This window comes from Tropicimonas aquimaris, from assembly GCF_042676185.1.
Taxonomy (GTDB): Bacteria; Pseudomonadota; Alphaproteobacteria; order Rhodobacterales; family Rhodobacteraceae; genus Tropicimonas; species Tropicimonas aquimaris.
Genome location: NZ_JBHTJT010000008.1, coordinates 560543 through 615363 on the forward strand (window position 1 = coordinate 560543; position 54821 = coordinate 615363).

59 protein-coding genes and 1 tRNA gene (1 of these 60 cut by a window edge) are annotated in these 54821 nt (G+C 65.7%); 41 read left to right on the forward strand and 19 right to left on the reverse strand.

Annotation, left to right across the window (positions count from 1 at the left end; translation table 11 throughout):
• The first annotated feature begins 66 nt into the window (after positions 1-66).
• From ACFQ2S_RS09085 to ACFQ2S_RS09095, 3 genes are read left to right on the forward strand one after another with little or no spacing between them, the layout of a single operon-like run.
• Positions 67-1233 (forward strand): tripartite tricarboxylate transporter substrate-binding protein, encoded by a 1167-nt coding sequence (locus ACFQ2S_RS09085; protein WP_386074121.1) that lies wholly within the window; start codon positions 67-69, stop codon positions 1231-1233.
• A gap of 4 nt (positions 1234-1237) precedes the next feature.
• Positions 1238-2749: a tripartite tricarboxylate transporter permease gene (locus ACFQ2S_RS09090; protein WP_386074122.1), complete on the forward strand. Its 1512-nt coding sequence runs from the start codon at positions 1238-1240 to the stop codon at positions 2747-2749.
• Positions 2746-3147, forward strand: coding sequence for a hypothetical protein (locus ACFQ2S_RS09095; RefSeq protein ID WP_386074123.1), 402 nt, complete (start codon positions 2746-2748; stop codon positions 3145-3147). Before ACFQ2S_RS09090 ends, ACFQ2S_RS09095 begins: the two co-directional genes overlap by 4 nt.
• Here the strand turns inward: ACFQ2S_RS09095 and ACFQ2S_RS09100 are convergent.
• The 3 genes from ACFQ2S_RS09100 to ACFQ2S_RS09110 all read right to left on the reverse strand — a co-directional run bounded on the left by ACFQ2S_RS09100 (position 3144) and on the right by ACFQ2S_RS09110 (position 6890).
• On the reverse strand, positions 3144-4529 hold the full coding sequence (locus tag ACFQ2S_RS09100) for a lipopolysaccharide biosynthesis protein (RefSeq protein ID WP_386074124.1): 1386 nt from the start codon (positions 4527-4529) through the stop codon (positions 3144-3146). The two genes, ACFQ2S_RS09095 and ACFQ2S_RS09100, sit on opposite strands and share 4 nt — an antisense overlap.
• 510 nt (positions 4530-5039) lie before the next feature.
• A complete protein-coding gene (locus ACFQ2S_RS09105; RefSeq protein ID WP_386074125.1) occupies positions 5040-6341 on the reverse strand; it encodes an HlyC/CorC family transporter in 1302 nt (433 codons plus the stop codon).
• 75 nt (positions 6342-6416) lie between these two features.
• On the reverse strand, positions 6417-6890 hold the full coding sequence (locus ACFQ2S_RS09110; RefSeq protein ID WP_386074126.1) for a Hint domain-containing protein: 474 nt from the start codon (positions 6888-6890) through the stop codon (positions 6417-6419).
• Positions 6891-7103: 213 nt separating this feature from the next.
• Here ACFQ2S_RS09110 and ACFQ2S_RS09115 point away from each other — a divergent pair.
• From ACFQ2S_RS09115 to ACFQ2S_RS09135, 5 genes are all read left to right on the forward strand, one after another.
• Positions 7104-7188, forward strand: a tRNA-Leu gene (locus tag ACFQ2S_RS09115).
• 137 nt (positions 7189-7325) lie between these two features.
• A complete protein-coding gene (tig, locus tag ACFQ2S_RS09120; protein WP_386074127.1) occupies positions 7326-8657 on the forward strand; it encodes a trigger factor in 1332 nt (443 codons plus the stop codon).
• A gap of 176 nt (positions 8658-8833) precedes the next feature.
• Entirely contained in the window at positions 8834-9418 is a 585-nt protein-coding gene (locus ACFQ2S_RS09125; protein ID WP_386074128.1) for a DUF2585 family protein, read from the forward strand.
• A 112-nt stretch (positions 9419-9530) separates the two neighbouring features.
• A complete protein-coding gene (locus ACFQ2S_RS09130) occupies positions 9531-10463 on the forward strand; it encodes a DnaJ C-terminal domain-containing protein (RefSeq protein WP_386074129.1) in 933 nt (310 codons plus the stop codon).
• Positions 10460-10804: a hypothetical protein gene (locus tag ACFQ2S_RS09135; protein ID WP_386074130.1), complete on the forward strand. Its 345-nt coding sequence runs from the start codon at positions 10460-10462 to the stop codon at positions 10802-10804. The genes ACFQ2S_RS09130 and ACFQ2S_RS09135 overlap by 4 nt, the downstream gene beginning before the upstream one ends.
• 74 nt (positions 10805-10878) lie before the next feature.
• On the opposite strand, the gene rplI is transcribed toward ACFQ2S_RS09135, so the two are convergent.
• The 4 genes from rplI to ACFQ2S_RS09155 all read right to left on the reverse strand — a co-directional run bounded on the left by rplI (position 10879) and on the right by ACFQ2S_RS09155 (position 12682).
• Positions 10879-11502 (reverse strand): 50S ribosomal protein L9, encoded by a 624-nt coding sequence (gene rplI / locus ACFQ2S_RS09140; protein ID WP_386074131.1) that lies wholly within the window; start codon positions 11500-11502, stop codon positions 10879-10881.
• A gap of 12 nt (positions 11503-11514) precedes the next feature.
• Positions 11515-11742 (reverse strand): 30S ribosomal protein S18, encoded by a 228-nt coding sequence (gene rpsR / locus ACFQ2S_RS09145; protein WP_005852865.1) that lies wholly within the window; start codon positions 11740-11742, stop codon positions 11515-11517.
• Between the two features lie 29 nt (positions 11743-11771).
• Positions 11772-12128: a 30S ribosomal protein S6 gene (gene rpsF / locus ACFQ2S_RS09150; RefSeq protein ID WP_089231826.1), complete on the reverse strand. Its 357-nt coding sequence runs from the start codon at positions 12126-12128 to the stop codon at positions 11772-11774.
• Positions 12129-12313: 185 nt separating this feature from the next.
• Positions 12314-12682, reverse strand: a complete 369-nt coding sequence (locus ACFQ2S_RS09155; protein ID WP_386074132.1) for a hypothetical protein — start codon at positions 12680-12682, stop codon at positions 12314-12316.
• A gap of 189 nt (positions 12683-12871) precedes the next feature.
• Between ACFQ2S_RS09155 and fabD the strand changes: the two genes are divergently transcribed.
• From fabD to ACFQ2S_RS09275, 24 genes are all read left to right on the forward strand, one after another.
• Positions 12872-13807, forward strand: a complete 936-nt coding sequence (gene fabD / locus ACFQ2S_RS09160) for an ACP S-malonyltransferase (protein WP_386074133.1) — start codon at positions 12872-12874, stop codon at positions 13805-13807.
• A 91-nt stretch (positions 13808-13898) separates the two neighbouring features.
• Positions 13899-14636, forward strand: a complete 738-nt coding sequence (fabG, locus tag ACFQ2S_RS09165; RefSeq protein WP_386074134.1) for a 3-oxoacyl-[acyl-carrier-protein] reductase — start codon at positions 13899-13901, stop codon at positions 14634-14636.
• Between the two features lie 309 nt (positions 14637-14945).
• On the forward strand, positions 14946-15179 hold the full coding sequence (locus ACFQ2S_RS09170; protein ID WP_089231820.1) for an acyl carrier protein: 234 nt from the start codon (positions 14946-14948) through the stop codon (positions 15177-15179).
• A gap of 205 nt (positions 15180-15384) precedes the next feature.
• Positions 15385-16647 carry a beta-ketoacyl-ACP synthase II gene (gene fabF, locus ACFQ2S_RS09175; protein ID WP_386074135.1) on the forward strand — a complete coding sequence of 421 codons (1263 nt, stop codon included), beginning with the start codon at positions 15385-15387 and terminating at the stop codon, positions 16645-16647.
• Positions 16647-17801 (forward strand): endolytic transglycosylase MltG, encoded by a 1155-nt coding sequence (mltG, locus tag ACFQ2S_RS09180; protein WP_386074136.1) that lies wholly within the window; start codon positions 16647-16649, stop codon positions 17799-17801. The genes fabF and mltG overlap by 1 nt, the downstream gene beginning before the upstream one ends.
• Positions 17802-17990: 189 nt before the next feature.
• Positions 17991-18332, forward strand: a complete 342-nt coding sequence (locus ACFQ2S_RS09185) for a hypothetical protein (RefSeq protein WP_386074137.1) — start codon at positions 17991-17993, stop codon at positions 18330-18332.
• Positions 18271-19614 (forward strand): DNA-packaging protein, encoded by a 1344-nt coding sequence (locus ACFQ2S_RS09190; RefSeq protein ID WP_386074138.1) that lies wholly within the window; start codon positions 18271-18273, stop codon positions 19612-19614. Before ACFQ2S_RS09185 ends, ACFQ2S_RS09190 begins: the two co-directional genes overlap by 62 nt.
• Positions 19615-19931: 317 nt before the next feature.
• Complete coding sequence (locus tag ACFQ2S_RS09195; protein ID WP_386074139.1) at positions 19932-21125, forward strand: phage portal protein; 1194 nt, start codon at positions 19932-19934, stop codon at positions 21123-21125.
• Between the two features lie 29 nt (positions 21126-21154).
• On the forward strand, positions 21155-21709 hold the full coding sequence (locus tag ACFQ2S_RS09200) for an HK97 family phage prohead protease (RefSeq protein WP_386074309.1): 555 nt from the start codon (positions 21155-21157) through the stop codon (positions 21707-21709).
• Positions 21710-21752: 43 nt separating this feature from the next.
• Positions 21753-22928 (forward strand): phage major capsid protein, encoded by a 1176-nt coding sequence (locus tag ACFQ2S_RS09205; RefSeq protein ID WP_386074140.1) that lies wholly within the window; start codon positions 21753-21755, stop codon positions 22926-22928.
• 164 nt (positions 22929-23092) lie between these two features.
• Entirely contained in the window at positions 23093-23692 is a 600-nt protein-coding gene (locus ACFQ2S_RS09210; RefSeq protein ID WP_386074141.1) for a head-tail connector protein, read from the forward strand.
• Positions 23689-24036: a head-tail adaptor protein gene (locus ACFQ2S_RS09215; protein WP_386074142.1), complete on the forward strand. Its 348-nt coding sequence runs from the start codon at positions 23689-23691 to the stop codon at positions 24034-24036. Before ACFQ2S_RS09210 ends, ACFQ2S_RS09215 begins: the two co-directional genes overlap by 4 nt.
• The gene (locus ACFQ2S_RS09220; RefSeq protein WP_386074143.1) at positions 24033-24443 is read left to right on the forward strand and encodes a DUF3168 domain-containing protein; all 411 of its coding nucleotides are present in this window, start codon (positions 24033-24035) and stop codon (positions 24441-24443) included. The genes ACFQ2S_RS09215 and ACFQ2S_RS09220 overlap by 4 nt, the downstream gene beginning before the upstream one ends.
• A gap of 36 nt (positions 24444-24479) precedes the next feature.
• Entirely contained in the window at positions 24480-24893 is a 414-nt protein-coding gene (locus ACFQ2S_RS09225; RefSeq protein ID WP_386074144.1) for a phage major tail protein, TP901-1 family, read from the forward strand.
• A gap of 3 nt (positions 24894-24896) precedes the next feature.
• Entirely contained in the window at positions 24897-25220 is a 324-nt protein-coding gene (locus tag ACFQ2S_RS09230) for a gene transfer agent family protein (RefSeq protein ID WP_089231804.1), read from the forward strand.
• Between the two features lie 4 nt (positions 25221-25224).
• Entirely contained in the window at positions 25225-25422 is a 198-nt protein-coding gene (locus ACFQ2S_RS09235) for a rcc01693 family protein (protein WP_386074145.1), read from the forward strand.
• Positions 25412-26074: a phage tail tape measure protein gene (locus tag ACFQ2S_RS09240; protein WP_386074146.1), complete on the forward strand. Its 663-nt coding sequence runs from the start codon at positions 25412-25414 to the stop codon at positions 26072-26074. The genes ACFQ2S_RS09235 and ACFQ2S_RS09240 overlap by 11 nt, the downstream gene beginning before the upstream one ends.
• A 21-nt stretch (positions 26075-26095) precedes the next feature.
• Positions 26096-26728: a phage distal tail protein, Rcc01695 family gene (locus ACFQ2S_RS09245; protein ID WP_386074147.1), complete on the forward strand. Its 633-nt coding sequence runs from the start codon at positions 26096-26098 to the stop codon at positions 26726-26728.
• On the forward strand, positions 26728-27627 hold the full coding sequence (locus ACFQ2S_RS09250; RefSeq protein WP_386074149.1) for a DUF2163 domain-containing protein: 900 nt from the start codon (positions 26728-26730) through the stop codon (positions 27625-27627). The genes ACFQ2S_RS09245 and ACFQ2S_RS09250 overlap by 1 nt, the downstream gene beginning before the upstream one ends.
• Entirely contained in the window at positions 27620-28099 is a 480-nt protein-coding gene (locus tag ACFQ2S_RS09255) for an NlpC/P60 family protein (protein ID WP_386074150.1), read from the forward strand. The genes ACFQ2S_RS09250 and ACFQ2S_RS09255 overlap by 8 nt, the downstream gene beginning before the upstream one ends.
• On the forward strand, positions 28099-32025 hold the full coding sequence (locus ACFQ2S_RS09260; protein ID WP_386074151.1) for a baseplate multidomain protein megatron: 3927 nt from the start codon (positions 28099-28101) through the stop codon (positions 32023-32025). The genes ACFQ2S_RS09255 and ACFQ2S_RS09260 overlap by 1 nt, the downstream gene beginning before the upstream one ends.
• A complete protein-coding gene (locus ACFQ2S_RS09265) occupies positions 32018-32728 on the forward strand; it encodes a DUF2793 domain-containing protein (RefSeq protein WP_386074152.1) in 711 nt (236 codons plus the stop codon). Before ACFQ2S_RS09260 ends, ACFQ2S_RS09265 begins: the two co-directional genes overlap by 8 nt.
• A gap of 98 nt (positions 32729-32826) precedes the next feature.
• Complete coding sequence (gene cysE, locus ACFQ2S_RS09270; protein ID WP_089231792.1) at positions 32827-33642, forward strand: serine O-acetyltransferase; 816 nt, start codon at positions 32827-32829, stop codon at positions 33640-33642.
• A gap of 1 nt (position 33643) precedes the next feature.
• A complete protein-coding gene (locus ACFQ2S_RS09275; RefSeq protein WP_386074153.1) occupies positions 33644-34519 on the forward strand; it encodes a hypothetical protein in 876 nt (291 codons plus the stop codon).
• A gap of 13 nt (positions 34520-34532) precedes the next feature.
• On the opposite strand, the gene ACFQ2S_RS09280 is transcribed toward ACFQ2S_RS09275, so the two are convergent.
• The 10 genes from ACFQ2S_RS09280 to ACFQ2S_RS09325 all read right to left on the reverse strand — a co-directional run bounded on the left by ACFQ2S_RS09280 (position 34533) and on the right by ACFQ2S_RS09325 (position 45540).
• A complete protein-coding gene (locus ACFQ2S_RS09280; RefSeq protein WP_386074155.1) occupies positions 34533-35846 on the reverse strand; it encodes a pyruvate dehydrogenase complex dihydrolipoamide acetyltransferase in 1314 nt (437 codons plus the stop codon).
• A gap of 10 nt (positions 35847-35856) precedes the next feature.
• Entirely contained in the window at positions 35857-37230 is a 1374-nt protein-coding gene (locus ACFQ2S_RS09285; RefSeq protein WP_386074156.1) for a pyruvate dehydrogenase complex E1 component subunit beta, read from the reverse strand.
• 14 nt (positions 37231-37244) lie between these two features.
• Positions 37245-38255, reverse strand: coding sequence for a pyruvate dehydrogenase (acetyl-transferring) E1 component subunit alpha (pdhA, locus tag ACFQ2S_RS09290; protein WP_386074157.1), 1011 nt, complete (start codon positions 38253-38255; stop codon positions 37245-37247).
• Positions 38256-38614: 359 nt separating this feature from the next.
• Positions 38615-38917 carry an FtsB family cell division protein gene (locus ACFQ2S_RS09295; protein WP_089231784.1) on the reverse strand — a complete coding sequence of 101 codons (303 nt, stop codon included), beginning with the start codon at positions 38915-38917 and terminating at the stop codon, positions 38615-38617.
• Positions 38918-39080: 163 nt separating this feature from the next.
• Positions 39081-40877, reverse strand: a complete 1797-nt coding sequence (locus ACFQ2S_RS09300; protein WP_386074159.1) for an AMP-dependent synthetase/ligase — start codon at positions 40875-40877, stop codon at positions 39081-39083.
• A 204-nt stretch (positions 40878-41081) separates the two neighbouring features.
• On the reverse strand, positions 41082-42011 hold the full coding sequence (locus ACFQ2S_RS09305) for a class I fructose-bisphosphate aldolase (protein WP_386074160.1): 930 nt from the start codon (positions 42009-42011) through the stop codon (positions 41082-41084).
• A gap of 231 nt (positions 42012-42242) precedes the next feature.
• Positions 42243-42836, reverse strand: a complete 594-nt coding sequence (locus tag ACFQ2S_RS09310; protein WP_386074161.1) for a hypothetical protein — start codon at positions 42834-42836, stop codon at positions 42243-42245.
• A gap of 166 nt (positions 42837-43002) precedes the next feature.
• Entirely contained in the window at positions 43003-43266 is a 264-nt protein-coding gene (locus ACFQ2S_RS09315) for a hypothetical protein (protein WP_386074162.1), read from the reverse strand.
• 483 nt (positions 43267-43749) lie between these two features.
• Positions 43750-44019 (reverse strand): hypothetical protein, encoded by a 270-nt coding sequence (locus tag ACFQ2S_RS09320; RefSeq protein WP_386074163.1) that lies wholly within the window; start codon positions 44017-44019, stop codon positions 43750-43752.
• Positions 44020-44364: 345 nt separating this feature from the next.
• The gene (locus ACFQ2S_RS09325) at positions 44365-45540 is read right to left on the reverse strand and encodes a phosphoglycerate kinase (RefSeq protein ID WP_386074164.1); all 1176 of its coding nucleotides are present in this window, start codon (positions 45538-45540) and stop codon (positions 44365-44367) included.
• Between the two features lie 144 nt (positions 45541-45684).
• On the opposite strand from ACFQ2S_RS09325, the gene ACFQ2S_RS09330 reads away from it, so the two are divergent.
• From ACFQ2S_RS09330 to ACFQ2S_RS09360, 7 genes are all read left to right on the forward strand, one after another.
• Entirely contained in the window at positions 45685-46185 is a 501-nt protein-coding gene (locus tag ACFQ2S_RS09330; protein ID WP_386074165.1) for a peptidylprolyl isomerase, read from the forward strand.
• A complete protein-coding gene (locus ACFQ2S_RS09335; protein WP_386074166.1) occupies positions 46178-46795 on the forward strand; it encodes a peptidylprolyl isomerase in 618 nt (205 codons plus the stop codon). The genes ACFQ2S_RS09330 and ACFQ2S_RS09335 overlap by 8 nt, the downstream gene beginning before the upstream one ends.
• 102 nt (positions 46796-46897) lie before the next feature.
• Complete coding sequence (locus tag ACFQ2S_RS09340) at positions 46898-47629, forward strand: gamma-glutamylcyclotransferase (RefSeq protein WP_386074167.1); 732 nt, start codon at positions 46898-46900, stop codon at positions 47627-47629.
• Positions 47595-48917 (forward strand): hypothetical protein, encoded by a 1323-nt coding sequence (locus tag ACFQ2S_RS09345; RefSeq protein ID WP_386074168.1) that lies wholly within the window; start codon positions 47595-47597, stop codon positions 48915-48917. The genes ACFQ2S_RS09340 and ACFQ2S_RS09345 overlap by 35 nt, the downstream gene beginning before the upstream one ends.
• An 83-nt stretch (positions 48918-49000) precedes the next feature.
• Positions 49001-49969, forward strand: a complete 969-nt coding sequence (locus ACFQ2S_RS09350; protein WP_386074169.1) for a DUF3179 domain-containing protein — start codon at positions 49001-49003, stop codon at positions 49967-49969.
• Positions 49970-50095: 126 nt separating this feature from the next.
• Complete coding sequence (locus ACFQ2S_RS09355) at positions 50096-51001, forward strand: Na/Pi cotransporter family protein (RefSeq protein WP_386074170.1); 906 nt, start codon at positions 50096-50098, stop codon at positions 50999-51001.
• A complete protein-coding gene (locus ACFQ2S_RS09360) occupies positions 51002-51688 on the forward strand; it encodes a hypothetical protein (protein WP_386074171.1) in 687 nt (228 codons plus the stop codon).
• Between the two features lie 16 nt (positions 51689-51704).
• Here ACFQ2S_RS09360 and ACFQ2S_RS09365 read toward each other — a convergent pair whose 3' ends face one another.
• Both ACFQ2S_RS09365 and hemB read right to left on the reverse strand, forming a co-directional pair.
• Positions 51705-52274, reverse strand: coding sequence for a lipid-binding SYLF domain-containing protein (locus ACFQ2S_RS09365; RefSeq protein ID WP_386074172.1), 570 nt, complete (start codon positions 52272-52274; stop codon positions 51705-51707).
• 147 nt (positions 52275-52421) lie between these two features.
• Positions 52422-53423, reverse strand: coding sequence for a porphobilinogen synthase (gene hemB / locus ACFQ2S_RS09370; protein WP_386074173.1), 1002 nt, complete (start codon positions 53421-53423; stop codon positions 52422-52424).
• Positions 53424-53626: 203 nt separating this feature from the next.
• On the opposite strand from hemB, the gene ACFQ2S_RS09375 reads away from it, so the two are divergent.
• A complete protein-coding gene (locus ACFQ2S_RS09375) occupies positions 53627-54127 on the forward strand; it encodes a component of SufBCD complex (RefSeq protein ID WP_386074310.1) in 501 nt (166 codons plus the stop codon).
• A gap of 175 nt (positions 54128-54302) precedes the next feature.
• On the forward strand, positions 54303-54821 hold the start of the coding sequence (locus tag ACFQ2S_RS09380) for a hypothetical protein (RefSeq protein WP_386074174.1). Its footprint extends 1515 nt past the window's final position; only the first 519 of its 2034 coding nucleotides appear in the window; the start codon lies at positions 54303-54305; its stop codon lies beyond the right edge, outside the window.

Consider the following 54821-nt stretch of genomic DNA (forward strand, 5'->3'; position numbering starts at 1 on the left):
CCGCCAGGCAAGACAGGTGGCAGCATTTTGTGTAGACGTGGTGCAGGGCGCGAGGAGAAGAGTGACATGATGAGTTGGCAGGAATTCACCGTCGGATGCTCGGCAGCGGCACGCAGGAGGGCTCCCGTCGAAGGCACCGCCGATCAATCCGGCCTCGCGGTGCCGCCCGTAGTTTTTCGGGCCATCAATGCGTCTGCCGCGTGTCTCATCTTCGCGGTGTCCACGCTGTTCCCGACCGCAGTCTCTGCAGCGGAAGATTGCAGCGCGCTGGAGGGAGAGACGATCCGCTGGATCGTTCCCTATTCCGCGGGCGGCGGTTACGACACCTATTCGCGGCTGATCGAACCGGTTCTGGAGCGGCACCTCGGCGCGGAGATCGCGGTCGTGAACATGCCCGGCGCTGGTGGCATGGTCGGGGTCAAGTCGATCCGGGCCCAGAAGCCGGACGGCAAGACGCTCGGGTTTATCAACGCAAGCGGGTTGCTGGTGGCGCAACTGAGCGATCAGGACGGCGTGCCGAGCGTCACCGAGGATTTTTCCGTGCTGGCGCGGGTAACGCGAGACCAGAACGTCTGGCTGGTCAACGCCGAGAGCGACATTCGGGTTAACGAGGCCGGGGCTTTCGTCGGCGGCAGCGAACCGCTGCTGTTCGGGGTGACAGGCGTCGGCTCTGGCGACTGGTTCACGATCACGATCGCCAAGGCGCTGCTCAAGCTGAACGCGGATTTTCTGGCCGGTTACGACGGCAGCAAGGAAGCCGTCCTGGGGCTCGTGCGGGGCGAGTTCGACATCATGGACGTCTCCTGGGGATCGGCGATCGCGCCAATCGAGAATGGCGAGTTGAAGCCCGTGCTTCAGGTCACCGGCGCGCCGATCTCCGATCACCCTTCGCTCGAGGGCGTGCCGGTCGTCGGCGGGCCCGACGGGGCGGCGAGGCGCCGCGCCGTGGCGATGGGCGAGGATCCGGAGGTGACCGTCGGACTGATGGATGCACTGGTGGAGATCCTTCAGGCCGGGCGCATCGTCGTGGCGCCTGCCGGACTTCCGGAGCAGTTTCGGGCCTGCCTTGAAGACCGCGTGCACCTGGCTCTGAACGATCCCGAGTTCATTGCCGCGGCCGAGAAAGCGCGGCGACCGCTCGATACCGGCCGCGGACAGGACGCCGCCCAGCGGCTGTCCGCCGCCGAAGCGCTCCTGCCCGATCTGCGCGCCCTGATTGAAGGGTCCGAGTGATCCTTTGAACGGCATCCTCGATTCCGCGCTGGAGGGATTGCGGCTCGTCTTCGCGTGGCCGAACCCGATCTATCCGATCGCGGGCACCCTTCTGTCGATGGTCTTTGCCTTCCTGCCGGGACTGAACGGCGTCACCTTGATGGCCATCGCCATCACCATGACCCTGTCCTGGGATCCGGTGCAGATCGTTCTGATTTTCGGCGCCTTCGTGGGAGGGGCGACATTCATGGGGTCGATCACATCGATCCTTTTCAACGTGCCGGGATCTGCGCCGAATGCTGCAACCCTGATCGACGGTCATCCGATGGCCGAAGCCGGCAAGGCTCGGACCGCCATCGCCTGCGCTGCCTCGTCCTCGGCGCTCGGCTCGACCTTCGGGGTTCTGGTGCTTCTGGCGTTGCTGCCCTTCATGCGACCGCTGATCCTTTCCTTCGGCCCGCCGGAGTTCCTGTTGCTGGCGATCTGGGGGCTGTCGATGGTCTCCATGCTGAGCGGGGGATTGTCGGCCAAGGGCATCGCCATGACGGGGCTCGGGCTTCTGCTTGCATTCATCGGCGCGAGCCCATTGTCAGCGTCCGACCGGTTTACGCTGGGGACGGATTACCTGGTGGACGGGCTGCCGATCATCCCGGTGCTGCTGGGCCTCTTTGCGATCTCGGAGGCGATCCACCTGTCGCAATCCGATCGCAGCACGATTTCCGGTCGGCTGAAGGCCGAAGACCTCTCGGGCAGTGTGTTGGAAGGATGCCTGGCGCCGCTCCGGCATGGCTGGCTCACCCTGCGCTGCTCCGCGATCGGGACGATCGTCGGGATCGTGCCTGGGATCGGTGGAACCGTCGCGAGCTACGTGGCCTACGGGCACGCGGTCCAGAGCGCGCAGGACAAGGAGAGGTTCGGCAAGGGGGATATCCGCGGCGTCATCGCTCCCGAAGCTGCCAGCGACGCCAAGGATGGCGGCTCGCTCTTCCCCGTGCTGGCCTTCGGGATACCGGGCAGCGAAGGGACCGTGCTCCTGCTCACGGCCCTCATGGTCCACGGCATCGTCCCGGGCCGGGCGCTGCTCGACGACCAGCTTCCGCTGGTCTTTGCGCTGGTCTGGTCGCTGTTCTTCTCGAACTGGCTGACGTCGATCCTCGGCGTGGCGATCTCCGGTCAACTGGCGCGGATCACCCTCATCCAGACCCGGTTTCTCGTGCCGCTGATCCTCGCGCTTGTCGCGGTGGCGGCGATGGTCAACCGGGCGCGCGCCGAGGACCTGATCCTTGCCGCCGTCTTCGGGCTGTTCGGCTATGCGCTCAAGATCTACCGATGGCCCCGCGTGCCGCTGGTAATTGCGCTTGTGCTGGGAGGCATGTTCGAGACCAACCTCCACCTGACCCTGCGGCTCTATTCGCTCGGGCGCATCGATCTGTTCGATCGTCCGGTCGCGATCTTGCTGCTGCTCCTGCTGGTGGCGACGTTCGCGGCGCCGCTCGTCGGGAGGCGGCGCCTGCTCTCCATTGCGAGGCTAAAATGAGGTTGAGCGGTCACCTGGCCTTCATCCTGCTGATGATGGCCGCAACCTTTGGGTTCTTCGTCCTGTCGACCAGTCTGCCGGTCGAAACCCGGCGGGCGCCAATGATCGTGGTTATTCCTACCTTCGTATTGCTCGCCTGGGAACTGCTGCGCGAGTTACGGGCCGAAGAGTCCATTCGGATAAGGCTGAGCAACCCTGGCGCTCTTGCGTGGCTTCTCGGGTTTGTCGCGGTCTGCCAGGCCATCGACGGCGTGGTGGCGATCCCTGTCTTCCTGCTGCTGGCGTTTCGATACTGGGCCCGGGCGAACTGGACGGTGAGCCTCGGCGCTGCCGTTGGCGTCTTTGTCCTCCTGCGGATTTCCTTTCCGAGCGGGCTTGCGCATCCGCCCCTGTTCTAGCCCCCACGCAGCGCGGGGGCACCCTTCCACAGCGCACCGGCTACCGGCGCGATGGCCAGGGTAAAGAGGGCCAGCGCGCCGGCGAATGCGGCAGGCGATGTCGTGGGCACAAGCCAAAGAACAAGGTGGACGGCAGCCAAACACCAGAACACCGGAAGCATGGTCCTTGCCGCCCGAAGTGCCGCGCGCGCGCGCCGATCGTCTTCCGAGACAAGCACCATGACCGCGCAGGCATGCAGGCTGTGCGTGATCAGCGCTGCGAGCGCGACCTGTGAGAGGTCACCGCCCCGGAGCAGGAGCGCGTAGGACAGTGCGACGTTCAGAGCGATCCCGGCGAGGCTCAGAAACGGCAGCACCGCCTGCTGTCCCCGGGCGACCACCCCAAGGGTCGCGAGGATCGACAGTCCGTGCAGGGCGGCAACGAAGAGATACATGCGGGTGACCGGGATCGCGCCGGTGAACTCGGGTGCAAAGGCTACGACGGCCGGGCCGATGACCAGAGCGAAATACCCGCAGATGATGGGGATGTAGAACGAGAATCCGGTCAGGACGCGGTGCATCTGTCCGGCATCGGGAGCACCGCCCTCCGCCGTGTCCGTGCGTCGATAGATGTCGGGCAGGATGACCGTCCGCGTGACGTTGGCGAGGTTCTGGCCGATCTCGGCCGCGGCAATGGCGAACCCGTAGAGGCCGAGCGCCTCGACCCCGAGAAAAGCTCCGACGACCATCCGGTCCGAGAAGCTGAAGCTCGCCAGAAGCAGTCCCGAGAGGGTCACCGGAAAGCCGACCCGGATCATCGCGGCTGAACGTTGCCCGTCCCAGACCGGCGGCAGGGGCCGTCCCCGGAAGAAGAGGAGCGCGCCTGCAAGAAAGCCGACAAACATGCCGGCGAAGGCGCCGGTCAGGCCGAACCAGTAGGCCAGAAGAACGACCAGCACCGCCTGCAGAAGTCCGACGATGATCTCCAGCCGCGCAAGGTCTCGCAATGCACCCGCGCCCCGGAGATATGTGCTGCCGAGGATCCACAGCCGGTTGACCAGGATGATCGCGCCCACGGCGAGCAAGGCCGTGGCTGCCGGACCGTCGGTCCAGAGCAACCCGGCTCCGACGGCAAGGAGTCCAAGGGGCACGAAGATCGCCAGCACCAGCGCCACACCCGCCTTGCCCCAACCTTCCGGATCCTTGTCGCTGGCGACGCTGAACTCGAGACCCCGCTGCATGCCGAGGCCGGCAAACGACAGGTAGCGCAGGATGATCCGGAAGAGGAGCCAGACGCCAAAGGCCTCGGCGCCGAGGATCGACGCCAGTGCGATGCCGCGGACGGATGTCAGTGCATCGACGGCCCCTCGCGCGGCGCCGTAACCGATGAGCCGCTTCGTCATCGGGCGTCTTGTCATGGCTGGGCCCGTTCCGCGGCGACGGGGAGCGGGGGCGGGGCTCTCTCGGTCATCTCCCGGCACTCCTTCTGAAACCCGGACGCGGATATCGACATGGCACCGGGTCGCCAGTCTGGCCGGAATACGCTGAACTCCCGCGGAAACTCCGAGGAAAGGCTACCAGATCACTTCAATCAGGCAAGTGTCGAGGGCGAACCTGCAGGCTCTGTGCAGCAGCTCGGCATTGGCCTAACCACTGATGAGGTCGGAGCGGTGGGATGTCGGTGGGCCTGTGTCGCTCAGCGCTCCCGCGAGATCGCATTGCACGCCGTTGGCCGCGCCGGAAAGGAATCGCCGCCGCCGACCGGAACAACGAGGGGTTCGCGATGTTGGAGAAGGCGCAGATCGCGGGGTGGCGGCACGGTGTTCCGGAGCCGGATTGTCGGGTTCGCCCCCACGATCATCGACGCGAAACATGGGGCAGGGCGGTGCCACGCCCCATGCGCTCGGCTGGTTTCAAAGCTTGCGAATCCTGAGCCGGGTGAGCCGGTTCTGCTCCCGCGCCACCACTTCGAAGCGGAAGCCGTGGAAGGAGAACACCTGTCCCTGGGTCGGGATCGTCTGGGCCTCGTGGATTACGAGGCCGGCCACGGTGTTGGCTTCCTCGTCGGGCAGGTTCCAGTCTTTGGCGCGGTTGAGGTCGCGGATCGTCATGGCGCCGTCGACAAGGAAGTCGCCGCTTTCCGTGCGGCGGATCGGGTGTTCGGCATCGACGTCGAACTCGTCGGTGATCTCGCCCACGATCTCCTCGAGAATGTCCTCGAGCGTGATCAGCCCCTCCAGCGCGCCGTATTCGTCGACGACGAGCGCGAAGTGGGTGTGACGGCGCAGGAACTGGCGCATCTGGTCGTCGAGCGTGGTCGTCTCGGGCACGAAGTAGGGCGCCTTGGCGATGGTCATCACGTCGAACTTGGCCAGCGCGTTGTCGAAGGAGCCGGAGTCGCGGATCAGCTTCTCCAGCGCCCGGAGCAGGTCCTTGGCGTGGATCACGCCGACGATGTTTTCCTGCTCGCCGCGGTAGACGGGCAGGCGGGTGTAGGCGGAAGCCAGCACCTGGCTTACGATTGTCTCGGGCTCGGCTTCGGCATCGATCATCTCGATCTGGGAGCGGTGCAGCATGATCTCCTCGACCATACGGTCGCCGAGATCGAGTGCGCCAAGCAGGCGATCGCGATCTTCCTTGTGGACGACGCCTTCGGAGTGGCCAATCGCCAGCGCGCCCACGATCTCCTCGCGGACGCTCAGCATCGAATCCGGATCGACGCGCATGCCGAACACCCGCAATACGCCGCGTACGATGACGCGTACCGCGCTGACGGCGGGCGAAAGCAGCGTGATGATGGGCGCGATAAGCGGCGCGCTGCGTTCGGCCGCGCGTTCCGGGTCGTTGATCGAGTAGGTCTTTGGCAGCACCTCGGAGAAGATCAGAACGAGGAGGGTCATGACCAGCGTCGCGAGCGCGATGCCGCCGTCGCCGAAAGCTCGTGTAAAGGTGGCCGTGGCCAGCGACGTCGCCAGGATGTTGACGAGGTTATTGCCCAGCAGGATGCCGCCGATCAGCCGCTCGCTGTCTTCTTTCAGGGTCAGCGCCGCCTTGGCGCCCTTGCTTCCCTTGTCGGCCATGGAATGCAGCCGGCCGCGGGAGGCAGCGGTGAGCGCGGTCTCGGAGCCGGAGAAGAATCCGGACAGGATCAGCAGGACGAAGATCGCACCTGCGGTGATCCAGAAGGTGGCGTCGAGTGTGGTGGCGGTATCCATCTGTAACTCTCAGGAGGGGGGCAGCGCCATCATATGAGCGTATCGGCTACTGGTCGCAAGGGATGGCGCTGCGGCTTAGACGCCGACCTCGAGTTCGAGCCCGCCTGCATGGACGATCTGGGGCATGTCGAAAACCAGATGGACCAGCCGAACCTGCCCCTTGGGCTCGTGCCACTTGACGTTATCGCCGTCGACCAGGGCGCGGGCCGCGAAGATCCCGTCGCAGGGCGCGCCGACGGCCCGGCGGAGCACAACCCGCTGGTCGGGTGGCAGGAGCACGAAGTTTTCCGGGCGGGCGCGGCCGAGCGTCGTGGGGGCGATCCGGACCATGGGGCCGTGGTGCTCGACCACGTGCAGGGCGCGAAGCAGCGCCGAGCCGCGTCCACGGGCGATGATGCGGTCGCCCGGCTCAAGGTACTCGGCCAGCACCGCGCCGTCGAACGTGTAGAGCGGGATCGATCCGGTAATGCCGGTTTCGAGTCCCGCAGCCGCATGCGGCGGGGGCGGCAAGTTGCGCGCGGCCGACCCGCCAAGGAATGAGAAATTCATGTTTCCGCCCGATCTGTCTTTGCCTGACACGTGTTTTTCGTGCGATTCTAGTGCCGTGGAGGCTTTGCCGCTAGGTCAGGCGAAGGATTTCGCGCAACCGTTGCAAGGATGTTTTTTATCCTCGCATCTGGCCGACACCCTTGCTAGAAGGGCGCGAATTTGGAACGGGCGGCTGCGGCGCTGACAAGGGCCCGCAGTCGTTCCGGTTTCAAGGCGGATGTGGCGGAACTGGTAGACGCACCAGATTTAGGTTCTGGCGCCGCAAGGCGTGGGGGTTCGAGTCCCTTCATCCGCACCAAAGGCGTTCTGGACGAAACGCCCGTATCGCTGGGGTCGCGAGACCGGACGGCAGGGGATCGCAGAGATCGCCCCCGCCGAACGGAGGTCCCGGTGGCGCTGCGGGTGACACCAATGTGAGAAGGAAAGAGAAGAGCCATGCAGGTCACCGAGACCCTGAACGAAGGCCTCAAGCGCGGGTATCAGATCACGATCACCGCCGACGAACTGGAATCCAAGGTCAACGAGAAGCTGACCGAGGCCCAGCCCGAGATCGAAATGAAAGGTTTTCGGAAGGGCAAGGTGCCGATGGCGCTGCTCAAGAAGAAGTTCGGCACCCAGCTGCTGGGCGAGGCCATGCAGGAGGCCGTCGACGGCGCGGTGAGCGAGCAGCTCGAGCAGAGCGGCGACCGTCCGGCCATGCAGCCCGAGATCAAGATGGAAGGCGAGAACTGGAAAGAGGGCGACGACGTCGTCGTCTCCATGGCCTACGAGAAGCTGCCCGAGATCGAGCAGCCCGACCTGTCGACCCTGACCCTCGAGAAGATGGTGGTGAAGGCTGACGACGAGGCCGTCGAGGAGGCTCTGTCCGGCCTGGCCGAGCAGGCGAAGAACTTCGAGGATCGCGCCGAGGGCGAGACCGCGGAGTCCGGCGACCAGGTAACGATGGATTTCGTTGGCCGCGTCGATGGCGAGGCGTTCGAAGGCGGCTCCGCCGAGGACTTCCCGCTGGAGCTCGGCTCCGGCCAGTTCATCCCCGGCTTCGAAGAGCAGCTGGTTGGCGTGAAGGTCGGTGACGAGAAGGTCGTCGAGGTGTCCTTCCCGGAGGAATACGGTGCGTCGCACCTGGCCGGCAAGGCCGCCGAGTTCACCTGCACCATCAAGGCGATCAAGGCACCCGCCGCGCCCGTGCTGGACGATGACTTCGCCAAGCAGTTCGGCTCCGAGAGCCTGGACGCGCTGAAGGACCAGATCCGCGAGCGGCTCGAAGCCGAATACGCCGGCGCGGCCCGCGCCGTGATGAAACGCAGCCTGCTGGACAAGCTGGACGATCTGGTTTCCTTCGAGCTGCCGCCGACCCTGGTGGACGCCGAGGCCAAGCAGATCGCCCACCAGCTCTGGCACGAGGAAAACCCGGACGTGCACGGCCACGACCACCCGGAGATCGAAACCACCGACGAGCACACCAAGCTCGCCGAGCGCCGCGTGCGCCTTGGCCTGCTGCTCGCCGAGCTGGGTACCAAAAACGAGATCCAGGTCTCCGACGCCGAGATGACTCAGGCGATCCTCAACCAGGCGCGCCAGTACCCGGGCAAGGAGCGCGAGTTCTTCGAGTTCGTTCAGAAGAACCAGCAGGTTCAGCAGCAGATCCGCGCGCCCCTGTTCGAGGACAAGGTCGTCGACTACATCTTCGAACTGGCCACGGTCGAGGATGTCGAGGCCGACAAGGACGCGCTGAAGGCCGCCGTCGAGAAGCTCGACGAGGAGTGATTGCCGGCTCGAACCGGACAGAGGACAGGGCCGCCCGTCGGGGCGGCCTTTTTCGTTGCCAATCCAGTGATTGATGCCGGCAAGCCGCACCTTGTCGGCGGCACGCCTGGCCGACTTGCCACGCGTGGCCGCCAGGACGCAGACTGGATGGCGCGAGGTAACGAGAAAGGGTCCGGATGCGACCTTCCAACCTGTTCGCGGCAGCGGCGCTTGGCGCGGGGATCGTCGGCGTGACGCTCTACCAATGGGGCCAGCCACCGATCTGCAACTGCGGAGAGGTCAAGCTCTGGGTCGGTTCGGTGTTCTCGCCGGAGAACTCACAGCATATCGCCGACTGGTACACGCTGTCCCATATCGTGCACGGGATGCTGGTGGTGCTGCTCGGGCGGTGGCTGTTCCCCCGCGCGGGGATCGTTCCGATTATGGCTGTCGCGGTGGTGACCGGTGTCGCCTGGGAACTGGTCGAGCATACCGATTTCGTCCTCAACAAGTTCAGGGACACCACGCTGTATCGGGACTATCTCGGCGATACCGTGCTCAACGCGGTCTGCGACTATCTCTGGATGATGGGCGGTTTCGCACTCGCCTGGGCGGTTGGCCAGCGGCGGACGCTGGTGCTGATCGCAGGCCTCGAGATCCTTTCCGCGGCGATCGGGCGGGACAGCCTCGCGCTGACGACCCTGATGCTCGTCTATCCGGTCGAGGCAATCGAGCAATGGCAGCAGGAGGTCAATCCGAACGCGGTGCCAGCGGCGCAATAGGGCCTCGTTGTCGCGGGACGCTCGCGGCACTGGCAAAATGCCGAGACAATCCCGATATTTGGAGTTGGTCGGCCATGGGCCGGCGGTCACGACCAACGGAGCGGGACGAAAGATGGATCCCTATGAAGCCCTTGGGGTGAGCAAGACGGCGAGCGCGGCCGAGATCAAGAAGGCCTACCGCAAGATCGTCAAGGAAAGCCATCCCGACATCAACCCGGGCGACAAGGCCGGGGAAGCGCGGTTCAAGGCGGCGGCCGCGGCCTATGATCTGCTGAAGGACCCGGAGAAGAGGGCGCGGTTCGACCGCGGCGAGATCGACGCATCCGGGCAGGAACGCCCCGAGGCTAATTACTACCGCAACTATGCCGGTGCGCGGGACAATCCCTATCGGGGCGGCCAGCGGTTCGACGATTACGAGGACCTCTCGGACTTCTTCTCGGATTTCATGCGCAGCCAGCGGGGCGCACGGGGCGGGGCAGGGCACGACCACATGCACGGATTCCATTCTGACGGAGAAGATCTGCGGTATCGGCTGGAGGTGCCCTTCATGGACGCCGCGCTTGGCGGGACCACCCGGATCACGCTGCCAGACGGCAGTGCGCTGCAGGTCCAGATCCCGCGCGGCATCGCCGACGGCCAGACGATCCGCCTGAAGGGCAAGGGCGGCGCGCCGGTCGGCAAGGGACGGCAAGGGGATGCGCTGGTGACGGTCTCGGTGGCGCCGCACAAGGTTTTCACCCGGGAGGGCGACACGATCCGCGTCGTCCTGCCGATCACCATCGACGAGGCGATCCTCGGCGGCAAGGTCGAGGTGCCGACGATCAGCGGCCCGGTCAACCTGACGATCCCGAAGGGCGCGAGTTCAGGCCAGGTGCTGCGCCTTCGCGGCCGGGGGATTGCGCCGCGCGGGCGCGAGGAGCGGGGCGATCAGCTGGTCGAGCTGAAGATCGTCTCGCCGCCCAGGGTCGACGACGAGCTGGCCAGCTTCTTCGAAGGCTGGAAGCAGAAGCATTCCTACGATCCGCGCAAGGGAATGAAGACATGACCACGATCTACACCGAAGAGCAGATCATCGCCGAGGTACCCGGGCTCGACCGGGCGTTGCTGATGCGGTTCGTGGAAGCGCGGATCGTGGTGCCACTCGAGGCGCCGGCGCGGCCGGGGCCGGTGTTCGGACAGATCGACGTGGCGCGACTGCAGCTGGCCTGCGACCTCTGCGAGAGCTTCGACCTTGAGGACGACGCGCTGGAATTGCTGCTCCGGCTGGTCGACCAGCTTCATGGTGTGCGGGCCGAGCTGCATGCGCTGGTCGACGCGCTGGAGGCGTTGCCGGTTGAGCACCGGCGGCCGATCGAGGAACGGATGCGGCGCACGCTTTCCGGTTAAGCTGGCACGATATGCAACGAAAAAGGGCCGCCCCGAGGGACGGCCCTTTGTCTGTTCGCGGCAGGGCCGGAGGATCAGTCCTCGATCGGGTCCTGGGGCGCTTCTTCGGCGGTCGCGCCGCGCAGGTCGTCGTCGTCCGACGCGGCGGAGCCGATGTCGTCGAAGAGCTCCGCGATCTCGAATTCGGCGGCTTCTTCCTCTTCCTGGGCGAGTTCCTGGATGGACTTGCCGGAAGCCTGAAGCTCGGCCTCTTCCTCGGACCGGGCGACGTTCAGAACGATCGTCACGTCGACCTCGGGGTGGAGGTTCACATGCACATCGTGCAGGCCGAGTTCCTTGATCGGACGGGACAGGGCGACCTGCTTCTTGTCGACCGAAAAGCCGTTTGCGGTGGCTGCTTCGGCAGCGTCACGCGGGGTGACCGAGCCGTAGAGCGCGCCGGAATCGGAGGCCGAGCGAATCACGATGAACTGCTGACCGTCGAGGGTCGCGGCCAGCTTCTCGGCTTCGGCCTTTGTCTCGAGGTTGCGGGCTTCGAGCTGGGCTTTCTCGGCTTCGAAACGGGCCTTGTTGGCCTCCGAAGCGCGAAGGGCCTTGCCTTGCGGCAGCAGAAAGTTGCGAGCAAAGCCGTCCTTTACGGAGACGACTTCGCCCATCTGGCCAAGCTTGGCCACGCGTTCCAGAAGGATAACGTCCATGGGTCTTGCTCCTTACTTTACGGCGTAGGGCAGCAGGGCCAGGAAACGGGCGCGCTTTATGGCACGGGCCAGCTCACGCTGCTTCTTGGCCGAGACGGCGGTGATGCGGGAGGGCACGATCTTGCCGCGCTCGGAGATGTAGCGCTGCAGAAGACGGGTGTCCTTGTAATCGATCGCGGGCGCATTGTCGCCGGAGAACGGGCAGACCTTGCGGCGGCGGAAAAACGGTTTTGCGGCCATAGGTTACAATCCTTTCCTGATGTCTGAGATCAACGGCGCTCGCGGCGGCGCTCTTCGCGCTCGTCACGTTTCTGCATCTGCACCGACGGGCCTTCGCCGTGCTCGTCCACCTTGATGGTGAGGACGCGCATCACGTCGTCATGCAGCCGCATCAGGCGCTCCATTTCCTGCACGGCCGGCGCCGGGGCGTCGGTCTTGAGGAAGGCGTAGTGGCCCTTGCGGTTCTTGTTGATCTTGTAGGCCATGGTCTTGACGCCCCAGTACTCCTGGTCGACGACCTTGCCACCGTTGTCGGAAAGAACGGTCCCGAAGTGCTCGATCAGCCCCTCGGCCTGCGCGTTGGACAGATCCTGGCGCGCAATGAAGACATGCTCGTAAAGCGGCATGCGTGCTCCTGTCATTTCTAAAGCGGCCTTCATAGGTCGGGCGTCTGGCTCCGCAGCCCGTCCACGAGAGGTGCCGCTGGTCACGATTGTGGTGCGGAGATGGGCGCTGTTACGCCAAACCGGGTATCAAGGCAAGGCGTTTGCCGCAGGTTCTGCGGGGAGGCGCCGACGCGGAGGGCCAGGGATCAGAAATGCACCTTGGGTTCGTCGGGTTGTCCGGCGGCGACGGCCAGAAGTCCGCCGATGAGGCAGAAGCCGATGGGGAACATGGTGAAGACGCCGAAGCCGAAGGCGAAATACATAAGGGCGCCGGCTGTCAGCATCATCAGTCCACCCCAGAGCGCGCGGGCCCGGGCCATCGCGCCGCCGGCGATCGCCAGCAACGGCGCGAGGAAGCTTGCGGTGCGCAGCAATTGGGGATTGTCCACCGGCCCGAATATCTCGCCCACTTCGGAATGCGCCCTGAGCACTTCAGTATATCCGAAGCCGAAGAAGCCGATGATCATGGCGATCAATCCGCCGATCAGGCCAAGGGTCAGGGCGGCGTTGCGCATGAGGGTCTGTCTCCTGACGTCCACGACGTCGTTATTGTGCGATCTTTCTTTCGAGATAGGGGCTTGGCCACGCCGGGATCAAGGGTGGTCCGATCTCGTGCGACTTGCTGGCCATCCGGCTTTGCTTGTGGGCAGGAGCGCATGAGGCTAAACGGGCGCAACGTAAACGAGAGACTTGGGAGAGCGCTCATGAGCAGGGCATTCGTTTTTCCGGGGCAGGGTGCCCAGGCGATCGGCATGGGGAAAGACCTGGCCGAGGCCTATCCGGCGGCGCGGGCCGTGTTCGACGAGGTGGACGAGGCGCTCGGCGAAAAGCTGTCCGACCTGATCTGGAACGGCGACATCGAGACGCTGACGCTGACCGAGAATGCGCAGCCGGCGCTGATGGCGATGTCGCTGGCGGCGATCCGGGCGCTGGCCTCTGAGGGCGTTGGAGTCGAGAGCGCAGCTTTCGTGGCGGGGCATTCGCTGGGTGAATACTCGGCGCTGGCCGCGGCAGAGGCGCTGAGCGTGACCGATACCGCGCGGCTGCTCCGGACCCGGGGCAAGGCGATGCAGCAGGCCGTCCCGGTCGGCGAAGGCGCAATGGCGGCCGTGCTCGGGCTGGATCTGGCCGCGGTGCAGGCGGTGGCGCAGGAGGCTGCGCAGGGAGATGTCTGTGCGGCGGCAAATGACAACGATCCCGCGCAGGTCGTGGTGTCCGGCACCAAGGCCGCGGTGGAGCGGGCGGTCGAGATCGCCAAGGGCAAGGGCGCCAAGCGGGCGCTGCTGCTGCCGGTCTCCGCACCGTTCCATTGCTCCCTGATGCAGCCAGCCGCCGAGGTGATGGCGGAGGCGCTGGCGCAGGTGGACATCAAGGCGCCGAAGGTTCCGGTGGTGGCGAACGTGCGCGCCGAGGCGGTGCATGACCCCGCCGAGATCCGGGCGCTGCTGGTCGAGCAGGTGACGCATTCGGTGCGCTGGCGGGAATCCATTCAGTGGATGGCCGGTCATGGTGTCGACGAGATCTGGGAGATCGGGGCCGGTAAGGCGCTGAGCGGGATGGTCCGCAGGATCGAGAAGTCGGTCGCTGTTCGGGCGATCGGGGCGCCGAAGGATGTTGCCGAGGCGGCAGCCGCCGTCTGAGAACCCGAGCCCGGGGGTTTTGTACCCCCGGACCCCGGTAGGGTATTTTTTGACAGAAGAAGGTGCGACGGCGCCGGAAGAGAGGAAGCGGATGTTTGATCTGACAGGGAAGACGGCGTTGGTGACCGGCGCTTCGGGCGGGATCGGCGGAGCGATTGCCGCGGCGCTGCACGGTGCGGGCGCGACGGTGGGGCTTTCGGGCACCCGGGTAGAGCCGCTGGAGGCGTTGGCCGCCGAGCTGGGCGAGCGGGCGCATGTCCTGCCCTGCAACCTTGGCGATGCCGAGGCCGTCGAGGCACTGCCGAAGCAGGCGATCGAGGCGATGGGCGGGCTCGACATCCTGGTGAACAACGCCGGGATCACCCGCGACCAGATTTTCATGCGGATGTCGGACGAGGAATGGGCGCAGGTGATCGAGGTCAACCTGACCTCGACGATGCGGCTCTGCCGGGCGGTGATGCGGCCGATGATGAAGAAGCGGTGGGGGCGGATCGTCAACATCTCGTCCATCGTCGGCGCCACGGGCAACCCGGGACAGGTGAACTACGCCGCCTCCAAGGCCGGCATGATCGGGATGACGAAGTCGATCGCCTACGAGGTCGCGAGCCGGGGAATCACCGCAAACGCGGTGGCGCCGGGCTTCATCGCCACCGCGATGACCGACAAGCTGACGGACGACCAGAAGTCGGCGATCAACGCGAAGATCCCGGCCGCGCGCATGGGAACGCCCGAGGAAATCGCGGCGGCCGTGCTGTATCTTGCCAGCCCCGAAGCGGGCTATGTCACTGGGGCAACGCTGCATGTGAATGGCGGAATGGCGATGATCTGAAGCCTGCTGCAGACCGGTATTGCGGACTGCGGACTTGCGCTGAACAGCGGCTTTGCCCATGTTGCCGGGAAGTGGTCCGGAGGCTGTGCGGACGGCAAGTTCCCCTCAAGGGCAAGGCGTTTGCATTTGCAGGGGAACGTGCTAAAGGCGGCACAGTTTTCGGCCCGGGGCCCGTCCGTGGGACGGGTCGGGAAGATGCCCCGCGCCTGACGGGGACGAGCTGCCCCCGCAGAGGGGGCGACAACTTAAGAAGCCCGAGCGGGCGCGGACAAGAACGGGGCAGCAAGCCCCAACGCATGAGGAAGTGACATGAGCGACATCGCGGATCGCGTGAAGAAGATTGTGGTCGAGCACCTGAGCGTCGACGAGGACAAGGTGACCGAGAGCGCGTCGTTCATCGACGACCTGGGCGCCGACTCGCTGGACACCGTGGAGCTGGTGATGGCCTTCGAAGAAGAGTTCGGCATCGAGATTCCGGATGACGCGGCCGAGACCATCCAGACCTTCGGCGACGCGGTGAAGTTCATCACCGAAGCCGCCTGACTGCACTCCGGCTCGACATTTGTTCGAACCGTTTGGCGCTTCCGGATGGAGGCGCCATTTCTCTTTCTGACTGTCTTCGGTTAGGGGATCGGCGGTGCGCCGCTGAACGGGGCGCGTGGTTTTGGCCGCGGCCTCGGATTGTTGCGCCGCCAGAGCGGCGCGTGTATCACCCCCCGAAAGACAACAATACACCAAGGTGCACGACATGCGGCGAGTGGTAATCACCGGTCTGGGAATGGTCAGCCCCCTGGCTTGCGGCGTCGAGGAGACCTGGAGCCGCCTGCTGGCCGGCGAATCCGGCGCGGGCCCGATCACGCGGTTCGACCCGGCCAGGGTCACGACCAAGTATGCCTGCGAGGTTCCGCAGGGCGACGGTAGCAACGGAACATTCAATCCCGACGACTGGATGGAGCCGAAGGAACGCCGGAAGGTCGACGATTTCATCCTGTTCGCGATGGCGGCGGCCGACCAGGCTGTGCGTGACGCCGGCTGGACGCCCGAGGACGAGGAGGGCCGTCTGCGCACCGGGGTCATGATCGGCTCGGGCATCGGCGGGCTGAGCAGCATTGCCGATACGGCGATCCTGATGAACGAGAAGGGCCCCCGGCGGGTCTCGCCGTTCTTCATCCCCGGTTCGCTCATCAACCTAGCAAGTGGTCAGGTGAGCATTCGCCACGGCTTCAAGGGACCGAACCACTCCGTGGTCACCGCCTGTGCGACCGGCGCCCATGCCATCGGCGATGCGGCGCGGCTGATCGCGCTGGACGACGCGGACGTGATGGTCGCGGGCGGGGCGGAAAGCTCGATCTGCGAGATCGGGATTGCCGGTTTCAACGCCTGCAAGGCGCTCTCCACGAAGCGCGGAGACGATCCGAAGAGTGCGAGCCGCCCCTGGGATTCCGAGCGGGACGGCTTCGTCATGGGCGAGGGCGCGGGCGTCGTGGTGCTCGAGGAATACGAGCACGCCAAGGCACGTGGCGCAAAGATTTACGCCGAGGTGCTGGGCTACGGCATGTCGGGCGATGCCTACCACATCACGGCGCCGTCCGAGGACGGCGATGGCGGATACCGGGCGATGCAGGCGGCTTTGAAACGCGCAGGGATTGAGGCTTCGGATCTCGACTATATCAACGCGCACGGAACTTCGACCATGGCGGACACGATCGAGCTGGGCGCTGTCGAGCGACTGCTCGGCAATGCCGCGGGCAAGGTCACGATGTCCTCGACAAAATCGTCGATCGGGCACCTTCTTGGCGCCGCGGGCGCGGTGGAGGCGATTTTCTGTATTCTCGCGATCCGCGACCAGGTAGCGCCGCCGACCATCAACCTCGACACGCCTCCGGAAGGTGCGGTGATCGACCTCGCGCCGAACGCCAAGCGTGAGCGTGAGATCAACTATGTCATGTCGAACTCCTTCGGCTTTGGCGGCACCAACGCCAGCCTCGTCATGGGCAAGGTCGACGCCTGATGGCCCGGGCAATCGCCTCGAACGCGCTGACGGTCTTCGTGGTGCTGATGCTGGCGGTGGCTGGCATCCTCGCCTGGGGCCGCAGCGAATACGCGGGCGAGGGCCCGCTGGAGGAAGCAATCTGCGTGGTCGTGCCGTCGGGCGCGTCCCTGTCGCGGGTGTCGGAGGACCTGCTTGCGCAGGGCGCCATCGACAACGCCATGGTGTTTCGGCTGGGTGCCGAATACAGCAACCGTGCCAGCCAGCTGAAGGCCGGCAGCTTCGTTGTCGAGCCGGGTGCCTCGGTGGACCAGATCCTTGGTGCGATCACGTCCAGCGGGCGCAGCACTTGCGGCACGGAGATCAACTACCGGATTGGTGTGGCCACTGCGAACATGCTGGTGCGGGAGCTTGATCCCGCGAGCCAGACCTACGTCGAGCTGGCGAGCTTTGTGCCGGGCGTCGATCCGGAGCCGGAAGGGCTGAGCGCGATCCTCGAGAACCCGAGCACCCGCTACCGGGTGACGCTCGCCGAGGGCGTGACGAGCTGGCAGGTGGTCGAGGAGCTCAAGCAGGCGCCGTTCCTGAGCGGCGAGATTGCCGAGGTTCCGGCCGAGGGGGCGCTGGCGCCGGACAGTTACGAGCTGTCCCGGGGCAGTGACCGGGCGACCCTTCTGACCGAGATGACCGAGCGCCAGGCGGCGATTTTGTCAGACCTATGGGCCGCGCGTGCCCCGGGACTGCCGTTGGAGACCCCGCTCGAGGCATTGACGCTGGCGTCTATCGTCGAGAAGGAGACCGGCGTGGCGGACGAGCGTCCGCTGGTCGCCAGCGTCTTCGTGAATCGCCTAGAGGAAGGGATGCGGCTGCAGACCGACCCGACGGTGATCTACGGGCTGACCGAGGGTAAGGCGCCGCTCGGCCGTGGGCTTCGCCAGAGCGAACTGCGCCGGGCCACGCCCTACAACACCTACGTGATCACCGGCCTGCCGCCGACCCCGATCGCCAACCCGGGCCGCGAGTCGATCGCGGCGGCGCTGAACCCGGCCGGGAGCGATTACCTTTTCTTTGTTGCCGATGGCACAGGGGGCCATGCCTTTGCGGAGACGCTCGCGGAGCACAACCGCAACGTTCAGCGCTGGCGAGAGATCGAGGCGCAGCGGGCAAACCAGTAGGGAAAAGGTTAAAAAACAGTAACCTGCCGCGCGGTGTTCATTTCGCGCGGCAGACGTCGAACTTGACTCGGCGAACGGTCCAGAGTAGAAACAAGTCAAGCTGGAAGAAGTGGGCAAGCGCCGGACCGATGGTCTCGGCGCTTTTTCGTTTCGCTCGTGCGGAGGCATGAGAAAGAGCAGGTTCATACCATGGATAAGACGTTCGAAACCGAGCAATCGGGTGACCAGTCCGGCCAGTATTTTGATCAGGCCATTACGCTCTATCGCAGCGGCTCCAGGGAGCTGACGGATATCATTGAGGAGATCGGTCAGGGGAAGACCGATCGTGCAGGGAAGCTCAGGGGGGTCCTTTCGGAACTCCGCAAGGCTTCCGTCGCCATGATGGAAGAGGCGCGCCATGTCGAAGACCTTCGCAGGAAGCTCGTCGGGAATGTTCATCAGCAGACTCTCGACCTTACCGCGGCCCGCGATGAGATCGGGAGCAGAATTGCTCGCATCCGAGCCGCCCGAGGTGCTGGAGGCGTTTCTTGATCAATTGTCGCAACCGGCGCTCTGTGCCTTGCCCTGGCTGTTCGAGTTCTGGGCAATGCCGCATCAGTTGCCGCCGGCGGGTGACTGGAAGACCTGGGTGATCCTGGGTGGGCGCGGCGCGGGGAAAACCCGCGCCGGTTCCGAATGGGTGCGGTCGAAGGTCGAGGGCCCGCGGCCCCGGGATGCCGGCCGGGCTCGCAGGGTGGCGCTGGTGGGCGAGACCGTCGAGCAGGTTCGCGAGGTGATGGTGTTCGGGGACAGCGGGATCCTTGCCTGCTCGCCCCCCGACCGGGCCCCGGAATGGCAGGCCAGCCGCAAGCGGCTGGTCTGGCCGAACGGAGCGGTGGCGCAGGTCTTCTCGGCGCACGAGCCGGAGAGCCTGCGAGGGCCACAGTTCGACTGTGCCTGGGTGGACGAGTTGGCGAAGTGGAAAAAGGCGGAGGAAACCTGGTCCATGCTGCAGTTCGGGCTTCGGCTTGGGGACAACCCGCAGCAATGTGTGACAACGACGCCGCGGGACATGCAGGTCCTGAAGGATCTTCTGAAGCGGGAGTCGACGGTCGTCACATCGGCGCCCACCGAGGCGAACCGGGCGAACCTGGCCGCGAGTTTCCTGGCAGAGGTCGAGGCTCGTTACGGCGGCACACGGCTTGGGCGCCAGGAACTGGACGGCGTGCTGGTCGAGGATAGCGAGGGCGCACTCTGGACCTCGGAGCTGATCGAGCGGGCGCGGAGGGACGCGCCGCCTGCGCTCGACCGGATCGTCGTCGCGGTGGACCCGCCGGTGACGGGTCACGCAGGGTCCGACGAATGCGGGATCGTGGTTGTCGGCGCAGAGATGAAGGGCGACCCGAAGGACTGGGTGGCCTGGGTGCTGGAGGATGCCAGCGTTTCGGCGTCTTCCCCGATGGCCTGGGCACATGCGGCCGTGGCGGCGCGAGAGAGGCATGGGGCGGATCGTCTCGTGGCCGAGGTCAACCAGGGCGGCGATCTGGTGCAGACGGTCCTGAACCAGATCGACCCCATGCTGCCCTTCCGGGCTGTGCGGGCGCAACGGGGCAAGGCGGCGCGGGCAGAGCCGGTGGCCGCGCTCTACGAGCAGGGGCGGGTAAGGCATCTCCGTGGGCTTGGAGACCTCGAGGATCAGATGTGCCGGATGACGACGCGCGGCTACGAGGGCAGGGGCTCGCCCGACCGGCTCGATGCGCTGGTCTGGGCCATGACGGAGTTGATGATCGGGCCGGCGGGGCAATTCCGGCGGCCAAGGCTCAGGACGCTGTGAACCCGCAGCGCCAATTGGTCGTCGCGGGAGAGTAGGGCCGGCAACGGGATTTGGGTATTTGGGCCAAGAAGAAGCGATGCTCGGTTCTTCTTGGTGAAAATACCCTGAGCCTGCCACGCGGCCTTCGCGGTCCTAGAGGTGCCTGGCGTGACGTTCTCGCCGGGGAGCGAAACTTCAAGAGACAGACGGGAGATTGTGGCGCGCGCCGGTTGAGCGCGCGCCCTCTCCCGGAGTGCCCGCCCCCTGCCGTCTGGCAGGGGGCCGGACGAGCAATGCCGGGGCGTCGCGCCCCTTGGGAAACGAAGGAGCAAGAGCGCATGGTACTGGATTTCCTGCGACGGTCCGATGGGGAGGCGCAGACGGCCTCACCTCCGGAACGCAAGGCCTCGGCAACGGGGCCGGTCATTGCCTGGCAGGGGGCCGGGCGGGTCGTGTGGTCGCCGAGGGATACGGCCTCGCTGACCAAGAGCGGATTCGTCGGGAATCCGATCGGGTTTCGCTGCGTGAAGCTGATCGCCGAGGCCGCGGCGGCGGTGCCGCTGGTTTGCCAGGACACGGGCCGGCGGTACGAGACGCATCCGGTCCTGTCACTGCTGGCGCGGCCCAACGGCGTGCAAGGCCGGGCGGACCTTCTGGAGGCGCTTTTCGGTCAGATCCTGCTGTCCGGGAACGGATACATCGAGGCGGTTGGTTCGGGAGGCATGCCATTCGAGCTGCACGTGCTCCGAAGCGACCGGATGAACCTGGTGCCGGGGAAGGACGGCTGGCCCGTGGCCTATGAATATACGGTGGGAGGGCGGAAACATCGGTTCGACATGGCTGCAGAGGTCGCCCCAATCTGCCACATCCGCAGCTTCCATCCCCAGGATGACCATTATGGGCTCTCGCCGATGCAGGCTGCGGCGACGGCGATCGACGTGCACAGCAGTGCCTCGCGCTGGTCGAAGGCGTTGCTGGACAATGCCGCGCGGCCTTCGGGGGCGATTGTCTACCGGGGTGCGGATGGCGGGCCGGGAACGATGACGGCCGATCAGTACGACCGGCTCCTGAGCGAGATGGAGATGCACCACCAGGGCGCACGCAACGCCGGGCGGCCGATGCTGCTCGAGGGCGGGCTCGACTGGAAGCCGATGGGGTTCTCGCCGTCGGACATGGAGTTCCAGGAGACCAAGCGGGACGCGGCGCGCGAGATCGCGACCGCATTCGGTGTGCCGCCGATGCTGCTCGGAATCCCGGGCGACATGACCTACGCCAATTACCAGGAAGCGAACCGGGCATTCTACCGGCTGACCGTGCTGCCGCTGGCGACGCGGGTGGCCGCGACGATTGCCGATTGGCTGTCCCGCTTCTCGGGCGAGGTGGTGACACTCGCGCCGGACCTCGACCAGATCCCGGCGCTCAGCGTGGAGCGGGAGGCGCAGTGGGCGCGGATCGGGGCCGCGAGCTTTCTGACCGATGCGGAGAAACGCGCCCTGTTGGGCCTGCCGCCCGTCGTGGATGGCGGCGTCTGAGGGCGAAAGAGAGGGATCTGATCATGAACATGAAATTCGGCTCCGGTCTGGAGCGCAAGTTCTGCCAGATGGAGGCCGCGCTGACGGTGACCGATGGCGCGGTGATCGAGGGCTATGCCTCGCTGTTCGGCAAGAGCGACCAAGGCGGCGATGTGGTGCAGCCTGGGGCTTATGCTGCCTCGCTCAAGGCGATGGCCTCGGCTGACCGGCGGGTGAAGATGCTGTGGCAGCACGACCCGTCGCAGCCGATTGGCGTCTGGGACGAGGTTCGGGAGGATGAGCGCGGGCTCTTCGTCAAGGGCCGGATCCTTACCGAGGTCGAGAAGGGCCGCGAGGCGGCCGCGCTGATTGGCGCAGGCGCAATCGATGGCCTGTCGATCGGTTACCGCACGAAGCGGGCCGAGAAGGATGCGCGGGGCCAGAGGCTCCTGCACGATCTGGAGCTTTGGGAGGTGTCGTTGGTGACCTTCCCGATGCTTCCCGAAGCGCGGGTTGGGGCGAAGGGGGATACCCCGGAGACCGGCCTGATGCGCGAGTTGGCGGAGGCGCTGGAAGCGGCCCGCCGTGACCTGGCGGCGGAGTGATCCGCGCCGACCTCCCCAAGCCCTTGCTGGAAGGACTCAAGCGATGAGCACAGCCGAGACCAAGGCTCGGACCGGGCAAGATGTGCCCGAACTCAATTCGGCGATGATCGGTTTCCTGAACGATTTCAGGGACTTTCAGGCCGATATCAAGACACGCATTCACAAGCAGGAAGAGCGACTGACCATGCTGGATCGGAAAACCATGATTGCCGGACGCCCGGCGCTTGCCACCTCCGCCGAGGCCGAGGGGGCTCCGCATCAGAAGGCCTTCGAGGCCTATCTGCGCTCGGGTGACGACGACGCGCTGCGCGGGCTGCACCTCGAGGGCAAGGCGCTCTCCACAGCGGTGGCGGCCGATGGCGGCTACCTCGTCGACCCGGAGACCGCCGCGGTGATCAAGAGCGTGCTCAAGACCGACGCCTCGATCCGCTCGATTGCCAATGTCGTGACGGTGGAGGCGACCTCCTTCGACGTGCTGATCGACCACGGCGAGCTGGGATCGGGATGGGCGACCGAGACCGGCAGCTCCATCGAGACCGACACGCCGCAGATCGAGCGGATCACCATTCCGCTGCACGAGCTGTCCGCGATGCCGAAGGCCAGCCAGCGTCTGCTGGATGACAGCGCCTTCGACATTGACGGCTGGCTCGCCGGACGCATCGCCGACAAGTTCGCCCGCGCCGAGGCCGCAGCTTTCGTCAACGGCGATGGCGTGGACAAGCCGACCGGGTTCCTCACCCATCCGACGGTGGATGATGCGGCCTGGAGCTGGGGCAGCATCGGCTATGTCGCCTCGGGCGCGGACGGTGCCTTTGCCAGCGCCGACGCGCTGATCGACCTGGTCTATTCGCTGGGCGCTGAATACCGGGCCGGTGCGAGCTTCGTGATGAACTCCAAGACCGCGGGCACGGTGCGCAAGCTGAAGGACGGCGACGGTCGCTTCCTGTGGTCGGACGGTCTGGCCGCGGGCGAACCGGCGCGTCTGCTTGGCTATCCGGTGCTGATCGCCGAGGACATGCCCGACATCACGAGCGGCGCGACCGCCATCGCTTTTGGCGACTTTTCGGCCGGCTACACCGTGGCGGAACGCCCCGACCTTCGGGTGCTGCGTGATCCCTTCTCGGCCAAGCCGCACGTTCTGTTCTACGCAACGAAGCGCGTGGGTGGCGACGTGAGCGACTTTGCCGCGATCAAGGTCCTGAAATTCTCGGTGAGCTGACGCTCTCGGGAATGGCGGGTCCGGCCTCGGGAGGTCGGGTCCGCCGGCAGGTGCGTGCCATGAGGTTCTCACCGCGTTGTCCAGCTGCTCCCCTCCGTCCGAGCGATGCGGGGTGCGCGCCTGCCGTTACAGCCTTCGAGGGGCGAAAACATTCGGAGAGATGCATGATGCTAGTCGAGCAGAGCATAGCGCCTGCGGCAGCACTGCCGGTTGCGGACTTCAGGGACCACCTGCGCCTTGGCACCGGGTTTGCCGACGAGGGGGCCGAAGATAGCCTGCTGGAGACATTCCTGAGGGCCGCCATCGCGGCGGTGGAGGCCTGGACTGGGAAGGCGCTTCTGGAACGGGATTTCAGCCTGAGCCTGATGGGCTGGCGCGACGGCCGGGCGCAGACATTGCCGGTGGCGCCGGTGAGCGTGATCAACGCGGTCAGGATCGTCGACTGCCTGGATTGGGAGAGCCTTGTCGAGCCGTCCAAGTATCGGCTTCAGCAGGACACCCATCGCCCGCTGATGATGGCGCGGGGAAGCATGCTGCCGACGATCCCGCCGCAGGGCTCCGTGGTGATCGAGTTCACCGCTGGGTTCGGGCCGACCTGGGCCGACGTTCCCGCCGATCTCGCACAGGCGGTGATGCTGCTTGCGGCCTATTACTACGAATACCGGCACGAGATGCGCGTGGGCGGGGCGGTGATGCCGTATGGGGTCTCGTCGCTGGTGGACCGGTGGCGCAACGTCCGGCTTCTGGGCGGGGGCGCGCGATGAGCGTGCTGCAACCGGATCTCACCCGCAAGCTGACGCTGGAGACGCTGGAGCGGACGCCCGATGGCGCCGGGGGCTTCGAGGAAAGCTGGACGGTGCTTGGGACGCTCTGGGCCGAGGTGAAGGCCGGGACGGGCAAGGAGACGGAGGAGGAGTTCCTGACGCTCTCCAGCGTGCCCTACCGCATCACCGTCCGCTCGGCGGCGCCCGGCGCACCGAGCCGGCCGAAGCCGGACCAGAGGTTCCGGGAGGGCGCCCGGGTGTTCCGGATCCTTGCCGTGGCCGACGCCGATGCGAGGGGACGTTTCCTCAGTTGCTTCACCCGTGAAGAGGAGGTGTCGGCATGAGTTATGGCACGGCTGCTGCGCTGCAATCGGCGCTCTACCAGCACCTGCTGGCGGATGCGGGCGTTTCGGCGCTGGTCGGCAGCGACGTCTACGACGCGGTTCCCTCGGGCACCGTTCCCTTGCTTTACGTGAGTTTCGGCCATGAGACGGTGCTTCCGGCGGGCGACAAGACCGGCAACGGGGCGCGGCATCGGTTCACCGTCAGCGTGGTGAGCGAGAGCGGCGGATTTCTCGGGGCCAAGGCCGTTGCGGTGGCGATCTCGGACGCGCTTGACGGCGCGCCGCCTGCGCTGACGCGGGGGCGGATCGCGTACATGCGGTTCCTCAAGGCCGAGGCCCGGCGCGTGGGGTCCGGCGCCAAGCGACGCATCGACCTGCGCTACGAGGCGCGGGTCGAGGACGAATGACATCCAACAACCTGAACACGACAACGGAGAACGGCCATGGGCGCACAATCCGGCAAGGATCTTCTGATCAAAATCGACATGACTGGCGGTGGCCAGTTCCAGACCGCGGCGGGCCTGCGGGCGACACGGATCAGTTTCAACGCGGAGACGATCGACATCACGTCGCTGGAGAGCCAGGGCGGCTGGCGCGAGCTGATGGCGGGCGCCGGGGTGCGCAGCGCGTCAATCAGTGGCTCGGGCGTTTTCAAGGACGCGCAGACCGACGAGCGGGCGCGGGAGGCGTTCTTTGCCGCCGAGACGCCGATGTTCCAGGTTATCATTCCCGACTTCGGCACGGTGGAGGGGGCGTTCCAGATCACCTCGCTGGAGTATTCCGGCAGCCATGACGGCGAGGCCACCTACGAGATGTCGCTGGGTTCGGCCGGGGCGCTGCTGTTCTCGGCGATCTGATCCATGGCGAACCCGTGGACGGGGGAGGTGACGCTTCACCTCGACGGCGAGCCGCATGTCTGCAAGCTGACGCTTGGCGCCCTTGCGGAGCTTGAGGCGGGGCTTGCGGAAGGCTCGCTGATCGACCTGGTCGAGCGCTTCGAGGCGGGGCGGTTCTCGGCCCGCGATGTGCTTGCGCTGGTGGTCGCCGGCCTGCGCGGCGGCGGCTGGGGCGGGACCGTGGCCGATCTGTTGACGGTCGAGGTCGCCGGCGGCGCGACGGAGGCGGCGAAGGTGGCGGCGCAATTGCTGGCCCGGGCCTTCTCCCTGCCGGACAGTCAGGGCTGAGCGCATGGACTGGGCTGGCCTGATGCGGCTCGGGCTGTGCCAGCTCGGGCTCGCGCCGGAGGCCTTCTGGAGGCTGACCCCGGTGGAACTGATGGTGATGCTGGGGGCGGACGCCACCCAGGCACCGTTGACGCGTGCGCGGCTCGACGAGCTGGCGCGCGCCTATCCCGACACATGGAAAGGGGGCGGCGATGGCGCTTGACCCGGATGACGTGGAGGCCCTCGACACGCAGATCGAGGCGCTGGAAAGCACCTTGAACGGCGCCGGCTCGCTGGTGGCTGTCTTTGGTGGCGAGCTGCAGAAGATGCAGCAAAACATGGCGAGCACAAGCGCGAGCGTCGGCACGTTGTCGTCGAGCATTGGCGGCGGGTTGCGGCGGGCGTTCGACGGGTTGGTGTTCGACGGCTTGAAGGCCTCGGACGCCCTCCAGCTCGTTGCGCAGTCGATCGTGAACGCGCCCTACTCGGCCGCGATCAAGCCGGTGACGAGCCAGGTGAGCGACATGATCGCCTCGGGCATCGCCGGGGTCGGTGCGGCCGCCTTCGCCAATGGCGCGAGCTTCACGCAAGGGCGGGTGATGCCGTTTGCCAGGGGCGGTGTCGTGACCGCGCCCACGACCTTTCCGATGCGCGGCGGCACCGGGCTGATGGGTGAGGCGGGGCCTGAGGCGATCATGCCGTTGACCCGCGGTGCGGACGGCAAGCTTGGCGTCAAGGCAGACGGGAGCAGTGCGCGGTCGGTGCAGGTCGTCATGAATATTTCCACGCCGGACGCGGAGGGCTTTCGCAAGAGCCAGACGCAGATCGCGGCCCAGGTCGGCCGAATGCTCGGTCGCGGCCAGCGCAACCGGTGAGGCAATCGAGGAGTATCGGACATGGGGTTTCACGAGGTCAGGTTTCCGGCGGCCTTGAGCTTTGGCTCGATCGGCGGGCCGGAGCGGCGCACCGAGATCGTCACGCTTGCCAACGGGTTCGAGGAGCGCAACACGCCCTGGGCGCATTCCCGTCGGCGCTATGATGCGGGCGTCGGGGTGCGGTCGCTGGACGATCTGCAGCTGCTGATCGCCTTCTTCGAGGGCCGGAGTGGGCAGTTGCACGGGTTTCGCTGGAAGGACTGGACGGACTTCAAGTCCTGCGCTCCGTCCCTCGAGGTGAGCGCGACGGACCAGATACTGGGTGAGGGCGACGGAGTGGCGACCGAGTTCCAACTGTGCCGGCGTTATCTGTCGGGCGGCTCGGAATACGTCCGCCCGATCCGAAAGCCCGTGGCTGGCACGGTGCGCATGGCCGTCGATGGTGCGGTGCAGAGTTCGAACAGTGCCTGGAGCGTCGATTCAACGACCGGGATCGTGACCTTTGCGACGGCGCCTGCAATCGGGGCCAGCGTGACGGCCGGGTTCGAGTTCGACGTGCCGGTCCGGTTCGACACCGAGTCCATCCGGATCTCGGCGGTGGGATTCGAAGCCGGGGAGATCCCGGATGTGCCGGTCGTCGAGGTGCGGGTCTGATGGCGGTTTTCAGTGCTTCGGGCCAGCGTCTGCTGGAGCATCTCGCGAGCGGCTGCACGACGGTGTGTCGCTGCTGGCTGGTCGTTCGAAAGGATGGAAAACAGCTGGGGTTCACCGACCACGACGTCGACGTCGTGCTCGACGGCATGACATTTGCTGCAGCCTCCGGATTTACCGCCTCGGCGCTCGAGCAGACGACCGGGCTGGCGGTGAACAACACCGAGGCCGTGGGCGCGCTGAGCGGGGCGGCAATCACCGAGGATGACATCGGTGCGGGGCGTTACGACGGCGCGACGGTGACCTCATGGCTGGTGAACTGGAAGGATACGGAGGACCGCATGGTCCAGTTTGCGGGAAGTCTCGGCGAGGTCACCCGGTCGGGCGATCTGTTCAAGGCGGAGCTTCGCGGTGTGACGGAGGGGCTGAACCAGCCGCAGGGGAATGTCTATCAAGCCACCTGTTCTGCCGTGCTCGGTGATGTCCGGTGTGGTTTCGACACTGACGCTCCGGGCTTTGCGCTCGAAGCCATCGTGCTCTCAATCTCGGGTGGCACGGTGCTCACGCTTCCGGATGCCGGCGAGCATGAAGACCGCTGGTTCGAACGGGGCCGGCTTGTCGTCCAGGACGGGGTCGCCAGCGGGCTGGTTGGGCTGGTCAAGCGAGACCGGCTCGGGGATGGCGCGCGGGTGGTGGAGCTTTGGCAGGCGTTGCCTTCGGATTTTGCGGTCGGAGACACGGTCCGGCTGGAGGCGGGCTGCGACAAGCGGGCGTCGACCTGTCGAGAGAAATTCGGTAATTTCATGAACTTTCGCGGCTTTCCGCATATTCCGGGTGAGGACTGGCTCACCGCATATCCGAAGCAGGATGACGACAACGATGGAGGAAGCCTCAATGGTTGACCCCCAAGCGATGTCGGTTGCGGCCGTCGAGGACAGGGCCCGCATTGTCGGCCTGGCACGCGGATGGATCGGGACGCCCTATCGCCATCAGGCCTCGGTGAAGGGCGCGGGTGCCGATTGCCTCGGGCTTGTCCGAGGGGTGTGGCGGGAGCTTTTCGGTGAGGAGCCGGAAGCCGTACCCGGTTACACGCAGGACTGGTCGGAGGCAGCCTGTGACGAGCGGCTCTGGCGGGCAGCAGAGCGGCACCTCGTCCGTCTCGAGCTTCCTCGTGCACCAGGGCCCGGTGAGGTTGTGCTGTTCCGGATGCGCGCGGCCGGTGTTGCGAAGCATCTTGGCATCGTCGCCGAGCGGGATGGCCGGCCAAGTTTCATTCACGCCTACAGCGGTCACAGCGTGCTGGAATCCGCGCTCTCCGATCCCTGGAGGAAGCGCATCGTGGCGCGTTTCGCATTTCCGCAAGGAGTTCGATGATGGCAACACTTGTACTTGCGGCGGCCGGCGCGGCGATTGGCGGCGCGGTCGGCGGCACGGCTTTCGGGATCTCCACCGCTGTCATCGGGCGTGCCGTCGGTGCGACGCTTGGCAGGGTGATCGATCAGCGGCTGATGGGCGGGGGCAGCGAGGTCATCGAGACCGGCCGGCTGGAGCGCTTCCGGCTGACGGGTGCGAGTGAAGGGACGGCGATCAACCAGGTCTACGGGCGCATGCGCCTTGGCGGACAGGTCATCTGGTCCTCGAAATTCCTCGAGAAGTCCAAGACGAGCACCGTGCGCGGGAAGGGCGGTGGCGGCGGGACGACGACCAAAAGCTACCGATACTCCGTCAGCCTCGCGATTGCGCTCTGTGAGGGCGAGATCCTGCGCGTGGGGCGTATCTGGGCCGATGGGGTCGAACTTGACCGCGACGGACTGAACATGCGGTTCTATTCCGGGACCGAAGACCAGCTGCCGGACCCGAAGATCGAGGCGGTGGAGGGCACCGAGAATGCGCCTGCCTACCGCGGGCTGGCATATGTCGTTTTCGAGGATCTCCAGCTCGACGCCTTTGGCAATCGCGTGCCGCAGTTCTCCTTCGAGGTGATCCGGGCGACCGATTCCGCCCATGTGCCGGAGGAGGCACGGAGTCTGTCGGAGATGATCGGTGCGGTGGCGATGATCCCGGGCACCGGGGAATATGCGCTGGCGACCACGCCGGTCGAGTATTCCAACGGGATCGGCTGGAAAACTTCTGCGAACGTCAATTCTCCGAGCGGCAAGACGGACTTTGCGACCTCGCTGGAGCACCTGACCGAGGAACTGCCGGAGTGCAGTTCCGTTTCATTCGTGGTTTCCTGGTTCGGGGACGATCTGCGCTGTGGGTCCTGCCGGATCCGGCCGAAGGTCGAGCAGACGGAGGTTGACGGGAACCGGATGCCGTGGCGGGTCAGCGGACTTCAGCGGGCGGATGCGGGGACGGTGCCGAAGCAGGACGGGCGGGCCGTTTATGGTGGCACGCCGACCGACCAGTCCGTGATCGAGGCGATCCGTGCTCTGAAGGCCGCCGGCAGGGAGGTGCTGTTCTATCCGTTCATCCTGATGGAGCAGATGGGGGACAATGCGCTCCCCGATCCCTGGTCGGGCGGCACCGGTCAGAGCGTGCTGCCCTGGCGCGGCCGGATCACGACCTCGCTGGCTCCGGGACTGCCGGGCAGCCCGGACGGAACGGCCGTGGCCACGGACGAGGTGCTCGAGTTCTTCGGCGAGGCGACAGTGACAGATTTTGCGCCCGGTTCGTCGACGGTGGACCTGATCGGCCCGCAGGAATGGTCTTTCCGGCGGTTCATCCTGCATTACGCGCATCTCTGTGCGCTGGCGGGCGGGGTGGATGCGTTCTGCATCGGGTCTGAGATGCGCAGCCTGACCCGAATTCGCGGCGAGGAGGGAAGCTTCCCGGCCGTGGCGGAGCTGCGGCGGCTTGCGGCTGACGTGCGGACTATCCTCGGGGCGGAAACAAAGATCAGCTATGCCGCTGATTGGAGTGAGTATTTCGGATATCAGCCGCAGGACGGGACGGGGGACGTCTACTTCCACCTCGATCCGCTCTGGGCGGATCCGGATATCGACTTCATCGGGATCGACAATTACATGCCGCTGTCCGACTGGCGCGACGGACCGGACCATGCAGATGTCGACTGGCAGTCGATCTATGATGTTGGCTACCTGCGCAGCAACATCGCCGGCGGCGAAGGGTATGACTGGTACTATGCCGACGAGGCCGGGAGAGACGCTCAGGACCGGGTGCCGATCGCCGATGGGGCGCATGGCGAGCCCTGGGTGTTCCGTTACAAGGACATCCTGAACTGGTGGAAGAACCGGCACCACGAGCGCATCGGGGGCGTCCGCCAGAATGGTCCGACCGATTGGGAGCCGGAGAGCAAGCCGATCTGGTTCACCGAACTCGGTTGCGCCGCGATCGACAAAGGCACCAACGAGCCGAACAAGTTCGTCGATCCCAAGTCGTCGGAGTCGACCGTGCCGCATTATTCGAGTGGCACCCGGGATGACCTGATCCAGGCGCAATATTTGCGGGCGATGCATCTTTATTGGCGGGAGGCTGGGAACAACCCGGTTTCGTCCCTATACGGCGGGCCGATGGTGGACATGGACCGGGCCCATGTCTGGGCATGGGATGCGCGCCCGTTCCCGAGTTTTCCCGCCAACGATACGCTTTGGCAGGATGGCGAGAACTATGTCACCGGCCATTGGCTGAACTGGCGGACCAGTTCCGAGACGCTTGCCGCGGTCGTGTCGGAGATCTGCGCCCGTTCCGGGGTCGGGCACGTCGATGTCTCGTCGCTGCACGGGATCGTGCATGGCTATGCCATCGAGGAGGTGGCCGGGGCGCGATCCGCGATCCAGCCGTTGATGCTGGCGCACGGGTTCGATGCGAGCGAGCACGAGGGACACTTGCATTTCCGGACCCGCACGGGGCGCGTCGATCTGGATCTCGATCCGGAGTGGTTGGCCTACACATCCGAACTCGAGGGACGGGTGGAGAAGGTCCGGGCGCCGGAGGCCGAGATGTCAGGGCGTGTACGCCTGAATTACGTGCAGGCGGCGGGTGATTTCGACACTCGGGCGGCGGAGGCCGTGTTCCCGGACGAGACGGATGCTGTCGTGTCGACCTCCGAGCTGCCGATGTCTCTCTCCGGGGCGGAGGCGCAGAGGGTCGTGGAGAGGTGGCTCGCGGAGGCGCGCGTCGCCAGGGAGACGGTTCGGCTGGAGCTGCCGCCCTCCCGGCGCGACGTGGTTGCGGGAGATGTCATCCGTATCACGGGCGACGGCAATGAGATGCTGTATCGTGTCGACCGAGTAGAGGCGGGCGAGGCCCTGAGTCTCGAAGCGGTGCGGGTGGAGCCCGGGGTCTATCGCCCGGCGGCGGATGTGGCTGAAGGACTTCGGCTGAAACCCTATCTGGCGCCCATGCCGGTCTACCCCGTCCTGATGGATCTTCCGCTCCTGACCGGTAGCGAGGATCCCGTGGCGCCCTATCTTGCCGTGACGGCGCGACCATGGCCGGGAAGTGTTGCGCTGTATTCTTCGAGCGAGGATGACGGGTACGAGCTGAACAGCGTGGTCGAGAGCCGCGCCACTATCGGCATCACGGAGAGCATTCTGCCGCGGGCCGAGCCGGGGGTCCTCGACCGAGGGGCTGGCTTGCGCGTGCGGTTCGGATCGGGACTGTTGTCGTCGATCACCGAGACCGCGCTGCTGAACGGAGGCAACGTGGCCGCGATCGGGGATGCCGGTGGGGCGAACTGGGAGGTGTTCCAGTTCGCCGAGGCGACACTGGTCGATACCGACACCTACGAGCTTGGCCTGCGCTTGCGTGGGCAGGTGGGCACAGATGGGGTGATGCCAGCGGAGTGGCCGGTCGGCAGTCTCGTCGTGTTGCTCGACGGGGCGCCGCGGCAGATCGAGATGGCGGATGCGCTGCGCGGGCTCGAGCGGCACTACCGGGTCGGGCCGGCCTCGCAATCCTACGACGGCACCTCGTACACCCACATGGTCGAGGCCTTCGACGGGGTGGGGCTGCGGCCCTACAGGCCGGCGCATCTTCGGGTCTCGACGGATGCCGACGGCACCAAGCGCTTCACCTGGGTACGGCGAACCCGAACAGACGGAGACAGCTGGCAGGCCTACGAGGTGCCTCTGGGCGAGGAGCGGGAGCTTTACCTGCTCAGGGTCGAGGCGGGCGGCGTCGTCCTCAGGGAAGAAACCGTCGGGACCTCCAACTGGAGCTACAGCGCCGCGCAACGCGCGCTCGATGGAAGCGACGGGGGCTTCACGCTCAGCGTCGCGCAGATTTCCGACCGTTTCGGAGCCGGACCTTTCAGGAGTCTTGAGATCAATGACTGACACCCCTTCGCTGACCCTGCCTCTGCTGCAACCCGCGCAGGCGCAGAAACATGTGACCGTGAACGAAGCGCTGGTCCGTTTGGACGGGCTTACCCAGTTGCGGCTGAAGTCCCGGCAGCTGACCGAGCCGCCGGCTTCGGGCGTCGTGGATGGCGATTGCTATGCCGTGGCCACCGGGGCGCAAGGCGATTGGAGCGGGCAGGCGGGCAGGGTCGCCATCGGCTCCAACGGTGGCTGGGTATTTGCACAGCCGCTTGCGGGGTGGCGGGCCTGGATCGAGGACGAGTACAGTTCCGCCGTATTCCTGAACGGCGCCTGGAGCACGGACTGGCTGGCCGGAACAGACAGCGGGGCGGCGTCGCGGATCGAGGTGATCGGAGCCGAGCACGTTGTCACGGCGGGGAGCGCGCAGAACACGACGCTGATGATTCCGAAGGAGTCGATGGTCTTTGCCTGTTCGGCGCGGGTGACCGAAACCCTGACCGGGGGGCTCTCGAGCTGGAGCCTCGGCACGCCGGCGACGCAAGGCCAATTCGGCGCTGGCATGGGGGTGGCCGCGGGGTCCTATTGCACCGGCCTGCTGTCACAGCCGATGACGTTCTATGCCGAGACCGCGGTGCGGCTGACGCCGACAGGGGGGACGTTCGGCGGCGGGAAGTTGCGGCTTGCGCTGCATTGCTACCGGATATCCCTGCCGGGCTGAGGCCGGGTCTTGCCAGCCAACTTTGCGTGTTCTGGGGTTTCTTGTGCGCGGTGTTCCGATTAAATGATATGATCTCCACCGTGAACAGGAGGCTGGCAATGGCCGAGATCAAGGAGCGTCTGGCGACGGTCGACCCGGTTTGGGCGCGCATCAAGCGGGAAGGTGCGGAGGCGGTTGCGTCCGAGCCCCTGCTGGGCGGGCTGATCCATTCCAGCCTGCTGCACCATCCGACGATGGAGCGTGCGCTGGCCTACCGTATGTCGCTGAAGCTGGCATCGGGCGAGATGTCCGAGCAGATCCTGCGCGAGATCGGGGACGAGGCCTATGCCGACGATCCCGATCTTGGGGCGGCGGCGCGGGCCGACCTCGTGGCCACGGTGGATCGCGACCCGGCTTGCCACCGGTTCGTTCAGCCAATCCTGTTCTTCAAGGGATACCAGGCGATCCAGGCCTATCGGATCGGCAACTGGCTGTGGCGGAACGGCCGGCAGGACATGGCCTATTTCGTGCAGATGCGCGTCTCCGAGGTGTTCGGCGTGGATATTCACCCCGCGGCGAAGATCGGGCGCGGTGTGATGATCGACCACGCCCATTCCATCGTGATCGGCGAGACCGCCGTTGTGGGCAACAACGTGTCGATGTTGCACTCTGTTACGTTGGGCGGTACCGGCAAGGAAGATGGCGACCGTCATCCCAAGGTCGGAAACTGCGTGCTGATCGGGGCCGGGGCGAAGATCCTCGGGAATATCACGATCGGCGAATGCAGCCGCGTGGCGGCCGGATCTGTGGTGCTCGAACCGGTGCCGCCGCATGTGACGGTTGCCGGAGTTCCGGCCCGGATCGTCGGGGAGGCGGGTTGCTCGCAGCCCGGGGTCTCGATGGACCAGGTGATCAAGGACGGCGCCGCGGGCTGAGATGATCTCTTTGACCGAGGCGGGCCGGCGTCTGCGCGACCCCTATTGGTGGTTGAACCGGGTCCATGGGCCGTTCACTGCCATGCACCGGCGTTTCGCCCTTCCCGGGTTCGATGCCGGAAAAGCGCCACGGATTGTTTTCCTCATCAAGCTGATCGGTCGCGAGGATGCGGCGGATTGGGACGGCGTGGTTGCCCGACTCCGGACCACGCTGGAGAGCGTCGACCGGCAGGAAGGCGACGGGATCAGTGTTTTCCTCTGCGGGCAGGACCTGCCCGAGGGGCTGAAAACGCGGCACGATCTGCGTTTTGTGCCAGCGCCGAAAGGCCTGAACCGCATCCAGGGCATCGACAAGCAGGCCAAACACAGGATAGGGGCACGGGCCATCGTAGATCAGCTGGACGGACCGGCCTATGTGGTGATGCTGGATGCGGATGATGTTGCGCATCCCGGGCTTTGCACGTTCCTCCGGTCGGACAACAACGGGCGCGGCTATATCGTGGCGGATGGCTACATGTGGGACGTGAACCGCCCACTGGTGACGCGGCTGTCGGCGGAGAGTTCCGGCATGCCCTTTGACGAGATGTGCGGCTCCTGCGGGGTGATCGGGGTGGATCTTTCGAGAAAGCGGACCGCCAAGCGGATCCTCTGCACCCTGCCGCTCAACCACCAGGTGCTGGGCCCCCACATGGCCGCAATGGGCCAGCCGCTGGACGCGGTGCCGTTTCCGGCGATGATCTATGCGGTCAATCACGAGGACAACGTGAGCAGCAAGTTCGGGCGAGACGGGGCGCGCGGTTGGCTTTTTTCCGATCACGGGCTGCGGGGACCGCAGGCCGAGGCGGTCCTCCGCGAGTTTGGCGTGTCGGCGCCCTGAGGCGCCGACGGGATCAGGCCAGCATGCCGATCGGGTTCTCGAGGTTCTCGGTGATCGCCTTGAGCAGTTCGGCCCCGAGCGCACCGTCGATGACCCGGTGATCGACCGAGAGGGTGACCGACATCACGGTCGCCACGGTCAGTTCGCCATCGTCGCCCACCACCGGTTTCTTCACGCCCGCGCCGACGGCCAGGATGGCGCCGTGCGGCGGGTTGATGACGGCGTCGAAATTGTCGATGCCGAACATGCCGAGGTTGGAGATGGCGAAGGTGCCCCCCACGTACTCATGCGGCGCCAGCTTCTTGTTGCGGGCACGGCCGGCGAGATCCTTCATCTCGGCCGAGAGCGCGGAGAGGGACTTCATCTCGGCGTCCTTGAGAACCGGGGTGAAGAGCCCGCCCTCGATGGCCACGGCGACCGCCACGTCGGACGGCTTGAGCTGCAGCATGCGGTCGCCGGCCCAGACGCGGTTGGCTTCCGGAACCTGCTGGAGCGCAAGGGCGCAGGCCTTGATGATGAAGTCGTTCACCGACAGCTTCACGCCGCGGGACTCGAGCTGCTTGTTCAGCGTGGAGCGGAACTTGAGCAGGGCGTCGAGCTTGATGTCGCGGCGCAGGTAGAAATGCGGGATCGTCTGCTTGGCCTCGGTGAGGCGGGCGGCGACGGTCTTGCGCATTCCGTCGAGCGCAACCTCCTCGAACTCCCGGTCGGCGTAGGTCTTGAGCACGGCGTCGGTCGACGGCCCGGCCGGGGCTGCGGCCGGTGCGGCTGCCGCCGGGGCGGCGGCTGCGGGTTGCGCCGGGGCAGCGGACGGCTGCGCATCGATCACGTCGGTCTTGACGATACGGCCACGCGGTCCGGAGCCCTTGATCTGGCTCAGGTCCAGCCCCTTGTCGGCCGCAATCCGGCGGGCAAGGGGCGAGGCGAAGACCCGCGAGCCGTCGGAGGCGACGGGGGCTGCCGGGGCAGGGGCGCCGGATGTGGCGGGTTCTGCCGCAGCGGGAACCGCAGCGGCGGCCGCGGCCTCGGGAGCGGCGGCTGCCGGCGCGGGGGCGGAACTCGCCCCGATATCGTCGGCGCTCTCGCCGTCGCCGAGCATGACCGCGATCGGTGTGTTGACCTTCACACCCTCGGTCCCGGCGGGGACGAGGATCTTGCCGATCACGCCCTCGTCGACGGCTTCGAACTCCATCGTCGCCTTGTCGGTCTCGATCTCGGCCAGGAGATCGCCGGAGGACACTTCATCCCCTTCCTTGACAAGCCATTTGGCGAGCGTCCCTTCCTCCATCGTCGGAGACAGGGCAGGCATCAGAACTTCGGTCGGCATGTCTCGCTCCTCAGCGGTAGGTCACGGCCTTGACGGCGTCGATCACTTCGGCGGTCGTCAGCAGGGCGTGCTTTTCAAGGTTCGCGGCATAGGGCATCGGTACGTCCTTGCCGGTGCAGTTCAGGACCGGCGCATCGAGATAATCGAAGGCGTTGGTCATGATGTAGGAGGACAGGTGGTTGCCGATCGATGCCACAGGCCAGCCTTCTTCGACGGTCACGCAGCGGTTGGTCTTCATGACCGATGCGAGGACGGTGTCGTAGTCGAGCGGGCGCAGGGTCCGCAGGTCGATGACCTCGGCGGAGATGCCTTCTTCGGCCAGCTTGTCGGCTGCTTCGAGCGCATAGGTCATGCCGATACCGAAGGACACGATCGTCACGTCAGTGCCTTCGCGCCAGATCCGGGCCTTGCCGAAGGGGACGGTGTAATCGTCCAGAACGGGGACCTCGAAGGACCGACCATACAGAATCTCGTTCTCCAGGAAGATCACCGGGTTGGGATCGCGGATCGCGGTCTTCATCAGGCCCTTGGCGTCGGAGGCGGAGTACGGCATCACGACCTTCAGGCCCGGGATCTGCGCATACCAGGCGGCATAGTCCTGGCTGTGCTGGGCGGCCACGCGGGCGGCGGCGCCGTTCGGACCGCGGAAAACGATCGGGCACCCCATCTGGCCACCGGACATGTAGAGCGTCTTGGCGGCAGAGTTGATGATGTGGTCGATCGCCTGCATGGCGAAGTTGAACGTCATGAACTCGACGATGGGGCGCAGCCCACCGAAGGCCGAACCGACGGCGAGGCCGGCAAAGCCGTGCTCGGTGATCGGCGTGTCGACGACGCGCTTGGCGCCGAACTGGTCGAGCAGGCCCTGGCTGATCTTGTAGGCGCCCTGGTATTCGGCAACCTCCTCCCCCATCAGATAGACCGTCTCGTCGCGGGTCATCTCCTCGGCCATGGCGTCGCGCAGGGCTTCGCGCACGGTCTGCGACTTCATCTCGGTGCCTTCGGGGTAATCCGGCTCCAGCGTCGCGCTCGCGACCGGCGCTGCGGGAGCGGCGGCGGCGGGTGCAGATGGCGCGGGGGCCGGGGCAGGCGCTTCGGCGGCCGGCGCGGGGGCAGAGGCCACGGCGGCATCTGCGTCCTCGCCCTCTTCGACCAGCACGGCGATCGGCGTGTTCACCTTCACACCCTCGGTGCCGGCGGCGACGAGGATCTTGCCGACGATGCCTTCATCGACGGCTTCGAATTCCATCGTCGCCTTGTCGGTCTCGATCTCGGCCAGGATGTCGCCGGAGGAGACGGTGTCGCCTTCCTTGACCAGCCATTTGGCAAGGGTGCCTTCCTCCATTGTCGGTGACAATGCGGGCATCAATACTTCGGTTGCCATTTCGTGTTTCCCCCTCAGGCGTTCTGCGGCGCCGTTTCGGCGTAGATGTCGGTCCAGAGCTCTTCGAGCGCGGGCTCGGGGCTCTCCTTGGAGAACTCGGCAGCTTCGTTGACGACGTCCTTGATGTCCTTGTCGATCGCCTTGAGCTCGTCTTCGGTTGCATGGTTGCCGGAGAGCAGAAGCTGGCGCACATGTTCGATGGCGTCACGCTCCTCGCGCATCTTCTGCACCTCTTCGCGCGTCCGGTATTTCGCCGGGTCGGACATGGAGTGTCCGCGGTAGCGATAGGTCTTGACCTCGAGGATGTAGGGGCCGTTGCCGGCGCGGCACTGGGCCACCGCCTTTTCGCTCGCGGCCTTCACGGCCAGGACGTCCATCCCGTCGACTTCCTCGCCCGCGATGCCGTAGGCGGCGCCGCGTTCCCACAGGCTCGGCGACTTGGTGGAGCGGGCAACGCTGGTGCCCATGGCATACTGGTTGTTCTCGATCACGAAGATCACCGGCAGATTCCAGAGTTGCGCCATGTTGTAGGTCTCGTAGACTTGGCCCTGGTTGGCGGCGCCATCACCGAAATAGGTGAAGGTCACACGGCCGTTCTCGAAATACTTGTCGGCGAAGGCGAGACCGGCGCCAAGCGGCACCTGGGCGCCGACGATGCCGTGGCCGCCATAGAAATGCTTCTCCTTCGAGAACATGTGCATCGAGCCGCCCTTGCCCTTCGAATAGCCGCCTTCGCGACCGGTAAGCTCGGCCATGACGCCCTTCGGGTCCATGCCGCAGGCAAGCATGTGTCCGTGGTCACGGTACGAGGTGATGCGTTTGTCGCCTTCCTCTGCCGCGGCCTCCAGGCCGACAACCACCGCTTCCTGACCGATATAGAGGTGACAGAAACCGCCGATGAGGCCCATGCCGTAGAGCTGGCCGGCCTTTTCCTCGAACCGTCGTATGAGAAGCATGTCGCGGTAGTAACCGAGCAACTCCTCCTTGGAGACGTTCGGTTTCTTTGTCGTCCGTCGCGTTGCCATACGCAGGGCCTCCCTCTTCGAAAAGTAGTTTAACGTTGAATTATCAACTAGCAGACCCTGCGTTCCACTGCATACTAAAAAGTGCCGCTGAGGCAGCGAATGAGCCCCAGGCGATCGAAAAGCCGTTATGCACGCCGCGGGACGGTGACATGACGAGGCGGCGGCGGTGGAGTGTTGCAGTTGGCTTTCAGGCTCCGGCAAGGCGCGGGGTTTCGCCTGTAACAGTGCGTAAACCGTCGACGTTTGCGCAAACATCACAATCGATCAACTTGGCCAGCGAGTTCCCAGTTGGCTCGATGTGGAAGTGTCGAGAGGGGGAAGGCCTGCGGTTCGTGCCGCCCGATGCCCGTGACGGGGAATCAGCGGACGACGATCTCGTCGGCGCGGATCAGGCCGAGGATCTCGCGGGCCTGCTGGTCGAGCAGGTCGAGGTCCAGGTAGTCTTCCGACAGGCGTTGCGTCTTGTTGCGCATCTCGGCGACAGCCACTTCGAGACGCGCACGCTCGGCTTCCATCGCGCGGGTCTCGGCCTCGATCTCGATGCGGCGGAACAGGCCGTAATCGCCCTGAACGGCGGCGAACGTGAAATACATCGCCAGCGACAGGCTCACCGTCAGGAAGACGGCCGATTTGAATGCGGGACGCGACTGGGAACTGCTCATTCTTCTGCCTCGGGGCCGCCTCTGATCGGGGGCTTGTTCGAGAAAACTGTCACATTCGCCGGGGTATTGGAACTGTGAAGCATCGCGCCAATCGCGATTGTTGATTTCGGTGGCCGTAGTGAGTCGCCGCTGCAACACCGGGCGGCGCCGGTCTCAGGCGGGATCAACCGCGGTCCCGCGCGTAGAGCGCGGCGATCTGCTCCGCGAAGGCGGCGACGATGCGTTCGCGCCGGAGCTTGAGTGTCGGCGTCACCAGGCGCTGCTCCACCGTCCATTCCTCCAGCATCGCGTGATAGGCCCGGATCTGCTGATGGGACGGGTAATCCTTGAGATGCGCCTTGATGCGAGGCAGCAGAACCTTCTCGGCCTCGGGGGCATTCGGGCGCTCGGGGTCGAGGCCATGGGAAGCTGCGAGCTCTGCCCAGATCTCGCCTTTCAGTACCAACAGCACCGACAGGTATGGACGGCCGTCGCCGGCGACGCAGACCTGATCGAACAGCGGGTCGGCCTCGAGCTCGGTTTCGATAGGCCGGGGATTGACGTTCTCGCCGTTGGACAGAACGAGGATGTGCTTGAGCCGGCCGGTGACGCTGATCCGCCCGCCCTCGATCGCGCCGAGATCGCCCGTCCTGAGCCAGCCCTCCGGGTCGATCATTGCCTCCGTCGCCTCCTGGTTCTGCCAGTAACCCTTCATCGCGGCGGGCGAGCGGACCCGGATCTCCCCCTTGTCAGTCAGACGCACCTCGATTCCGGGCAGAGCGAAGCCCACGGAGCCGGGCACGTAATCCTTTTGCAGGGAGGCGGTCACGACGGGGCCGGCCTCGGTCAGCCCGTAGCCCTCCACCATCGGGATTCCGAGACCGATCAGGTCTCGCGCGATTTCCGGCGGGAAAGTCGCGCCGCCAGACACCGCCACGCGCAATCTGCCGCCGAAGGCATCCTGGACCTTGCGTGCCACCAGACGGTCCAGCAGGGGCCAGATCAGCCGTTCGCCGAGGCTCGGGCCGGGGCCGACGCCTGCGCGGGAGGCGAAGCGCTGCCAACCGATCCGCCCCGTCATCTCGAAGAGGCGCAGGCGGACGGTGCTCTCGCTCGCGGAGCGCCGGGCGGCCGAGTAGATCGATTCGTAGAAGCGCGGCACCGCCATGATCACCGTCGGCCGCAGGGTCGCCATGTCCTGGCGCAGGCGCAGCAACGACGGGGCATAGGCCACGCAGGCGCCGCCGAGCATCGGCAGGACATATCCCATCGTCCGTTCGAACCCATGCGCCAGCGGCAGGATCGACAGGAAGACATCGTCGGTGACCGGCGGGAAGACGGCGGCCACACCCTCGGCATTGGCCAGCAGCGCACGGTGGGTCAACATGGCACCCTTCGGCGCGCCGGTGGTTCCGGAGGTGTAGATCAGCGCGGCCACGTCCTCCGGGCCGCTCTGCTCCTGAGTGTCGACCCCGGAAGCCAGTTCGAGGGCATCGGAAAAGGCCACAGCCGGGGCGGGCAGGGTATCGTCGGATGCAGGGTCGTGGATCCAGACCGTGTCGATGAAATCGGACCGCTCCATTGCGTCCCGGATCTTCTGCCAGCGCGCCGCATTGTCCATGAGAACCAGCCTTGGCCGGGCGTCCGACAGCACGTAGGCAGTGCTGGAGACCGCATCGTTCGTATAAAGCGGCACAACCGGCAGGCCGAGCTTGTGCGCGGCCATGTCGTAGCAGACCCAGTCGAGGCAGTTGCCGAGAAAGATCGCGACCCGGTCTCCCTTGGCGAGGCCCAGGGTGGCCATCGCGCCCGCGACTTTGTCTACTCGCGCCAATACCTCGCGCCAGGTGACACTGCTCCATGCGCCCGTGGCCTTGTCAAATTGCTGATAGGCGGGTGCATCTGGCGCGCGTTCGGTGCGCGCCTGCAGAAGGCCATACATCGTTCCGGCCGCTGCGGCCGAAATCAGGTCCACCCCCATGGCGCCCATCCTCCCGTTACTTTTGTTGGCCGCCGCATTCGCGCCGGCGTCACTGCCCTTCCCAGGGTTCGTCCTGCAATCATAGGTAGATGGGCCCCGGCCGGGAACCCTTTCAATTGCGGCAACGAAAACGGCCCGGGACTCGCAGGTCCCGGGCCGTGTTGTCTTTCGATGCCGGCGTATGTTGCACGCCGGCGCGTGGGATCAGGCCTTGCCCTTGTAGATGTCCACCAGCTTGGCGAAGAGGTCGAGCGCCTCGGCGCGCGGACGCTGGAAGGAGTTCCGGCCGATGATCGAGCCGTTGCCGCCGCCGTCGCGGATGGCGCGGGCGTCGTCGTAGACGCTGTCGGCCCCCTTCTTGGCGCCGCCCGAGAAGACGACGATCCGCTTGCCGTCAAAACAGTTGTCGACGCAATGCTTGACGCGGGCCGTCAGGGTCGAGATGTCGACGCCGTTTTCTTCATAGACCTTGCGGGCCTCGTCCTGCATGACGTGGTCGGTGGTCAGCTTGATCTTGATGATGTGGGCGCCAAGCAGGGCGGCGATGTGGGCGGCATAGGCGCCGACGTCGATCGCGGTTTCGCCGTCCTTGGTCACGCCTTCACCGCGCGGATAGGACCAGATCACGGTGGCGACGCCCTTCGAGGCGGCTTCCTTGCGCATCTCGACGATCTCTTCGAACATGTCGAACATCACGTCGGAGCCGGGATAGATAGTGAAGCCGATGGCCGAGCAGCCGAGGCGCAGCGCATCGTCGACCGAGGCGGTGACGGCCTGGTTCTTGGCGGCGGTGCCGGACATCAGCGAGTTGGCGGAGTTCACCTTGAGGATCGTCGGGATCTGGCCGGCGAAGGTGTCGGCGCCGGCTTCCAGCGAGCCGAGAGGGGCGGCATAGGCGTTGAGCCCGGCGTCAATTGCCAGCTGGTAGTGGTAATGCGGGTCGAAGCCTGCCGGGTTGGGGCAGAAGGAACGGTGCCCGCCGTGCTCGAACCCCTGGTCGACGGGCAGGATGATCATCTTGCCCGTGCCGCCGAGCTTCCCGGACATGAGCATGCGGCAGAGGTTGGCCTTCACGCCCGGCGTTTCGCCCTCGTAATTCGCGAGGATACGGCTAACAGCTCTGGTGGCTTTCATGGATTCGATCCCTATGCTGTGGATTGCAGTTGCGGGGTAGAAGCCTGTTAATCGGGACGCAAGCGAGTTAGCGCTAACTGGACGCCAAGTCGCAGGATGAGAGCTGTGAAAACAGGTTTCTGGCGCGTGAAACACGGTTTCGACGCATTTTAGAGCGGTGCTTCGGTGGCGGCCAAAACCGGCTCAGTCCCCGGATGCAGGGAAAGCCTCAAGGCAGAAGAAGGGATGGGATCAGAGGCCGCAGTCTGCCAGCACATCCCGCTCGGCCGCGCCGAACGCGGGATTGGTGTCGGCCAGCGAACGGGGCAGGGCGCGGTCCTCGAAGACGTCGAACCCGCCGACGATCTCGGCGAAGCCGCAGACCGTTTCGGGCTCCGGCGCGCTGCGGAGCAACTCGCTCAGGATATCCAGCGGGCCGTTGCCGAAAAGCACGAGCGCACCGGCATCGATCAGCGGCGCCATGGCGTCGAGATAGGCCGTGCTCGCGAGCCTGCCCTCCAGAAAGAGCTTGTTCAGCGTGCCGACAACCACCGCGCCCTGCGCCGTCTTCGCCGGAAACCCGGCGTCGAGCAGTTTCTGGACATTGGGGCCGGGGTTGGCCGACATCACCGCGAATCCCATGGACTGCATGTCGATCTGGCCGGTGGTGATATCGTCCCGCACGCAATCGCCCAGCTTCTGGCTGCCTTCGGGACGAGGGGTTACGGTCAGGTATTTTACCTCTTCGACGCACTGCTTTCGATAATCGGAGACAGGCACGCCCTGCGCGGCGGCAAGCAAAGGGGCCGTGAGGGTGGCGAGGGCGAGGGCAATGGCTCTGCGCAATTCGGAACTCCATGCATTCGAGCGGCGCTCGACCGGGTGTTCGAACATCATAGAGAGTGGGCGGGCGAGTTGAAACGCCCGACCTCCGCAGAAGCGGAGATGGGCCGGGCCTCGGTGAGGCGACCGGCCCGGTGGGTAGAAGGCGTGCGCCTCTGCCGGTATCCGCTTACTGGGCGGTGGCGGTGCGGGTCAGAGCATTGACCGCGGCAACGCCATTCTCGCCATCGCTCCGGAAATCGATCGACACCCGGTCGCCGGCCTGCAGGTCTTCGGGAACCGCAAGGTTGGCCGCGAGCGGCCAGACGGTCAGGTCTTCGAGCACCAGGATGCTCGCCACGCGGTCATAGGCAAGGATGAGACCTTCGGTTTCATCGGCGGCGGCGGGCAGGACGCTCAGGGTGGCGAGGGCGCTGGCAAGAAGAAGGCGCATGTGGTGTTTCGATCCATGGAGGAGGGCACTCTCGGCACGTTCTCGCGCCTGCAGTCGCCGGGCGGAGCCTCGCGCCCGGATTGATCGTAATTGGGATGCGGACCCGCGGCGTGCAAGTCTTGCGCGATAAAAATTAAATGCTGCGAGATCAGCAGGTTGATCAGGGTCTAGCGCAGTCGCTTCCGTTGCGGCACTTCGGAAAAGGTCTCGCCCTCGCGGATAATGGAAAAAGGGCGGGCGCATGGCCGGCGCATGCAGTGATTGCTGAAGGGCCGCGATGATGCGAAGGGGCGCTTCAATTGAACGAGGGCCTTGCCGACCTTGCGGACATCCGGCTCAGATTGTCAGATGGCCGTGATAAGCCCCAACCCAAAATGCCGCGCCTTCGCCCCCTTTACCCGCAGCGTTTAATCAATCTTGGTGCCGGCGGAGATGCGCGGGTGAATCTGAGCACTCCACCATCTCCTGATCCAACTCAGAAGATCAGGTGCCGCCTTCAACTTCGATGTAGAATTCAATCGGATCGATCACTGTGTGTTGAGCCTTGCTCGCTGCGGCCTCTGACGATCCTAGTATGGCCTTCATCTTATCAAGATCTGCGCCTTCAAAGACGATTGACACTCGATCTTGATCGGAATGCCTGAATATCCGGTGGCCCGAACAAAAGCCGGAGAAGGTTTTTGTGCGCACCTCTCCTCCGCCTAGCCATGTGTCCATGTTCCCAACCGCGTGGGTTACAACAACCGTCGTCATCTGGATTCCCCCTGTTTCTGCCGTGTACGTCTGACGTAACGGCAACTTCCAACCTAACAGGTTTGATTGGAATCCCCTACAACTCTTGGAAAGCCCGTGGTGTCCGCCGAGCAAGCCGTCTCCAAGTGCGATCCAGCTTTGGCTATGCGCAGATAGCCGATCTTTCAGTCAAGGAATTCGTCGATAGGTATCTGGGGGACGTCCGCCCTGTTGTTCCTCGAACAAGCTGAACTGCCCCCCAAAAAAACGCCCAGCATGGAGATTGGCTGGGCGTCATCAGCTCGATATTTGCCGCACTGGCTGGGCGCAGGGGGCCGGCCTTCCCGGTCGTTCCCGGGGCGGGCCTTAGCCGAGGGCGGCCACGCCGGGCAATTCCTTGCCTTCCATCCATTCGAGGAAGGCGCCGCCTGCGGTGGAGATGTAGGTGAAGTTTTCCGCCGCGCCGGACTTGTTGAGTGCCGAAACCGTGTCGCCGCCACCGGCGACGGTGATCAGCTTGCCTTCGGCGGTCAGCTCGGCCGCGGCCAGGGCGGCCTCAAAGGTGCCCTTGTGGAACGGCTCGATCTCGAAGGCGCCGAGCGGCCCGTTCCAGATCAGCGTCTTGCATTGGGCAAACACGCCCTTGAGCGCCTCGACCGTGGCCGGGCCGGCGTCGAGGATCATCTTGTCGGCGGGGCATTGGTCCACGGGCAGGATCTCGTTGGCGGCACCGGCGGCGAATTCACCTGCGACCACGATGTCCACCGGCAGGTGGATGGTGCATCCGGTGCTCTCGGCCTTCGCCAGGATGGCGCGGGCAGTGTCGGCCATGTCGCGCTCGGCCAGCGAGGAGCCGATCTCGACGCCCTTGGCAACGAGGAAGGTGTTGGCCATGCCGCCGCCGATCACCAGGTGGTCAACCTTCTCGATCAGGTTGCTCAGCAGGTCGAGCTTGGTGGAGACCTTGGCACCGCCGACAACGGCGACCACCGGGCGCTCCGGTCTGCCGAGCGCGGCTTCGAGCGCACCGAGTTCCTGCGCCATCAGGCGGCCGGCGCAGTTGGGCAGAAGCTTGGCCACACCCTCCGTCGAGGCGTGTGCGCGGTGGGCGGCGGAGAATGCGTCGTTGCAGTAGACGTCGCCGAGCGAGGCGAGGAACTTCGCCATCTCGGGGTCATTGTCGGTTTCCATCGGGGTGAAGCGGGTGTTTTCCACCAGAACCACTGCGCCGGCGGGCAGGGCCTCGAGTTCCGCGCGGGAGGGCTTTTCGATGAAGGTCACGGATTGGCCCAGCTTCTCTTCCAGCGTCGGCACGGTGATCTTCAGGCTCATCTCGGGGACGACCTGGCCCTTGGGCCGGCCGAAATGAGCCAGCATCACGGGCTTGCCACCCTTGGCGAGAATGCCCTTGATCGTCGGCACGATGCGTTCGATCCGGGTCGCGTCGGTCACCACGCCATCCTTGACGGGTACGTTGATATCGACACGAACCAGCACGATCTTGCCGTCAAGGTCCATGTCGTCGAGTGTCTTCCAGCTCATCAGAGGCTCCTTTCGAAAGGCTCACGCGCTTCCTATCGCAAGCCCCCGGAGGCAGCTATGGGCTTTCGGTTTCCGCTAACGCGGTTTAGGGTCGCGCCGACCCGCGGGGGGGAATACCCGCCATGCAAGATCGAGGAGGGCCCGATGGCCGAAATCAAGGATCCCGAGAACACCATCATCATGGAGCTGAAGGGCGGTAATGTGGTGATCGAACTGCTGCCCGACGTGGCGCCCAAGCACAGCGAGCGGATGAAGGAACTGGCCCGGGCCGGCGCCTATGACGGCGTCGTGTTTCACCGTGTGATCGACGGCTTCATGGCCCAGACCGGCGACGTCGCCCACGGCAAGGCCGGCGGTGACCTGCGCCGCGCCGGCACCGGCGGCTCCGAGCATCCGGACCTGCCGGCGGAGTTCTCCAAGCTGCCCCATTCGCGCGGAACGCTGGGCGCTGCCCGCTCGCAGAATCCGAACTCGGCCAACAGCCAGTTCTTCATCAACTTCAAGGACAACGACTTCCTGAACGGGCAGTACACCGTCTATGGCCGCGTGATCGACGGTATGGAGCATGTCGACGCCATCACCCGTGGCGAGCCGCCCGCGAACCCCGACCGCATGATCTCGGTCAAGGTGGCCGCCGATGTCTGACAGCAAGCTTTTCGCCGGCGGCCTCTTTGCCGTCGGGCTGGCCATCCTTGCCGGCTTCTTCCTGATGACCAACGGCAGCCAGAGCCCGGCCGTGGCGGCCGAGGACACGGCCGGGCCGAACCTCGTGATCGAGGTCGGCGGCGCGACCGAGGGGCGGATCGTGATCGACCTTCTGGCCGATGTGGCCCCGCAACATGCCGAGCGGCTTGCCGCGCTGGCCGACTCCGGCGCCTATGACGGGGTGGTGTTCCACCGCGTGATCGACGGCTTCATGGCCCAGACTGGCGACGTGCAGTTCGGCAAGGCGGGTGGCGACACCTCGCGCGCCGGCATGGGCGGCTCCGAGATGGCCGACCTGCCGGCCGAGTTCAGCGATGTCTCCTTCGAGCGGGGCGTCGTCGGCATGGCCCGCTCGCAGAACCCGAACTCGGCCAACAGCCAGTTCTTCATCATGTTCGCCCCGGCGCCGCACCTGAACGGCCAGTACACGGTGGTCGGCCGCGTGATCGAGGGCATGGACGTGGTCGATGCCATCAAGAAGGGGAACGCCGCCGCCAACGGCTCGGTGGCGGATCCCGACCGGATGGTCTCGGTCAGCGTCGAACGCTGAGACAGGCCCGGCGCGGCCGTCGCGCCGGGGATGCAAGCTTGCCGGGGTCCGTCGGAACGGCCAGGCCCCGGCGCCCAGCCCGCGCGGAACAGGAGGGACCAGGTGTCCGAAAACGATCCCTTCCATCTCCATCCGGGTCTGCGGGGCCTGATCAAGGACCCCGAGGACTCCTTCTTCCGCACCTTCCAGCCCTCCGATCTGGACGAGCTGATCGAGACCACGCCGGGGATGGTCGAATTCCGTATGCCAGACGAGGAGCGGGAGGCCTGCCGCAAGCAGCTCTTCGAGAACTGGACGGACGGGGATCTCTGGGTCTTCGGCTACGGCTCGCTGATGTGGGACCCGGCGTTTCGCTTCCGGGAGGTGCGCCGGGCCCATGTGCCGGATCACGAGCGCGTCTTCTGCCTGGTCGAGGTTGGCGGGCGGGGCACGCCGGACGCGCCGGGCTTGATGGCGGGACTTGCCCCAGGCGATGGCTGCGACGGGCTGGTGTTCCGGATCGCGGAGGCGGACATTCCCGTCGAGACAGAGATCCTCTGGCGCCGCGAGCGGATCGGGCCGGCCTATGCGCCGGAGTTCCTGATGGCCGAGACGGTGGCGGGGCCGGTCCGGGCGCTGGCCTTCGTGGCCGACGAGAGCGCCGATATCATCGACCTGACACTCTCCCGCGAGGCGCAGGTCCGCCATATCGCGACGGGAAAGGGCATCCTCGGCACCAGTCTAGAATACCTCGAGAACATCGTCAGGCATTTCGAAGCGCTCGGGATCGAGGACCCGGACCTCGTCGACCTGCTCCGGGATGCGCGCGCGCTGGCGGCAGACCTCGCCCAATGACCCGCAGGCCGTCGCCCTGCCGATGAACCGGCCCGCTATCTTCTGGACGGGTGCGGCGCTGCTCTGTCTGGGCATTGCCGGGGTGGTTTCCGCCTTCCTTCTCGCCTATCGCATCGGCTACGACACGATCTTCGACATGCCGGCCGGCTTCGGACCCCGGATCGAGGCGATCCTGCAGGAGGGGCATTACTACGTCGAGAGCGACGGCTATCGAGACTACATCGGCCGGCCGCCCTTCCTGCCGCATCTCTACGCGCTCCTGTGGAGCTGGACGGGCAGCATCCCGGCGATGCTCGTGGCCAAGAACCTGATCTTTGGTGGGCTGCTGTCGGCGTGCTTCGCGCTCTGCTGCCGCCGTGCAATGGTTCCGGCCGGAGTGGCGGCGGCCGGGCTTCTGCTCCTTTTCGCGTTTCCCTTCAACGCCTTCACCATGCTGACCCTCAGCTACGAGGAGGCGCTGCTCGGCTTTCTGATCCCGTCCATCCTCGCGCTGGCCATCGCGGAGCGCACGCCGTGGGACAGGTTGCTTCTGGCCGGACTGCTGGCCGTCACCTATCTCACCAAGAGCTCCGCCTTCCTATTCTGCGGCACCTTCGCGGTCGCGCTGCTCTTCACGACCCGATGGAGCTCGCCGCTCCTCCGGACCTTGCCGCTGCTCGCGGTTCTCGCGACAGCGGTGGCGTGGGGTGGTTATTCGGCGGCGAGGACGGGCACCTTTGCCGCGGCCTCCACAAGCTCCTCCACCAACGGCTGGAACCTCTGGAAGGGGAACAACCCGCGCTTCGCCGAGCTCTATCCCGATCGCCACCTGGACGAGCTTGCCGCCGAGGCCCGTGCTGCGGCCCCGCAGTTCGGATCGGAATGGGAGGCGCACCGGTACTACACGGGGCTCGCCCGGGACTTCGTGACCGAGCACCCCGGCCAGGCCCTCCGAAACACCGGCCGGAAGCTCTCCAACATGCTTTTCGGTATCCGGGATTTCGAGTTCAACCGGAACCGGACCGCCAAGGTGGTGCTGCACACCGGCTCGATGCTGGTGAACCGCGTGCTCCTCTTCGCTGCCCTGGGCCTGAGCCTAACGTGGCTCTTGCGCCGTGAAACCAGCCCGGTGCGCCGGCGCGCCGGCGGCTTGTTCCTGCTGCTGGCGGTGAGCTACAGCGCGCCATTCCTGGTCGGTTTCGCCTATTCGCGGCACCTCGTGCCGGTCTTCGTCTCGGCGGTCCTCGTGGTGCTCCTTGCCGCGCGCCCGCTCGATCACGGCGGATCACGCGCCTCCAACGGCCGCTGAACCCTGCGTGAGCCTGGCTGGCCGGATGGCTCCGTGCCTGTCAGGCTTAGGCCATAGCGTTGCCAACCGGGGAGGAGAGGGTGATGTGGAGGCGAATGCTGTGGCCAGCGGCGATCCTGACATTGTGGTCGGGCGTGGCACTGGCCAATCCCGGGATCTGGGAACGGGAATGGCCCGACACCGATTTCGCCAAGACCTCGATCCGGGACTGGGGCGAGATCATCTCCGGCGGGCCGCCGAAGGACGGGATCCCGGCGATCTCGGATCCGGGCTTCCACCGCGCGGCGGACGAGTCCCGGATCGGTGACCGAGAACCGGTCATCACCGTGGAGATCGGCAATGCGACCCCGCGCGCCTATCCGATCCGCTACCTGACCTGGCACGAGATCGTCAACGACACCGTGGGCGGCGTGCCGGTGGCGGTGACCTTCTGCCCGCTCTGCAACTCCGCGCTCACCTTTGACCGCAGGGTCGGGGGACGGACGCTTAGCTTTGGCGTCTCCGGCAAGCTGCGCTATTCTGACATGGTGATGTACGACCGCGAAACTGAGAGCTGGTGGCAGCAGGCGATCGGCGAGGGGATCGTCGGTCACTACACCGGGACGGAGCTGAAGCAATTGCCGAGCTGGATGGAAAGCTGGGCCGAGTTCCGCAGCCGCAACCCCGAAGGGCTGGTCATGGCCGAGCCCGACTACAACCGGTCCTATGGCCGGAACCCATATGCCAACTACGACAGCTCCCGCACCCCGTTCCTCTACAACGGCGAGATGCCGCCGCACGGGATCCCCGCCATGGCCCGGGTCGTCCGGGTGGGTGCGCGCGCCTGGCCGCTCGACCGGTTGGCTGCCTCCGGAGAGATAACCGAAGCCGGGGTCACCATTTCCTGGCAGGCGGGGCAGGCCTCGGCGCTCGACAGCGGCCAGATCGCCCGGGGCCGTGATGTCGGCTCCATCCGGGTGCGCGACGGGCAGGGCAGGGACGTCGCCCACGACGTCATGTTCGCCTTCGCCTTCCACGCCTTCTACCCGAACGGGCGCTGGATGCTCGACTGAGATCGCCCGAACGGCCCGCCCCAAAGCGCTCCTTTTACCCGGCGGTCGGCACTTCTTACCGAAACCACAGGGTGATACACTTCGACCATTATCTGGGGTGTCCTCTCCGCGCTTGGCGGGGTCGGCGTGTTTCTGGTCGGCATGTCGATGCTGTCCGCCGGCCTGAAGGGCCTTGCCGGGCGAAAGATGCGGGAGATGCTGGGCCGCTTCACCAACACCCCGCTCAGCGGGGCGGTGACAGGAGCCCTGACCACCGCCGCCATCCAGTCGTCTTCCGCAACCACCGTCGCCGCCGTGGGCTTTGTCGCATCGGGCATGCTGACGTTTCCACAGGCGCTCGGGATCATCTTTGGCGCCAATATCGGGACGACGATGACCGGCTGGATCGTCGCGACGCTCGGCTTCAAGCTCAACCTCGGAACGGCGATGCTGCCGGCGGTCTTTCTCGGGGCGCTGCTGCACCTGTCCGGCAGGCCGCAGCTTTCGCGGGCCCGGCTGGCGCTCGCGGGGTTCAGCCTGCTCTTCATCGGCATCGACCAGATTAAACTGGCGCTCGCCGCTTTCGAGGGGGTCGTCACCCCCACAGATTTTCCATCCGACACGTTGCTTGGGCGGTTGGAGCTGGTGGGGATCGGCCTGCTAATCACCCTCGTCACACAATCCTCCTCGGCCGGGGTCGCCACCGCGCTCGCGGCCCTCGGGGCCGGGGCGATAAGCTTTCCGCAGGCGGCGGCCATGGTGATCGGGATGGATGTCGGCACCACCGTCACGGCACTTCTGGCGACGGTCGGCGGCGGGACGATGGCGCGGCGCACCGGACTTGCGCATGTGATCTACAACCTCCTGACCGGTGTCATGGCCTTCTTCCTGCTCGGGCCCTTCCTGCTCGGGCCCTTCTCGACCCTCGTCGCGCCGCTGATCGCGGAGGGGAACGGGCAGATCGCGCTGGTGGGATTTCACAGCATGTTCAACGCTCTCGGGGTGGTTCTTGTGTTGCCGTTCGCGCGCCCCTTCGCGCGGATGATCGAGTGAATGGTGCCGGAGCGCGCCGGGCCGCTGACCCGCGGGCTCGACCCGACCCTGCTGTCCGTGCCACGGATTGCAACCGAGGTGACGGTGGTGGCGGTCGACGGGCTCTCGACGGCGCTGGCCGATCACCTCGTCCTGAAGCTCCACGGACGGCCGCCGACCGATGCACCGCACCACTCCCGCGTGACGCTAGAGGCGGCGCTGGCCGAAACGCAGGACTATCTGGGGGAGATCGTGGTGCCCGCGGGCGCCCCTGCCATAGCTGCCCAGGTCGCCGGCAGTTTCCACGCGCTCGATCACCTGTTCCGGCTGCTCTATCGCTGCGACCTGGCCGACAGGATCGAGGTGCTGTCGCATTCGGGGCGCCTGCGTCGCCTGCGCCGTCTGCTCGCAGGGGCCGCAGCCCGCCATGCCCGGCCCGACGATCCGGAGGCGACGGAGCGGATGCTCGATCGGCTCCGCGCGATCATGCGCGAGCAGCGCAAATCACCGCGCGATCGCCTCGTAGCGGAGGCCGTTCATGGGAGAATCCCGGATGAGGCGGCGCAGGCGCAGATCACCGCGCTCCGCTGGCTGCATCGGGTCAGCTATCATCTTTGGCGTATTCGGGTGCATCAGAATGCCGTGCACGCGTCTGCTCCCGCCGTGCCGCTGCCCGAAGAGGCGCGGCTCGACGTGGCGCAGGACTAGTGTCGATCGCCCGAGATCAGGGTATGATGCGACGGTACTTGGTGCCTTCGAGCGTCGCGCCAGCGATCAGTCCGGCCTGGGCAAAGACCAGCGCGATCACGGGTTCCGCGGTGGTCAGGGTCTCGGCAGACAGGTTCCCGCCCTGATCGATCCAGGCGTATTCGGCATCGGCGCCGGCCGACCAGCCGTGCGATGTGCGGAACGCCTGAAGCGCCTCGGGGGTCATGAAGAACAGCGCGTGCGCGTATTGCTGCGCGCCGGCCTGGAAGCCCACGTTGGCCTGGATGGCCTCGTAGAAGTCGACCGTGGTGTTGTTGATCCGGAGTGCGCCGGTGCCATAGCTGCCGCCCACGCCGAAACCGGCCTTGGTGATCAGCGGCATGAACAGAACGCCCGAGGCCTTCTGTTCGAGCTCGGCCGTGCCCGGATAGGTCGTGAACAGGAAGTTGCGCGTCGCGTCGACCCGCTGATCGATCCGCGGGCCGCCATTCGAACCGACGCCATTTGCGCAACCCGAGAGAACCGCGGTTCCGGCTGCCGCCGTTGCGAGGAAACCGCGGCGGGAGAGTGTGTTCTTGAATTCCATGGTACTGCCCCTGGATATCGCCTGAATGCCTGTTGCTCCGGCGTTTCACGCCGGTTGATCAGTCTTATAAAGCAGTGCGGCAGACATGTCACGCTGCCGTCACGGCAATGTGTGCGTTCGGCCTTGATCCGAGCCTGCGGCCGCCTCTCAGGCACCTTTCAGGAGACGCGCCACGCGCGGGGCGTAATAGGTCAGGATCCCGTCGCAGCCGGCGCGCTTGAACGCCAGCAGGCTTTCCAGCATCACCTTCTCGCCGTCGAGCCAGCCATTGGCGGCCGCGGCCTCCAGCATCGCGTATTCGCCGGAGACCTGGTAGGCGAAGGTCGGCGCGCCAAAGGTGTCCTTCACCCGCCGGCAGATGTCGAGATAGGGCATCCCGGGTTTCACCATCACCATGTCGGCGCCTTCCGACAGGTCACGCTCGATCAGCCGCATCGCCTCGTCGCTGTTGGCCGGGTCCATCTGGTAGGTCTTCTTGTCGCCTTTGAGCGCGCCGGTCGCGCCGACCGCGTCCCGGAACGGTCCGTAGAAGGCAGAGGCGTACTTGGCGGCATAGGACATGATCGCGACGCTGCGATGCCCCGCGCCCTCCAGCGCCTTGCGGATGCCGCCGATGCGGCCGTCCATCATGTCGGAGGGGCCGAGGATGTCGGCGCCGGCGGCGGCCTGGGCCAGCGCCATCTTGACCAGCGCCTCGACCGTCTCGTCGTTGACGATCTCGCCGTCCACCACAATGCCGTCATGGCCGTTGCTGTTGTAGGGGTCGAGCGCGATGTCGGTCATTACCGCGATGTCCGGCACCTCGGCCTTGATCGCGCGGATAGCCCGGTTGGTCAGGTTGCCTGGGTTCCAGGCCTCCTCGCAGCCTTCGGTCTTGAGCGCCGGGTCGGTGTAGGGGAAGAGGCAGATCGCCGGTATGCCGAGTTCGGCCGCCTCGGCCGCGGCCTCGACCGTCAGATCGACGGAGCGGCGCAACACGCCGGGCATCGACGCCACCTCCTCGGACACGCCGTTTCCGGCGCACAGAAAGACCGGCCAGATCAGGTCGTCCACGCCGAGCCCGTTTTCGCGGACCAGGGCACGCAGCGGTGCGCTGCTGCGAAGGCGACGCAGGCGGCCGGAGGGGAAGGGGGCTTGGGTGGGGCGCATGGCTCTGCCTGATCCTCTGTTGTGCGTGCAATGACGCAAACTGCGACGGATCGGCAACCACCTCAAGGGTGACAAATCGCGCAAGCGGTGCTGCGGGTTGCACCTTCGGGTCCGTGGCGATACCTCATCGCGCAGGTCCTTCGAACTGTCTTGCGCGAACGGCAGGCAAATCAGGAGTATGCGGAGTGCAAGACTGGTACCAGATGGCGTTCGAACTGATCGACATGCGATCGTTCTCGAACCTTTGGTACTGGATCGCCCTGGCCGTGGTCTGGTCCACTGCAAGCCACTGGGTGCTCGGCGTTCCCTACGACATGGTCACCCGCGCCCGCCGCAATGGCGGTCAGGCCGAGGAGGACATGCGCGACCTGGTGCGCGTCAACGTCAACCGCCTGCTCTACATCACCGAGACCGCCGGAATCTGGATGCTGGCCATCGGCTGCTTCTTCCTGACCACGCTGGCGATCCTCGGCTTCGTCTACTGGATCGAATTCGCCCAGGCGGTGTTCCTCCTGGCGCTGCCGATGGCGCTCGTCTTCGTCTTGTCGATTCGCACGGCGCGCAAGATCCGTGCGGCCGACGGCGCGGGCCTTTATCGCATGCTGCACATCCATCGCTTCCTCACCCAGTTGATCGGGATGATCGCGATTTTCATCACCGCTTTCTGGGGCATGTGGCAGAACATGTCGCTGGGTGTGCTCTAGCCAACGGTTGACGAGGGGCTTCAGCCCCTTCGTCATGCAAGCGTCCGCCGGATTCATGAAAAAATCCAAACCAAATATTGACGCTGCGGAAAGCACAGGTTGTCCGAAGCCTGTTTCCATGTGAAACTGGAAGTCCCAATTCTATTTATTTTCGTATAAAGTTCGGGAGATTTTCATGCGTTATCTCGTATTTTTCAATGCGGTCGATTCCTCACTCGGCCGGGAGCCGCACGCCGTTTTCGGAGATGGAACGGGGTTTACCTTCCTGAAGGACATCAACGCCGGGGCAGGAAACTCCTCCCCCTACAGTCCCACCGCCGGTCTGGGGAAAGTGTTCTTTACCGCCACCAACAGCGCACGGTCGGGGACCGAGGCCTATGTTACCGATGGCACCCCAGGCGGAACCGAGCTGCTTGAAGACATCTATTTCGGCACGGATAGCAGTTTTCCGAATGACTACACGCTCGTCGGGGACACGATCTTCTTCGAGGCGAGAACCGACACTCCCGGCAGCGGATACGAGTTGTTCAAGACGGACGGCACCGCTGCCGGCACCGAACTGGTTCGGGATATCAACCCGGGCGACGGGTCCAGCTCTCCTGCGTATTTCGTTGATCTCGGCGGGCTGCTGCTGTTCCGCGCCAACGACGGCAGCACCGGGGGGGAACTCTATCGGTCGAACGGCACGACCGGA

Coding starts and splice junctions, on each gene's coding strand:
- ACFQ2S_RS09085 (WP_386074121.1), top strand. CDS start 67: ATGATGAGTTGGCAGGAATTCACCGTCGGATGCTCGGCAGCGGCACGC.
- ACFQ2S_RS09095 (WP_386074123.1), top strand. CDS start 2,746: ATGAGGTTGAGCGGTCACCTGGCCTTCATCCTGCTGATGATGGCCGCA.
- ACFQ2S_RS09100 (WP_386074124.1), bottom strand. CDS start 4,529: ATGACGAAGCGGCTCATCGGTTACGGCGCCGCGCGAGGGGCCGTCGAT.
- ACFQ2S_RS09105 (WP_386074125.1), bottom strand. CDS start 6,341: ATGGATACCGCCACCACACTCGACGCCACCTTCTGGATCACCGCAGGT.
- ACFQ2S_RS09110 (WP_386074126.1), bottom strand. CDS start 6,890: ATGAATTTCTCATTCCTTGGCGGGTCGGCCGCGCGCAACTTGCCGCCC.
- tig (WP_386074127.1), top strand. CDS start 7,326: ATGCAGGTCACCGAGACCCTGAACGAAGGCCTCAAGCGCGGGTATCAG.
- ACFQ2S_RS09125 (WP_386074128.1), top strand. CDS start 8,834: ATGCGACCTTCCAACCTGTTCGCGGCAGCGGCGCTTGGCGCGGGGATC.
- ACFQ2S_RS09130 (WP_386074129.1), top strand. CDS start 9,531: ATGGATCCCTATGAAGCCCTTGGGGTGAGCAAGACGGCGAGCGCGGCC.
- ACFQ2S_RS09135 (WP_386074130.1), top strand. CDS start 10,460: ATGACCACGATCTACACCGAAGAGCAGATCATCGCCGAGGTACCCGGG.
- rplI (WP_386074131.1), bottom strand. CDS start 11,502: ATGGACGTTATCCTTCTGGAACGCGTGGCCAAGCTTGGCCAGATGGGC.
- rpsR (WP_005852865.1), bottom strand. CDS start 11,742: ATGGCCGCAAAACCGTTTTTCCGCCGCCGCAAGGTCTGCCCGTTCTCC.
- rpsF (WP_089231826.1), bottom strand. CDS start 12,128: ATGCCGCTTTACGAGCATGTCTTCATTGCGCGCCAGGATCTGTCCAAC.
- ACFQ2S_RS09155 (WP_386074132.1), bottom strand. CDS start 12,682: ATGCGCAACGCCGCCCTGACCCTTGGCCTGATCGGCGGATTGATCGCC.
- fabD (WP_386074133.1), top strand. CDS start 12,872: ATGAGCAGGGCATTCGTTTTTCCGGGGCAGGGTGCCCAGGCGATCGGC.
- fabG (WP_386074134.1), top strand. CDS start 13,899: ATGTTTGATCTGACAGGGAAGACGGCGTTGGTGACCGGCGCTTCGGGC.
- ACFQ2S_RS09170 (WP_089231820.1), top strand. CDS start 14,946: ATGAGCGACATCGCGGATCGCGTGAAGAAGATTGTGGTCGAGCACCTG.
- fabF (WP_386074135.1), top strand. CDS start 15,385: ATGCGGCGAGTGGTAATCACCGGTCTGGGAATGGTCAGCCCCCTGGCT.
- mltG (WP_386074136.1), top strand. CDS start 16,647: ATGGCCCGGGCAATCGCCTCGAACGCGCTGACGGTCTTCGTGGTGCTG.
- ACFQ2S_RS09185 (WP_386074137.1), top strand. CDS start 17,991: ATGGATAAGACGTTCGAAACCGAGCAATCGGGTGACCAGTCCGGCCAG.
- ACFQ2S_RS09190 (WP_386074138.1), top strand. CDS start 18,271: ATGAGATCGGGAGCAGAATTGCTCGCATCCGAGCCGCCCGAGGTGCTG.
- ACFQ2S_RS09195 (WP_386074139.1), top strand. CDS start 19,932: ATGGTACTGGATTTCCTGCGACGGTCCGATGGGGAGGCGCAGACGGCC.
- ACFQ2S_RS09200 (WP_386074309.1), top strand. CDS start 21,155: ATGAAATTCGGCTCCGGTCTGGAGCGCAAGTTCTGCCAGATGGAGGCC.
- ACFQ2S_RS09205 (WP_386074140.1), top strand. CDS start 21,753: ATGAGCACAGCCGAGACCAAGGCTCGGACCGGGCAAGATGTGCCCGAA.
- ACFQ2S_RS09210 (WP_386074141.1), top strand. CDS start 23,093: ATGATGCTAGTCGAGCAGAGCATAGCGCCTGCGGCAGCACTGCCGGTT.
- ACFQ2S_RS09215 (WP_386074142.1), top strand. CDS start 23,689: ATGAGCGTGCTGCAACCGGATCTCACCCGCAAGCTGACGCTGGAGACG.
- ACFQ2S_RS09220 (WP_386074143.1), top strand. CDS start 24,033: ATGAGTTATGGCACGGCTGCTGCGCTGCAATCGGCGCTCTACCAGCAC.
- ACFQ2S_RS09225 (WP_386074144.1), top strand. CDS start 24,480: ATGGGCGCACAATCCGGCAAGGATCTTCTGATCAAAATCGACATGACT.
- ACFQ2S_RS09230 (WP_089231804.1), top strand. CDS start 24,897: ATGGCGAACCCGTGGACGGGGGAGGTGACGCTTCACCTCGACGGCGAG.
- ACFQ2S_RS09235 (WP_386074145.1), top strand. CDS start 25,225: ATGGACTGGGCTGGCCTGATGCGGCTCGGGCTGTGCCAGCTCGGGCTC.
- ACFQ2S_RS09240 (WP_386074146.1), top strand. CDS start 25,412: ATGGCGCTTGACCCGGATGACGTGGAGGCCCTCGACACGCAGATCGAG.
- ACFQ2S_RS09245 (WP_386074147.1), top strand. CDS start 26,096: ATGGGGTTTCACGAGGTCAGGTTTCCGGCGGCCTTGAGCTTTGGCTCG.
- ACFQ2S_RS09250 (WP_386074149.1), top strand. CDS start 26,728: ATGGCGGTTTTCAGTGCTTCGGGCCAGCGTCTGCTGGAGCATCTCGCG.
- ACFQ2S_RS09255 (WP_386074150.1), top strand. CDS start 27,620: ATGGTTGACCCCCAAGCGATGTCGGTTGCGGCCGTCGAGGACAGGGCC.
- ACFQ2S_RS09260 (WP_386074151.1), top strand. CDS start 28,099: ATGGCAACACTTGTACTTGCGGCGGCCGGCGCGGCGATTGGCGGCGCG.
- ACFQ2S_RS09265 (WP_386074152.1), top strand. CDS start 32,018: ATGACTGACACCCCTTCGCTGACCCTGCCTCTGCTGCAACCCGCGCAG.
- cysE (WP_089231792.1), top strand. CDS start 32,827: ATGGCCGAGATCAAGGAGCGTCTGGCGACGGTCGACCCGGTTTGGGCG.
- ACFQ2S_RS09275 (WP_386074153.1), top strand. CDS start 33,644: ATGATCTCTTTGACCGAGGCGGGCCGGCGTCTGCGCGACCCCTATTGG.
- ACFQ2S_RS09280 (WP_386074155.1), bottom strand. CDS start 35,846: ATGCCGACCGAAGTTCTGATGCCTGCCCTGTCTCCGACGATGGAGGAA.
- ACFQ2S_RS09285 (WP_386074156.1), bottom strand. CDS start 37,230: ATGGCAACCGAAGTATTGATGCCCGCATTGTCACCGACAATGGAGGAA.
- pdhA (WP_386074157.1), bottom strand. CDS start 38,255: ATGGCAACGCGACGGACGACAAAGAAACCGAACGTCTCCAAGGAGGAG.
- ACFQ2S_RS09295 (WP_089231784.1), bottom strand. CDS start 38,917: ATGAGCAGTTCCCAGTCGCGTCCCGCATTCAAATCGGCCGTCTTCCTG.
- ACFQ2S_RS09300 (WP_386074159.1), bottom strand. CDS start 40,877: ATGGGGGTGGACCTGATTTCGGCCGCAGCGGCCGGAACGATGTATGGC.
- ACFQ2S_RS09305 (WP_386074160.1), bottom strand. CDS start 42,011: ATGAAAGCCACCAGAGCTGTTAGCCGTATCCTCGCGAATTACGAGGGC.
- ACFQ2S_RS09315 (WP_386074162.1), bottom strand. CDS start 43,266: ATGCGCCTTCTTCTTGCCAGCGCCCTCGCCACCCTGAGCGTCCTGCCC.
- ACFQ2S_RS09320 (WP_386074163.1), bottom strand. CDS start 44,019: ATGACGACGGTTGTTGTAACCCACGCGGTTGGGAACATGGACACATGG.
- ACFQ2S_RS09325 (WP_386074164.1), bottom strand. CDS start 45,540: ATGAGCTGGAAGACACTCGACGACATGGACCTTGACGGCAAGATCGTG.
- ACFQ2S_RS09330 (WP_386074165.1), top strand. CDS start 45,685: ATGGCCGAAATCAAGGATCCCGAGAACACCATCATCATGGAGCTGAAG.
- ACFQ2S_RS09335 (WP_386074166.1), top strand. CDS start 46,178: ATGTCTGACAGCAAGCTTTTCGCCGGCGGCCTCTTTGCCGTCGGGCTG.
- ACFQ2S_RS09345 (WP_386074168.1), top strand. CDS start 47,595: ATGCGCGCGCGCTGGCGGCAGACCTCGCCCAATGACCCGCAGGCCGTC.
- ACFQ2S_RS09350 (WP_386074169.1), top strand. CDS start 49,001: ATGTGGAGGCGAATGCTGTGGCCAGCGGCGATCCTGACATTGTGGTCG.
- ACFQ2S_RS09360 (WP_386074171.1), top strand. CDS start 51,002: ATGGTGCCGGAGCGCGCCGGGCCGCTGACCCGCGGGCTCGACCCGACC.
- ACFQ2S_RS09365 (WP_386074172.1), bottom strand. CDS start 52,274: ATGGAATTCAAGAACACACTCTCCCGCCGCGGTTTCCTCGCAACGGCG.
- hemB (WP_386074173.1), bottom strand. CDS start 53,423: ATGCGCCCCACCCAAGCCCCCTTCCCCTCCGGCCGCCTGCGTCGCCTT.
- ACFQ2S_RS09375 (WP_386074310.1), top strand. CDS start 53,627: ATGGCGTTCGAACTGATCGACATGCGATCGTTCTCGAACCTTTGGTAC.